This is a genomic window from Streptomyces gilvus, assembly GCF_022513565.1.
Classification (GTDB): Bacteria; Actinomycetota; Actinomycetes; order Streptomycetales; family Streptomycetaceae; genus Streptomyces; species Streptomyces gilvus.
In genome coordinates, this window is the sequence record NZ_JAKWBE010000013.1 from 170,924 (window position 1) to 228,043 (window position 57,120).

52 protein-coding genes and 2 pseudogenes (2 of these 54 only partly in view) are annotated in these 57,120 nt (G+C 71.0%); 40 read left to right on the forward strand and 14 right to left on the reverse strand.

All coding sequences use genetic code 11. From position 1 onward, the window contains the following. The 4 genes from leuC to MKW14_RS21485 form a co-directional block, all read left to right on the forward strand. Positions 1–122 carry the 3' end of a 3-isopropylmalate dehydratase large subunit gene (gene leuC / locus MKW14_RS21470; RefSeq protein ID WP_240864625.1) on the forward strand. 1,309 nt of this gene lie to the left of the window's left edge, so only the last 122 of its 1,431 coding nucleotides appear in the window; the start codon falls outside the window, past its left edge; the stop codon is at positions 120–122. 6 nt (positions 123–128) lie between these two features. Then, positions 129–722, forward strand: a complete 594-nt coding sequence (gene leuD, locus MKW14_RS21475; protein ID WP_240864627.1) for a 3-isopropylmalate dehydratase small subunit — start codon at positions 129–131, stop codon at positions 720–722. A 283-nt stretch (positions 723–1,005) separates the two neighbouring features. Next, positions 1,006–1,236, forward strand: a complete 231-nt coding sequence (locus MKW14_RS21480) for an SCO5555 family protein (protein WP_240864629.1) — start codon at positions 1,006–1,008, stop codon at positions 1,234–1,236. A 137-nt stretch (positions 1,237–1,373) separates the two neighbouring features. After that, the gene (locus tag MKW14_RS21485) at positions 1,374–2,003 is read left to right on the forward strand and encodes an HU family DNA-binding protein (protein ID WP_240864631.1); all 630 of its coding nucleotides are present in this window, start codon (positions 1,374–1,376) and stop codon (positions 2,001–2,003) included. A gap of 75 nt (positions 2,004–2,078) precedes the next feature. Here the strand turns inward: MKW14_RS21485 and MKW14_RS21490 are convergent, their stop codons facing one another. Together MKW14_RS21490 and cofC are read right to left on the reverse strand one after the other, a co-directional pair. Then, a complete protein-coding gene (locus MKW14_RS21490) occupies positions 2,079–2,282 on the reverse strand; it encodes a hypothetical protein (RefSeq protein WP_240864633.1) in 204 nt (67 codons plus the stop codon). A gap of 10 nt (positions 2,283–2,292) precedes the next feature. Continuing rightward, positions 2,293–2,931, reverse strand: coding sequence for a 2-phospho-L-lactate guanylyltransferase (cofC, locus tag MKW14_RS21495; protein ID WP_240864635.1), 639 nt, complete (start codon positions 2,929–2,931; stop codon positions 2,293–2,295). Positions 2,932–3,112: 181 nt separating this feature from the next. Between cofC and MKW14_RS21500 the strand changes: the two genes are divergently transcribed. The 3 genes from MKW14_RS21500 to MKW14_RS21510 are packed head-to-tail and all read left to right on the forward strand — an operon-like array spanning position 3,113 to position 6,098. Next, positions 3,113–3,877 (forward strand): lysophospholipid acyltransferase family protein, encoded by a 765-nt coding sequence (locus tag MKW14_RS21500; RefSeq protein WP_240864637.1) that lies wholly within the window; start codon positions 3,113–3,115, stop codon positions 3,875–3,877. Then, positions 3,874–4,884, forward strand: a complete 1,011-nt coding sequence (locus tag MKW14_RS21505; protein WP_133046757.1) for an NAD(P)H-dependent glycerol-3-phosphate dehydrogenase — start codon at positions 3,874–3,876, stop codon at positions 4,882–4,884. The genes MKW14_RS21500 and MKW14_RS21505 overlap by 4 nt, the downstream gene beginning before the upstream one ends. Before the next feature lie 59 nt (positions 4,885–4,943). Beyond that, positions 4,944–6,098 carry a D-alanine--D-alanine ligase family protein gene (locus MKW14_RS21510; RefSeq protein WP_240864639.1) on the forward strand — a complete coding sequence of 385 codons (1,155 nt, stop codon included), beginning with the start codon at positions 4,944–4,946 and terminating at the stop codon, positions 6,096–6,098. 70 nt (positions 6,099–6,168) lie between these two features. On the opposite strand, the gene MKW14_RS21515 is transcribed toward MKW14_RS21510, so the two are convergent. Both MKW14_RS21515 and MKW14_RS21520 read right to left on the reverse strand, forming a co-directional pair. Next, positions 6,169–6,651 (reverse strand): DUF3515 domain-containing protein, encoded by a 483-nt coding sequence (locus MKW14_RS21515; RefSeq protein WP_240864640.1) that lies wholly within the window; start codon positions 6,649–6,651, stop codon positions 6,169–6,171. A gap of 20 nt (positions 6,652–6,671) precedes the next feature. Then, positions 6,672–6,905, reverse strand: coding sequence for an Lrp/AsnC family transcriptional regulator (locus MKW14_RS21520; protein WP_240864642.1), 234 nt, complete (start codon positions 6,903–6,905; stop codon positions 6,672–6,674). A 206-nt stretch (positions 6,906–7,111) separates the two neighbouring features. Here MKW14_RS21520 and MKW14_RS21525 point away from each other — a divergent pair, with 206 nt between their 5' ends. Both MKW14_RS21525 and thiD read left to right on the forward strand, forming a co-directional pair. Then, positions 7,112–8,077 (forward strand): thiamine-phosphate kinase, encoded by a 966-nt coding sequence (locus MKW14_RS21525; RefSeq protein WP_240864644.1) that lies wholly within the window; start codon positions 7,112–7,114, stop codon positions 8,075–8,077. Continuing rightward, positions 8,074–8,880 (forward strand): bifunctional hydroxymethylpyrimidine kinase/phosphomethylpyrimidine kinase, encoded by an 807-nt coding sequence (gene thiD, locus MKW14_RS21530; protein WP_240864646.1) that lies wholly within the window; start codon positions 8,074–8,076, stop codon positions 8,878–8,880. Before MKW14_RS21525 ends, thiD begins: the two co-directional genes overlap by 4 nt. Here thiD and MKW14_RS21535 read toward each other — a convergent pair. The 3 genes and pseudogenes from MKW14_RS21535 to rpmB all read right to left on the reverse strand — a co-directional run. Then, positions 8,855–9,214, reverse strand: a pseudogene (locus MKW14_RS21535) (FAD-dependent oxidoreductase); the annotation flags it as partial. The gene thiD and the pseudogene MKW14_RS21535 overlap by 26 nt on opposite strands. Then, the gene (locus tag MKW14_RS21540; protein WP_374116584.1) at positions 9,105–10,001 is read right to left on the reverse strand and encodes an AfsR/SARP family transcriptional regulator; all 897 of its coding nucleotides are present in this window, start codon (positions 9,999–10,001) and stop codon (positions 9,105–9,107) included. The gene MKW14_RS21540 and the pseudogene MKW14_RS21535, both read right to left, overlap by 110 nt. A 96-nt stretch (positions 10,002–10,097) precedes the next feature. Continuing rightward, the gene (gene rpmB / locus MKW14_RS21545) at positions 10,098–10,283 is read right to left on the reverse strand and encodes a 50S ribosomal protein L28 (protein ID WP_003993230.1); all 186 of its coding nucleotides are present in this window, start codon (positions 10,281–10,283) and stop codon (positions 10,098–10,100) included. A gap of 251 nt (positions 10,284–10,534) precedes the next feature. Here rpmB and MKW14_RS21550 point away from each other — a divergent pair, with 251 nt between their 5' ends. Then, entirely contained in the window at positions 10,535–12,316 is a 1,782-nt protein-coding gene (locus tag MKW14_RS21550; RefSeq protein ID WP_240864649.1) for a DAK2 domain-containing protein, read from the forward strand. A 1-nt stretch (position 12,317) separates the two neighbouring features. Here the strand turns inward: MKW14_RS21550 and MKW14_RS21555 are convergent, their stop codons facing one another. Both MKW14_RS21555 and MKW14_RS21560 read right to left on the reverse strand, forming a co-directional pair. Continuing rightward, on the reverse strand, positions 12,318–15,515 hold the full coding sequence (locus tag MKW14_RS21555) for a tetratricopeptide repeat protein (RefSeq protein ID WP_240864651.1): 3,198 nt from the start codon (positions 15,513–15,515) through the stop codon (positions 12,318–12,320). Beyond that, positions 15,515–17,398 (reverse strand): HSP90 family protein, encoded by a 1,884-nt coding sequence (locus MKW14_RS21560; RefSeq protein WP_240864653.1) that lies wholly within the window; start codon positions 17,396–17,398, stop codon positions 15,515–15,517. Before MKW14_RS21560 ends, MKW14_RS21555 begins: the two co-directional genes overlap by 1 nt. A 166-nt stretch (positions 17,399–17,564) precedes the next feature. Between MKW14_RS21560 and MKW14_RS21565 the strand changes: the two genes are divergently transcribed. The 8 genes and pseudogenes from MKW14_RS21565 (at position 17,565) to mutM (ending at position 25,803) form a co-directional block, all read left to right on the forward strand. Then, on the forward strand, positions 17,565–20,786 hold the full coding sequence (locus MKW14_RS21565; RefSeq protein ID WP_240864656.1) for a helicase-related protein: 3,222 nt from the start codon (positions 17,565–17,567) through the stop codon (positions 20,784–20,786). 32 nt (positions 20,787–20,818) lie between these two features. Further along, positions 20,819–21,409 (forward strand): annotated as a pseudogene (gene rsmD / locus MKW14_RS21570) (16S rRNA (guanine(966)-N(2))-methyltransferase RsmD); the annotation flags it as partial. A 26-nt stretch (positions 21,410–21,435) separates the two neighbouring features. Beyond that, positions 21,436–21,915, forward strand: coding sequence for a pantetheine-phosphate adenylyltransferase (gene coaD, locus MKW14_RS21575; RefSeq protein ID WP_240864739.1), 480 nt, complete (start codon positions 21,436–21,438; stop codon positions 21,913–21,915). A 58-nt stretch (positions 21,916–21,973) separates the two neighbouring features. Next, positions 21,974–23,062: a F0F1 ATP synthase subunit B gene (locus MKW14_RS21580; protein ID WP_240864661.1), complete on the forward strand. Its 1,089-nt coding sequence runs from the start codon at positions 21,974–21,976 to the stop codon at positions 23,060–23,062. A 132-nt stretch (positions 23,063–23,194) separates the two neighbouring features. Beyond that, the gene (locus tag MKW14_RS21585; protein ID WP_240864662.1) at positions 23,195–23,839 is read left to right on the forward strand and encodes a YceD family protein; all 645 of its coding nucleotides are present in this window, start codon (positions 23,195–23,197) and stop codon (positions 23,837–23,839) included. 2 nt (positions 23,840–23,841) lie between these two features. After that, complete coding sequence (rpmF, locus tag MKW14_RS21590; RefSeq protein WP_003951102.1) at positions 23,842–24,015, forward strand: 50S ribosomal protein L32; 174 nt, start codon at positions 23,842–23,844, stop codon at positions 24,013–24,015. Between the two features lie 7 nt (positions 24,016–24,022). Next, entirely contained in the window at positions 24,023–24,862 is an 840-nt protein-coding gene (gene rnc, locus MKW14_RS21595) for a ribonuclease III (RefSeq protein ID WP_240864663.1), read from the forward strand. An 80-nt stretch (positions 24,863–24,942) separates the two neighbouring features. After that, a complete protein-coding gene (gene mutM, locus MKW14_RS21600; RefSeq protein ID WP_240864666.1) occupies positions 24,943–25,803 on the forward strand; it encodes a bifunctional DNA-formamidopyrimidine glycosylase/DNA-(apurinic or apyrimidinic site) lyase in 861 nt (286 codons plus the stop codon). On the opposite strand, the gene MKW14_RS21605 is transcribed toward mutM, so the two are convergent. Further along, positions 25,776–26,177 (reverse strand): winged helix-turn-helix transcriptional regulator, encoded by a 402-nt coding sequence (locus MKW14_RS21605; protein WP_240864668.1) that lies wholly within the window; start codon positions 26,175–26,177, stop codon positions 25,776–25,778. The two genes, mutM and MKW14_RS21605, sit on opposite strands and share 28 nt — an antisense overlap. Positions 26,178–26,270: 93 nt before the next feature. Next, positions 26,271–27,383, reverse strand: a complete 1,113-nt coding sequence (locus MKW14_RS21610) for a CAP domain-containing protein (protein ID WP_240864670.1) — start codon at positions 27,381–27,383, stop codon at positions 26,271–26,273. A gap of 169 nt (positions 27,384–27,552) precedes the next feature. Here MKW14_RS21610 and MKW14_RS21615 point away from each other — a divergent pair, with 169 nt between their 5' ends. From MKW14_RS21615 to MKW14_RS21630, 4 genes are all read left to right on the forward strand, one after another. After that, a complete protein-coding gene (locus MKW14_RS21615; protein ID WP_133046777.1) occupies positions 27,553–27,834 on the forward strand; it encodes an acylphosphatase in 282 nt (93 codons plus the stop codon). Between the two features lie 383 nt (positions 27,835–28,217). Then, positions 28,218–28,421: a hypothetical protein gene (locus MKW14_RS21620; protein WP_016432419.1), complete on the forward strand. Its 204-nt coding sequence runs from the start codon at positions 28,218–28,220 to the stop codon at positions 28,419–28,421. Positions 28,422–28,641: 220 nt separating this feature from the next. Then, positions 28,642–32,253 (forward strand): chromosome segregation protein SMC, encoded by a 3,612-nt coding sequence (smc, locus tag MKW14_RS21625; protein WP_240864671.1) that lies wholly within the window; start codon positions 28,642–28,644, stop codon positions 32,251–32,253. A 186-nt stretch (positions 32,254–32,439) separates the two neighbouring features. After that, on the forward strand, positions 32,440–33,858 hold the full coding sequence (locus MKW14_RS21630; protein ID WP_240864674.1) for a sugar porter family MFS transporter: 1,419 nt from the start codon (positions 32,440–32,442) through the stop codon (positions 33,856–33,858). A 103-nt stretch (positions 33,859–33,961) separates the two neighbouring features. Here MKW14_RS21630 and MKW14_RS21635 read toward each other — a convergent pair whose 3' ends face one another. Beyond that, positions 33,962–34,933, reverse strand: a complete 972-nt coding sequence (locus tag MKW14_RS21635; protein ID WP_240864676.1) for an LLM class flavin-dependent oxidoreductase — start codon at positions 34,931–34,933, stop codon at positions 33,962–33,964. A gap of 152 nt (positions 34,934–35,085) precedes the next feature. Here MKW14_RS21635 and ftsY point away from each other — a divergent pair, with 152 nt between their 5' ends. Then, complete coding sequence (gene ftsY, locus MKW14_RS21640) at positions 35,086–36,288, forward strand: signal recognition particle-docking protein FtsY (protein ID WP_240864679.1); 1,203 nt, start codon at positions 35,086–35,088, stop codon at positions 36,286–36,288. An 84-nt stretch (positions 36,289–36,372) separates the two neighbouring features. Here the strand turns inward: ftsY and MKW14_RS21645 are convergent, their stop codons facing one another. After that, complete coding sequence (locus tag MKW14_RS21645; RefSeq protein WP_240864681.1) at positions 36,373–37,029, reverse strand: bifunctional DNA primase/polymerase; 657 nt, start codon at positions 37,027–37,029, stop codon at positions 36,373–36,375. A 447-nt stretch (positions 37,030–37,476) separates the two neighbouring features. Here MKW14_RS21645 and nsdA point away from each other — a divergent pair, with 447 nt between their 5' ends. From nsdA to ftsH, 6 genes are all read left to right on the forward strand, one after another. Continuing rightward, on the forward strand, positions 37,477–38,955 hold the full coding sequence (gene nsdA, locus MKW14_RS21650) for a transcriptional repressor NsdA (protein ID WP_240864682.1): 1,479 nt from the start codon (positions 37,477–37,479) through the stop codon (positions 38,953–38,955). 332 nt (positions 38,956–39,287) lie between these two features. After that, positions 39,288–40,628, forward strand: coding sequence for an ammonium transporter (locus MKW14_RS21655; RefSeq protein ID WP_240864683.1), 1,341 nt, complete (start codon positions 39,288–39,290; stop codon positions 40,626–40,628). Beyond that, positions 40,625–40,963, forward strand: coding sequence for a P-II family nitrogen regulator (locus MKW14_RS21660; RefSeq protein WP_133046785.1), 339 nt, complete (start codon positions 40,625–40,627; stop codon positions 40,961–40,963). Before MKW14_RS21655 ends, MKW14_RS21660 begins: the two co-directional genes overlap by 4 nt. 24 nt (positions 40,964–40,987) lie before the next feature. Continuing rightward, the gene (locus MKW14_RS21665) at positions 40,988–43,435 is read left to right on the forward strand and encodes a [protein-PII] uridylyltransferase (protein WP_240864684.1); all 2,448 of its coding nucleotides are present in this window, start codon (positions 40,988–40,990) and stop codon (positions 43,433–43,435) included. A gap of 93 nt (positions 43,436–43,528) precedes the next feature. Beyond that, positions 43,529–45,094 (forward strand): signal recognition particle protein, encoded by a 1,566-nt coding sequence (gene ffh, locus MKW14_RS21670; protein ID WP_240864686.1) that lies wholly within the window; start codon positions 43,529–43,531, stop codon positions 45,092–45,094. A gap of 182 nt (positions 45,095–45,276) precedes the next feature. After that, positions 45,277–47,322 (forward strand): ATP-dependent zinc metalloprotease FtsH, encoded by a 2,046-nt coding sequence (ftsH, locus tag MKW14_RS21675; protein WP_240864687.1) that lies wholly within the window; start codon positions 45,277–45,279, stop codon positions 47,320–47,322. Here the strand turns inward: ftsH and MKW14_RS21680 are convergent. Then, positions 47,319–48,188 (reverse strand): SAM-dependent methyltransferase, encoded by an 870-nt coding sequence (locus MKW14_RS21680; RefSeq protein ID WP_240864689.1) that lies wholly within the window; start codon positions 48,186–48,188, stop codon positions 47,319–47,321. The two genes, ftsH and MKW14_RS21680, sit on opposite strands and share 4 nt — an antisense overlap. A gap of 200 nt (positions 48,189–48,388) precedes the next feature. Between MKW14_RS21680 and proS the strand changes: the two genes are divergently transcribed. From proS to lepB (MKW14_RS21735), 11 genes are all read left to right on the forward strand, one after another. Further along, on the forward strand, positions 48,389–49,804 hold the full coding sequence (proS, locus tag MKW14_RS21685; protein WP_240864691.1) for a proline--tRNA ligase: 1,416 nt from the start codon (positions 48,389–48,391) through the stop codon (positions 49,802–49,804). A gap of 261 nt (positions 49,805–50,065) precedes the next feature. Further along, complete coding sequence (locus MKW14_RS21690; RefSeq protein ID WP_133046790.1) at positions 50,066–50,662, forward strand: hypothetical protein; 597 nt, start codon at positions 50,066–50,068, stop codon at positions 50,660–50,662. A gap of 274 nt (positions 50,663–50,936) precedes the next feature. Then, positions 50,937–51,356 carry a 30S ribosomal protein S16 gene (rpsP, locus tag MKW14_RS21695; protein ID WP_133046791.1) on the forward strand — a complete coding sequence of 140 codons (420 nt, stop codon included), beginning with the start codon at positions 50,937–50,939 and terminating at the stop codon, positions 51,354–51,356. Between the two features lie 2 nt (positions 51,357–51,358). Then, positions 51,359–51,598, forward strand: a complete 240-nt coding sequence (locus MKW14_RS21700; protein WP_003973401.1) for an RNA-binding protein — start codon at positions 51,359–51,361, stop codon at positions 51,596–51,598. 84 nt (positions 51,599–51,682) lie between these two features. Then, positions 51,683–52,225 carry a ribosome maturation factor RimM gene (gene rimM / locus MKW14_RS21705; RefSeq protein ID WP_240864692.1) on the forward strand — a complete coding sequence of 181 codons (543 nt, stop codon included), beginning with the start codon at positions 51,683–51,685 and terminating at the stop codon, positions 52,223–52,225. Between the two features lie 3 nt (positions 52,226–52,228). Continuing rightward, entirely contained in the window at positions 52,229–53,062 is an 834-nt protein-coding gene (gene trmD, locus MKW14_RS21710) for a tRNA (guanosine(37)-N1)-methyltransferase TrmD (RefSeq protein ID WP_240864693.1), read from the forward strand. 135 nt (positions 53,063–53,197) lie between these two features. Then, the gene (gene rplS / locus MKW14_RS21715; protein ID WP_079309735.1) at positions 53,198–53,548 is read left to right on the forward strand and encodes a 50S ribosomal protein L19; all 351 of its coding nucleotides are present in this window, start codon (positions 53,198–53,200) and stop codon (positions 53,546–53,548) included. 45 nt (positions 53,549–53,593) lie between these two features. Continuing rightward, complete coding sequence (gene lepB, locus MKW14_RS21720) at positions 53,594–54,289, forward strand: signal peptidase I (protein ID WP_240864697.1); 696 nt, start codon at positions 53,594–53,596, stop codon at positions 54,287–54,289. Continuing rightward, positions 54,282–55,403, forward strand: a complete 1,122-nt coding sequence (gene lepB, locus MKW14_RS21725; RefSeq protein ID WP_240864698.1) for a signal peptidase I — start codon at positions 54,282–54,284, stop codon at positions 55,401–55,403. Before lepB (MKW14_RS21720) ends, lepB (MKW14_RS21725) begins: the two co-directional genes overlap by 8 nt. Further along, positions 55,291–56,274: a signal peptidase I gene (lepB, locus tag MKW14_RS21730; protein ID WP_240864701.1), complete on the forward strand. Its 984-nt coding sequence runs from the start codon at positions 55,291–55,293 to the stop codon at positions 56,272–56,274. Before lepB (MKW14_RS21725) ends, lepB (MKW14_RS21730) begins: the two co-directional genes overlap by 113 nt. A 104-nt stretch (positions 56,275–56,378) precedes the next feature. Next, positions 56,379–57,120, forward strand: partial view of a signal peptidase I gene (gene lepB, locus MKW14_RS21735; protein ID WP_240864704.1) — the 5' portion only. Its footprint extends 35 nt past the window's final position; 742 of the gene's 777 nt are visible here — the first part of the coding sequence; it begins with the start codon at positions 56,379–56,381; its stop codon lies off the right edge, out of view.

A 57,120-nucleotide genomic window follows, 5' to 3' on the forward strand; every position in this document is an offset into this window, starting at 1 on the left:
GCAAGGGCGGCCGTACGCACCTGGTCTCGCCGCAGGTCGCCGCCGCGACCGCCGTGCTGGGCCACCTGGCCTCGCCCGCCGACCTGACCGACGTAACCGCCGCCGCGCCCGCTGGAGTCTGATCAGTCATGGAAGCATTCACCAAGCACACCGGACGGGCCGTCCCGCTGCGCCGCTCCAACGTCGACACCGACCAGATCATCCCTGCTCACTGGCTCAAGAAGGTGACCCGGGACGGTTTCGAGGACGGGCTGTTCGAGGCCTGGCGCAAGGACGAGAGCTTCGTCCTCAACCGCCCCGAGCGCGCGGGCGCCACGGTCCTGGTCGCCGGCCCCGACTTCGGCACCGGCTCCTCCCGTGAGCACGCGGTGTGGGCGCTGCAGAACTACGGCTTCAAGACCGTGATCTCCTCCCGGTTCGCCGACATCTTCCGCGGCAACTCGCTGAAGAACGGCCTGCTCACCGTGGTTCTGGAGCAGAAGATCGTGGACGCCCTGTGGGAGCTCACCGAGAAGGACCCCGAGGCCGAGATCACCGTCGACCTCGAGGCCCGCGAGGTGCGCGCCGAGGGGATCACCGCCTCCTTCGAGCTGGACGAGAACTCCCGCTGGCGGCTGCTGAACGGTCTGGACGACATCTCCATCACCCTCCAGAACGAGGCGGACATCGCCGCGTACGAGGCGAAGCGTCCCTCGTACAAGCCGAAGACGCTCCAGGTGTGAGCCTGAGCCTGAGCTTGAGCCCGGGCCCCCTCCGGAGCATCTGAACACGGCTGGTTTCAGCCACCCGGTACCCCCGATCAGCCCGATCGGGGGTACTGCCATGTCCGCACCCGATCAGCCCCGCGTGGCTCTTGGATTTCGTTCAACTTCCCACGTTAGAAAGGGTGTTGCCGGGGTACGCGAGGGTTGTAGCCGTGACTTCCCAAGACGCCCGGACGGCCGTTTGAGGTGGCAGTTGCCCCCTGGGCAGGCGACAACTCGCCCCAGATGGCACAATCTGTGCATGGAACACGACGGCCAACTCGAGCTCTATGCGGCGGTCGCGGACCAACTCAAGGAAGCGCACGCAAGAGTGCGCGCACTGCAAGTCCCGGAGGGCGTACGGATGGCGCTGACCCGGAAGCTGCTGGTCATTACGGCCGCGGCCAAGCACGATCTCGCCGACGCGGCAAGGCGTCTGGAGGCGTTCGGAGCGGACCTCGACGAGGGGCGAATCCCTGAAGAGGACCACTGATCGCAGCCGGGGCAGTCGAGTTCGTTGCGGCGCACGGGTGATTAGCCCGTTTCGTGTTTGATTTGCGGTATATATCTGCCTAACGTGCGAAAAAGCTTGAACACTTTCGTTCTGGCGATGTCTCCGAAGGGGAAGACGTGAACAAGGCGCAGCTCGTAGAAGCGATTGCCGACAAGCTGGGCGGCCGCCAGCAGGCCGCCGACGCTGTCGACGCGGTCCTGGACGCCATCGTCCGCGCGACGGTCGCGGGTGACCGGGTCTCGGTCACCGGCTTCGGCTCGTTCGAGAAGGTCGACCGTCCGGCCCGCTACGCCCGCAACCCCCAGACGGGCGAGCGGGTTCGGGTCAAGAAGACCTCCGTTCCGCGCTTCCGCGCGGGCCAGGGCTTCAAGGACCTGGTCAGCGGCTCGAAGAAGCTCCCCCGCGGCGGCGAGGTCGCCGTCAAGAAGGCGCCCAAGGGCAGCCTGACCGGCGGTGCTTCGACGACCGTGAAGAAGGCCGCGGCGAAGAAGGCGACCACGAAGTCGGCCGCCGCGAAGAAGACCACGGCGAAGAAGACGACGGCCAAGAAGACCGCGGCCACCGCCAAGAAGACCACCGCGAAGAAGACGACGGCCAAGAAGACCACGGGCGCCGCCAAGACCTCCGCGGCGAAGAAGACCACCGCCAAGAGCGCGACCGCCAAGAAGGCGCCGGCCAAGAAGGCCCCCGCCAAGAAGTCGGCCGCCCGCAGCACCGCCAAGAAGGCCACGGCCCGCACCAGGTAAGGGCACAGGGGCACTCACGCGCCGGGCCGGACTCCCCGTGGAGTCCGGCCCGCGGCGTGTTGTGGGACGGCCGGGTCAGAAGGTCTGCAGCGTCACCAGAGTGATGTGCGGGCCGTCCTCGGCTCCCTCGACCTCGATCCGCACCCGCTGACCGGGCCTGAGCAGCCTGAGTCCGCCCGCGTCGAACGCCTCGGCGTCGAACGGCACGGGGGTTCCGTCGTCGAGCAGCACACTGCCGCTGCGCGTCTCGGAGTCGTAGGTGTACGCGGTCGCCTGCATGCAGCGCAGCCTACTGTCCCGGGATCAGCAACCGCGCGGCCACGGCCGCCGTCCGGGGACCCACCCCGAGGGCCAGGGCGGCCCGCAGATCGTCGCCGGTGTCCACGTCCTGGCGCACCGAATCCACGTCGTCCAGCGCCAGTTCCACGGCACCGGACGCGCGATGCCGGGACCGGGAATCCGTACCGAATGCCGGCAGCAATTCCCGGCCGTAGGCAGCGGCCAGCAGAGTGGTGCCGATATTCGCGGCGTCCGGCAAGAATGCGCGCGGGAATTCCGCAGCCGCGTCGAGGACCCGGGCCAATTCCAGGGAACGCAGCGCCGGGAGGTCGGCGTTCAGGGCGGCAACCGGGGCGTCGGGCCGGTCGGCGCGCACGGCGGCCACCCCGTGCGCCAGGGCCGCGTTCAGCCCGCCGCGCGGCTCGTCGGTGACGACACGGGCGCCCAGCGCGGCCAGCTCGCGCCCGGCCAGGGCGTCGTCCGTGACGACCGCCACATCCTTCACCGCCGGGCAGGCCAGCGCCGCTGCCGCCGTGTCCTGGGCGAACGCGAGGGCGAGGCCCGGGCGCACCCCGTCGTGGGCGGTGTCCGAGAGTCTGCTCTTGGCCCGCGCCAGGGGCTTCACGGGTATGACCAACGTCCACTGCACGAGCGCTCCGTCCCTCTCTTGTCGCGGTCATTGTCACTCAGCCGTCACCTGGGCCATCTGGTGGTCCGGGTGTCGGGGCGTACGGTGTTCTCGACAGACCGGCGGCCTGGGGCGACACTTGTGCGGCCCCCCGGCCCATGTACCGGGCCGATGTCCTTGGCCCCTAGAGGAAGGTGCGCGCGTGCCCCGCCGCAGAATCGGCTTCTGGTACCGCTTCGCCGCGGTGCTCTGCAAACCGCCGCTGGTGGTTCTGATCAAGCGGGACTGGCGCGGAATGGAGCACATTCCGGCCGAGGGCGGATTTATCACCGCGGTGAACCACAATTCCCATGTGGACCCCTTCGCGTACGCGCACTACCAGTACAACACCGGACGGGTTCCGCGATTCCTGGCGAAGAGCGGGCTTTTCAGGAAGGGATTCGTCGGCGCCGCGATGCGCGGCACCGGACAGATCCCCGTCTACCGCGAGTCCACCGACGCGCTCAGCGCCTTCCGGGCCGCGGTCGACGCCGTGGAGCGCGGTGAGTGCGTGGTGTTCTACCCCGAGGGAACGATCACTCGCGACCCCGACGGCTGGCCCATGACCGCCAAGACCGGTGCCGCGCGTGTCGCGCTGCAGACCCGGTGCCCGGTCATCCCTATCGCCCAGTGGGGCGCCAACGAACTGCTGCCGCCGTACAGCAAGAAGGCCTACATCCTGCCGCGCAAGACCCACCACGTGCTCGCTGGCCCGCCCGTGGACCTCGCGCGGTTCTACGGCAAGGAGATGACCGCGGACGTCCTCAAGGAGGCCACCGAGGTCATCATGGCCGCCATCACCCGCCAGCTGGAGGAGATCCGCGGCGAGAAGGCGCCCGAGACGCCGTACGACCCGCGCCGCGAGCGCATCGAGCAGCGGCGCAGGACCCAGGCGCAGTCCGGTCACGAGGGGGAGACGAGCAAGTGAGCAGGCCCGTCAAGGCGGCGGTCTTCGGTACCGGTTCATGGGGCACCGCCTTCGGCGTGGTGCTCGCCGACGCGGGCTGCGAGGTGACCCTCTGGGGCCGCCGCGCCGAACTCGCCGAAGCGGTCAACTCCTCGCGCACGAACCCCGACTACCTCCCCGGAGTCGAGCTCCCGGAGAACCTCCGGGCGACCGCGGACGCGGCCGAGGCCGCGCGCGACGCCGACTTCACGATACTGGCGATCCCCTCCCAGACCCTGCGCGCCAACCTCGCCGACTGGGTCCCGCTGCTCGCCCCGGACACGGTTCTCGTCTCCCTCATGAAGGGCGTCGAACTCGGCTCCGCCATGCGGATGAGCGAGGTGATCGAGGACGTCGCCAAGGTCGGCGCGGACCGTGTCGCCGTCGTCACCGGGCCCAACCTCGCCCGGGAGATCGCCGCCCGGATGCCGGCCGCGGCCGTGGTCGCCTGCACCGACGAGGCGGTGGCCCAGCGGCTCCAGGCGGCCTGCCACACGCCGTACTTCCGGCCGTACACGAACACCGACGTGGTCGGCTGCGAACTGGGCGGCGCGGTCAAGAACGTCATCGGGCTCGCGGTCGGCATCGCGGACGGCATGGGGCTCGGCGACAACGCCAAGGGCTCGCTCATCACCCGCGGCCTCGCCGAGACCACGCGGCTCGGGGTCGCGCTGGGCGCCGACCCGCTGACCTTCTCCGGACTCGCCGGACTGGGCGACCTGGTGGCCACCTGCTCCTCGCCGCTGTCCCGCAACCACACCTTCGGCACCAACCTCGGCAAGGGCATGACCCTGGAGGAGACCATCGCGGTCACCAAGCAGACCGCGGAGGGCGTCAAGTCCTGCGAGTCGGTGGCGGATCTGGCCCGCCGGCACGGCGTGGAGATGCCGATCACGGAGACGGTCGTCGACATCGTGCACGAAGGCAAGCCGCCCGTCGTGGCGTTGAAGGAACTCATGTCGCGCAGCGCGAAGCCGGAACGACACTGAGCGACCCCCCGGAGCGCACGCTGTCTCAGGGCACTACCAACGGGTACTCTCAACGCGATATGAGCACCGAGAACCTTCCCCAGAGCCCTGAGCAGCCGCCTCGCAAGCCGCGCGTGGCCGTCGTGTTCGGCGGGCGCAGCTCCGAACACGGGATCTCCGTGGTCACCGCCGGCGCCGTCCTCAAGGCCATCGACCGGACGAAGTACGACGTCCTGCCGATCGGCATCACGCGGGAAGGCCGCTGGGCCCTGACCGCCGACGAGCCGGACCGCATGGCGATCACCGACCGCCGTACCCCGGAGGTCGAGGACGTGGCCGAGTCGGGCGAGGGCGGCGTGGTGCTCCCGCTCGACCCCGGCAACCGCGAAGTCGTCGTCAGCGAGCCCGGTTCGGTGCCCAAGGCGCTCGGCGAGGTCGACGTGGTCTTCCCCGTCCTGCACGGCCCGTACGGCGAGGACGGCACCCTGCAGGGCCTGCTGGAGCTCTCCGGCGTCCCGTACGTGGGCGCGGGCGTGCTCGCCTCGGCCGTCGGCCAGGACAAGGAGTACATGAAGCGGGTGTTCACCTCCTTCGGGCTGCAGGTCGGCCCGTACGTGGTGATCCGGCCCCGGGAGTGGGAGCGGGACGAGTCCGCTGCCCGCAGGAAGATCGTGGACTTCGCCGGCGAGCACGGCTGGCCGCTGTTCGTGAAGCCCGCGCGCGCGGGTTCGTCGATCGGCATCACCAAGGTCGACGACCTGTCCGGCCTGGACGAGGCGATCGCGGAGGCCCAGCGCCACGACCCGAAGATCCTGGTCGAGGCGGCCGTGGTGGGCCGCGAGATCGAGTGCGGGGTGCTGGAGTTCGAGGACGGTCCGCGAGCCTCCGTCCCCGCGGAGATCCCGCCGCCGGACGCGCACGCGTACTACGACTTCGAGGCCAAGTACATCGACTCGACCCCGGGCATCGTGCCGGCGCCCCTGACGCCGGAGGAGACGGCCGAGGTCCAGCGCCTGGCGGTGGAGGCCTTCGAGGCGGCCTCCTGCGAGGGACTGGTGCGCGCGGACTTCTTCCTCACCGACGAGGGCTTCGTCATCAACGAGATCAACACCCTGCCCGGTTTCACGCCGATCTCGATGTACCCGCAGATGTGGCAGGCCAGCGGCATCGGCTACCCGGAACTGGTGGACCGGCTCATCCAGGCGGCCCTGCGCAGGTCGACCGGCCTTCGCTAGCCGGTCGCGGTCAGTCGGTCGCGGTCAGTCGGTCGCGGTCAGTCGGTCGCGGTCGGTCAGTCGGTCGCAGTCAGTCGGCGATCCCTTCGGGGATCGCCTTCTTTATCGCCGGGGCCAGGTCGACGAGCGGGGACATGCCGTCTCCCGTGCGGTCCTTGGGGATGGTGACCTCGACATACGCCCTGCGTAGGGTCGTGGTGAACCGGAACGAACCGTCGCCCTGCTTCTCCAGCAGCCAGCCCACCCCGTTCACCTCGACCCCGTCGGCCTCCGGATCGCTCATCTTCGCGGGCCGTCCGACACCGCAGCGCAGTATGATCGCCGGGTTCCCCCAGCCCGCGGTCAGCGCGGACGCGGGCTCGGGATCCCGGCGATCCTGTCCGTCCACCTCGGCCGGCAGCACCTTGTCCAGCTTCTGGCACAGCCCGGTCACCGTCGCACCCGGCGAGGGAACCGCGGCCCTGGCACTGTCGTCTGCCGAGGAGCAGCCCGCGAGCGTGATCAGCAGGGCGAGCACGGGCAGGCCGACGAGCCGGTGACGGAAGAAGTTCACCGGCCAAGGGTAGACGGGGGCTACAGATGGACGACCGGGCAGGTCAGGGTGCGGGTGATGCCGTCCACCTGCTGGACCTTCGCGACCACCATGCGGCCCAGGTCGTCCACGGTGTCGGCCTGCGCCCGCACGATCACGTCATAGGGTCCTGTCACGTCCTCGGCCTGGATCACCCCAGGAATCTTGCTGATCGTCTCGGCGACGGTCGACGCTTTGCCGACGTCCGTCTGGATCAGGATGTACGCCTGTACCACGGAACCTCCAGGGCGGCCACGAGGATCATGTGGGGAAAAGGAACGCCACGGTATCGCGTCGCCGCGCGCCGCGGGGAGACCCGCGGAGGCCGTGGCTCACGCGCCGGGGTGCGGTCACGACACAGGTTGACGGACACCTCGACCGTATCGAGGACACTGATGACGCGCGACCGGGAACGGCAAGGGACAGAAGGGGAGCAAGGGAAATGAAGGGCACTGTTGGTGAGCTCGGGGAGTTCGGGCTCATCAGGGAGCTCACCTCCCGTCTCACCACCACCCCGGCGGTCCGGGTCGGCCCCGGCGACGACGCCGCGGTGGTCGCCGCGCCCGACCGACGGGTGGTGGCCTCGACCGACATCCTGCTGGAGGGCCGGCACTTCCGCCGCGACTGGTCCACGGCGTACGACGTGGGCCGCAAGGCCGCCGCGCAGAACCTCGCGGACATCGCCGCCATGGGCGCCGTGCCGACCGCGCTGCTGCTCGGCCTGGTCGTGCCCGCCGAGCTGCCGGTGACCTGGCCGAGCGAGCTGATGGACGGCATCCGCGACGAGTGCCAGGTCGCGGGCGCCTCCGTGGTCGGCGGCGATGTCGTACGCGGCGACACGATCATGGTGTCGATCACCGCGCTCGGCGATCTGCGCAACCACGAGCCCATCACCCGGGGCGGCGCCCAGCCCGGCGACCTCGTCGCGGTCACCGGCTGGCTGGGCTGGTCGGCGGCCGGGTACGCGGTGCTCTCCCGCGGCTTCCGCTCGCCGCGCGCCTTCGTGGAGGCGCATCGGCGCCCCGAGCCGCCGTACCACGCGGGCCCGGCGGCCGCGGGGCTCGGCGCGACCGCGATGTGCGACGTCAGCGACGGGCTGATCGCCGACCTCGGGCACATCGCCGAGGCCAGCAAGGTGCGCATCGACATCCGCTCCGGCGCGATCGACATCCCCTCGCAGATGAACGACATCGGGCAGGCCGTCGGTGTCGATCCCATGCAGTGGGTGCTGACCGGGGGAGAGGACCACGCGATCGTGGCCACCTTCCCGTCCGACGTGAAGCTCCCGGCGCGCTGGAAGGTGATCGGGGAGGTCCTCAACCCCTCGGCGCTGCCCCAGGTGACGGTGGACGGGGCGCCGTGGACGAGCAAGGGCGGCTGGGACCACTTCGGGGACATCGAGTCATGAGCGCCCCGCCCCGGGTGCTGACGGTCGCCGGGTCGGACTCCGGCGGAGGCGCCGGGATCCAGGCCGACCTGAAGACGATGCTCGCGCTCGGCGTGCACGGCATGAGCGTCGTCACGGCCGTCACCGCGCAGAACTCCCTTGGGGTGCAGGGCGCCTGGGAGTTGCCGGTGGAGGCGGTGCGGGCGCAGTACCGGAGCGTGGTCGACGACATCGGCGTACAGGCCGTCAAGACCGGGATGCTGTCCTCGGCCGAACTCGTCGAGGCCGTCGCCGAGCTGATCGCCGGGACGGACGCCCCGGCGGTCGTCGACCCGGTGGGCGTCTCCAAGCACGGGGACCCGCTGCTGGCCGCGTCCGCGCTCGCGTCCGTACGCGAGCGGCTCCTGCCGGTCGCGACCGTGGCGACCCCGAACCTCGACGAGGTCGCCCAACTCACCGGTGTGCGCGTCGAGTCGGAGGGACAGCTGAAGGAGGCCGCGGCGGCCGTGCTGTCGTACGGACCGCGATGGGTGCTCGTCAAGGGCGGTCATCTGCCCGGGGACGCCGTGGACCTGCTCACCGACGGCACCGAGGAGCACTGGCTGCGCGCGCCCCGGCACGACAACCGGCACACGCACGGCACGGGCTGCACCCTCGCCTCCGCGATCGCGTCGCAGCTCGCGAAGGGGCGGACCGTGCCGGAGGCGGTGGCCGCCGCCAAGGAGTACGTCACCGGGGCCGTCGCCGCCGGCTTCGCGCTCGGCGGCGGGATCGGACCCGTGGACCACGCCTGGGCGCTCAGAACGGGTACTCCCTCAGCTTGATGTCCGTGGCCGCCTTCTCGGTCAACCGCTTGAAGAAGCGGGCCAGCGGACGGGAGGCGAGGATCCGGTACATCCGGTCCCGGCTGCGGATGCGGCGCTCGGTCGCCGGGGCGAAGAACGGGCCCGCGTTCCCGGAGATCTTCTGGCAGCCCTTGGCGAAGTCCCGGATCCGGGTCTCGTACTCCGCGAAGGCGGTGCGGAAGTCGCCGTCCGCGAGGGCGAGTTCACCGGCCAGCACGTACGCGCCGACGATCGCCACGCCCGTGCCCATGCCGCCCATGGTCGCCTCGTACCCGGCGTCGCCGAGCAGCACCACGCGCCCTTTGGTGAGGCGCGAGTTCGGGCTCGCGGCCGACGAAACGGGTGAGCTGGACCGGGAGGCGGCGGCGCTCGGGCTCGGCGCCCTGGAGCAGCTCCAGGTGCAGCGCGGACAGCTCCGGCGACGGGCCGGCGCCCAGCTCGTCCACGAGGGTGCGCCGGGCCTCCTCGTACACCGTCAGCGCCTCCGCGGGCCGTCCGCCCGTGTGCAGGGCCCGCATCTGCTGCCCGTACAGCCGCTCGCTCAGCGGGTGGTCCCGCAGCAGCGCCCGTAGCTCAGGCACGAGCTCGGGGCCGCCGCCGAGCCCCAGGTCCGCCTCGATCCGGTCCTGTACCGCGGCCAGCCGCAGCTCGTCGAACCGGGCACGCTCCGCGTGCGCGGACGGCAGGTCGGGCAGCGCGGGCCCGCGCCACAGCGCGAGCGCCTCCCGCAGCCGGGCCGCCGCGCCCTCGTGGTCGCCGTCGGCGAGGGCGGCCCGCCCTTCCCCGGTCAGCCGCTCGAAGCGGTGTGCGTCGACGGACTCGGGCGGTACGGCGACCCGGTAACCCGCCGGCACCGCCTCGACGTCCGTGTGCGGGGCCAGGCGGCGGCGCAGCCGGGAGATCTGGGACTGCAGCGCGTTGGCGGCCCCGGCGGGTGGCTGGGCGCCGTACAGGCCGTCCGTGAGCCGCTGCGTGGAGACGGGGCGGCCGGTGTTCAGGAGCAGCAGGGTGAGCAGGGCGCGGGGGCGGGGGCCGCCGGGGTCGACGGGGGTGCCGTCGTCGGTGCGTACCTCCAGGGGGCCCAGGATGCCGAAGCGCATGGGTACAGCTTGTCAGGGCACAGCAAAAAGCCGGTCCACACGAGGTGGACCGGCTCAGTGCAGCGAACCAGCGGTGGCCGCGCGCTTAGCTGTGCGTCAGCGCGAGACCTTGCCGGCCTTGATGCACGAGGTGCAAGCGTTCACGCGCTTCGGCGTCCCGCCGACCACGGTACGGACGCGCTGGATGTTCGGGTTCCAGCGACGGGACGTACGGCGGTGCGAGTGCGAGATGTTGTTGCCGAAGCCCGGCCCCTTGCCGCAGACGTCGCAGTTGGCAGCCACGGGTCACTCCAAAGACTTCAGATGCACTTACGGTTGGATCCCGGCATGCCGGGATCGCGATCGCAGGATCAGATCTGAGTGGCGTTGCCAGGGGAATGGCCCGACCTGGATCGGGCAACCGGAGCAGCATACAACGACTGCGCCAGTACAACGAAACTACCATGCCTGCTCACACCCCCGGCCCCGGCCCTCTTCCGGCAGCGACCGTCCCTGGGTCTACGCTGCGTCCAGTCCAGCTCAGGGAGGCGCAGGTGGCGCGGGTGCCGCAGACATTCCTCGATGCTCTCGCGGTGCGCACCTGGTGCGGTCTCGCCCTGGAGGCGCTGGGACGCGCGCGCGAGGAGATCGACGCGATCAACGTCTACCCCGTGGCCGACGGGGACACCGGCACCAATCTGTATCTGACCATGGAGTCCGCCGCGGCCGCGGTCGAGGCCGTCTTCGCCGGTCACGAGGCAGGCGCGGACGCCGGGAAGCCGACCCTGGCGGAGGCCGTGCGCGCGATGGCGCACGGGGCGCTGATCGGCGCCCGGGGCAACTCCGGGACCATCCTCGCGCAGCTGCTGCGGGGCATGGCGCAGGTGCTCGCCGAGGACGGTGAGGCACCTCACACCGACGGCGGCGGGCTGCGGCTCGCCCTGCGGCACGCGGCCGACTCGGCCCGGCAGGCCGTCGCGCACCCCATGGAGGGCACGGTCCTGTCGGTCGCCTCGGCCGCCGCCGACGCGGCCGGGGGCGATATCGAGGGTGACTGCGGGTCGGTCGCCCGGGCCGCCCACGCGGGCGCGTGCACCGCGCTGGCGGCGACACCGGGCCAGCTGGCGGTCCTGGGCCGCGCGGGCGTGGTCGACGCCGGCGGACGAGGCCTGGTGGCGGTGCTGGGCGCGCTGGTGGAGACGTTCACGGGGCAGACGCCGGGAGCGGTGCCGGTGCCGGGCGGCGAGGGGTACGGGCGTGCGGACGCGGGAGCCGCGCACGCGCGTGCGGACTTCGACGCGACGCACGCGCGCGTGGACCTCGTCTCCGATGCGCTCCACGCGCGCGCGGAAATCGTTTCGGGTGTCTCCGGGACCGAGGTCGAGGAGTGCGCCGACCTGGTGGCGGACGCCGGACCCGCCTTCGAGGTGATCTACCTCCTGGAGGCAGAGGACGCGGCCGTGACGCGGCTGCGGGACCGGCTCGACGCGCTCGGGGACTCCCTCGTCGTGGTCGGCGGCGACGGGCTGTGGAACGTCCACGTGCACGTGGACGACGCGGGCGCCGCGGTGGAGGCGGGCGTCGAGGCCGGGCGGCCGTACCGGATCCGGATCACCCACTTCGGGGCCGGTGACGTGCACACCACCGGGGCCGAGCGGCCGCCCCGGGAGCGGGTGCAACGTGCCGTGGTGGCCGTCGTGCCCGGCGAGGGCCTGGCCGGGCTGTACGCGGAGGCCGGCGCGACCCCCGTGCTCGCCCGCCCCGGGGAGCCGCCCGCGAGCGGGGAGCTGGTGAACGCCGTACGGCGTGCCCACGCGCGTGAGGTCGTGCTGCTGCCCAACGACGCCGATCTGCGGCACACCGCGGCCGCGGCGGCCGAGCAGGCCCGCGCGGAGGGCATCCGGGTCGCCCTCATCCCCACCCGGTCCGCGGTCCAGGGCATCGCGGCGCTCGCCGTGCACGAACCCGAGCGCCGCTTCGACGAGGACGTGGTGTCGATGACCTCGGCGGCCGGCGCGACCCGCTACGCCGAGGTCGCCGTCGCCGAGCGCCAGTCCTGGACCATGGCCGGCATCTGCCAGGCCGGCGACGTCCTCGGGCTCATCGACGGGGACGTGGCGGTGATCGGCACCGATGTCACCGCCACGGCCGAGACCGTCCTGGACCGCATGCTCCAGGCCGGCGGCGAACTCGTCACCCTCGTCCTGGGCGACGAGGCCCCGGAGTCCGTCGCCGGCCGCCTGGAGGCACGCGTGCGTGAGTCCTATCTCGCCGTCGACACGGTGGTCTACCGCGGCGGCCGCCAGGGCGCGCTGCTCCTGATCGGCGTGGAGTGACCTAGCGGGCCTGCTCCTCCGTCACCTGCAGCAACTGGCCGGCCTCCGCGCGGCGGTCCCTGACCGTCTCGTCCTCGGTGCCTGCTCCGTCGTAGGCCGCGAGCACGGCACGCGCGCGAGCAGCCGCGTGGGCCGGGCGGCCGAGGTCGGCCTCCAGCCAGCCCGCGGCGAGTTCGGCGCCGGTACGGCTGTGCAGGGCGTCCTCGTCCTCCAGCGAGGCGAACACCGCGACCGCCTCGCCGACCTGGGCCAGGGCGTCCTCCAGCGTGGCCCGGATCGCGTCGTCGTCGGCGTCCTCGGCGGCGGAACGGGCCAGCAGATCCCCGAACTGGCGGTGCGTGTGGCCCAGTTCGGCGACCAGACCCACCCGCGCCTCCTCGTCGGCCTCGTCGGCGCCGAGCACCCGCTCGCACTCCCCGACGGCGGCCGACATCAACTCCCGTGCCGCGTCCGCCCCGTCGTCCGCGCGCAGCGCGAGCCACGCACGCGCGCGCAGGGAGCGGACCAGGCCGTGGACGTTGCCGAGCGAGCGCCACAGCTCGCCCGCGCGCGCGTACGCCTGATCGGCCTCGGTAGGCAGTCCCGCGGCCCCGAGGGACTCGGCGGCGAGATGGGCGAGCGTGGCGTGGTCGTGCTGCTCGGGCCAGTGCCGGGCGATCTCGGCGGCCCGCAGCCGCCGTTCGGCCGCCTCCCGGTGCTCCCCGAGCTCGCTCAGGCAGTCGCCGAGCCACCACTGCGCCTGGACGACCGCGCCGTCGCCGTGGGTCTCGACGGTCAGGTCGGGCAGCGCGGACTCCAGTACCTCCGCGGCCTCGGCGAATCGTCCCTGCCGCAGCAGGAAGCCGCCCAGCTGATGCCGGGCCCAGGCACCGAGCGTGGGCCCCTCGCCCGCCTCGTCGGCCCAGTGCGCGGCCTCCAGGGCGTGCTCGGCGGCCTCCACGGCCAGCCCCCGGCCGCCGACGACCTCCGCGAGCTGGAGATGCAGCTGGGCCCGCCCGACCGCCTCCAGCTGCGCCCCGCCGTGCTCCAGGGCCGCCCGCAGCGCCCGCTCCGTTCCGGCGATGTCGCCCAGGTGGTGCGACAGCCCCGCGAGCCGGGCCTCGTACTCGACCGCGAACCACGGCAGCCCGGCCGCCACGAACCCGTCCGAGGCCCGCGTGAACAGCTCCACGGCCCCCTCCGGATCCCCGCCCTGCAACGCCAGCTCCGCGAGCATGGCCAGCCCCTCTGCCTCCCGAGCGGCGATCCGCACGTCGTCCCCGGCATACCCCCCGACCAGCGCGAGCAACTCCCGCACGGCACCCTCGGCCTCGGCGAGCACGAGGTCCGCCGACGGGGCCCCCGAGACGGCCGCGTCCGCAGCCGGTCCCCCCGGGAGCACGGTGTCCGAAGCCGGGCCGTCGGCCGCGGTCAGCCCGCCGTGTGAGGTTGCGCCGACCTCGTTCGTCCCCGCCCCGCCGTCGTCCCGCTGGTTCATCACTGCGCCGGAAGCGCCGTCGGCTTCGGGCAGTGCCGCGCCGGCCTCGTCCACCGGGTGCCGCTCGGTGTCGGTGACGTTCAGCCCGGCGTCGGTCCCTTCCGCCCCGTTCACCCCCGCCCCCTTCTCGGCCGCCTCCTGCACGCGGCGCATCAGCACCCGTGCCCGGCCCATCAGGACCGACGCCGTCTGCCTCAGGCCCGTGGACTCTTCGGCGTACAGGGTGAGGACCTGGTCGTAGGGGTCGGCGACGGCGGCCACCGCCTCGTCGGTCCGGCCGGTGAGAGCGCGTATGTAGGCCGCACGCGTGCGTGCCGCCAGTGACTCGCCCGCGTCGCCCGCCTCGGCGTACAGCTCGGCGGCCCGTTCGAAGAGCTCCGCGCCCTCGGGACCCCGGCCCATCGCCTCGTGGTCCACGATCTCCGCGCGGTCGCGGACGTCCAGGTCGACGCCCTCGGCGGCCCGGGACACCGCCGCCCACGCCTCGACCGCGTTCGGCCGCAGGGTCTCCGACAGGCGCCGCGCCTCGGTCAGCAGGGCGGCCAGGTCCCGCTCCTCCCCGGGAGACACGGCGGCCGGCGTCGGCGCCGGGGGAGCGGACGCCGGGCGGACCGCGCGGACGCCGAGCGGCAGCCGGTCCACCAGCGGGCGCTGCGCCATACGCGCGCGTACCCGCTCACCGACATGGACGGTCCCGTTGCGCTCGTCGAAGCGCGCCGCCAGGGCCAGGGCCGCGGTACGCGCGTGCGTGGCGAGCTCGCCGGACGTCCAGGCGCGTCCGGCCGGCCCGGGCACCTCACGGTCCGCGAGCCCCATCTCGACGAGCCGGTCCATGAGCAGGGTCACCACGCTCAGGAAGTCCAGCCGGCTGCGCGGCTGCCCGGTGTCCGTGAAGTACGCGGGCCGCTCCGCCAGCAGCTCCAGACCCCGCGCCTCGTTCCCGGTCAGCGCGCAGAACTCGACATGGTCGGCGTACGCGCCCCGCATGCTCTCCATGGGCCGCACCAGCCGGAAGCCCCGCAGATGGTTGGCGCGCGCCTCATCCGCGCGGCCCAGCCGCAGCAACGGCACCAGCGAGGACGCGAGCACCGTGTGCGGCTCGTGCGCGCACGTGAACTCGCCCTCCAGGACCGGCCGCCACAGCAGCAGCGCCTCCGCGTCCCGGCCCCGCTCCGCCTGCCACCAGCCCTGCCCGTGCAGCTCGCAGGCATGGCAGTCGGCCATGCTGTCGCGCTCCGCCGCGAGCCAGGCGGTGTACGCCCGCTCCGCGCGCGGGAGGTCACCGACATGCGCGGCCACGCTGAACTCGGCCCCGCGCACGGCCCGTTCGGAGTGCCCGGCGAGCCGGTAGCGGTGCTCCATCTCGCCGAGCCACTTCTCGATCGAGGCGAGCGGGACGTGCGGCTGGTCGAGCATGCCGGACGACATCCACTTGAAGACCCAGTGCAGCGAGTGCGTCTCGTACTCGTCGAAGTCCTCGGGCCGCTCGTCCCACATGCGCAGCAGACGCGCGAAGGGGACGAACATCTTGTCCTTCTCGGAGCTGTAGTTGTAGACCTTCAGCTGGTGCCCGAGCGCCTCGATGACGGCGAGCGGGATGCCCAGCCCCTCCGCCTCGGCGAGCAGTTGCTCCGCGCGCGCGTTGCGCGCCGGCCCCTCCGGCCGTTCGGAGTTCTCCGCCATCGCCCGGCGCAGGGAGTCGAAGTCCGTGATCCCAGCCATCAGCGGCCGTCCTCCCCGTTCGCGGACTCTCCGTCTGCGGACTCTCCGTATGCGGAGTCTCCATGGGTGGCCCATTCCAGCAGGCCGATGAACGCCCGGTTCAGCAGGGCGGTGTCCGCGGGCCTCAGCGGCCGCTGCGCCATCAGCAGGGCCTGCCCGTACAAGGACTCCGTGGCCGTGCCGATCAGTTCCGCGTCGCCCAGCGAACTGATCCTGCGGACCAGGGGGTTGAGATGGTTGAGCACCAGACGCGCGCGAGGAGCGCTGCCGCGCAGCGAACCGAGGATGCCCGCCCACAGGTCGTCGGCCTGCTCCTCGGCGTCCGCGCGGGCCTGTTCATGCCGGGCGGAGCGGTCGTCGAGGTGGAGGGCGGGGACCGAGACGGGGTGGAAGGCGCGCAGTACTATGTCACATTGCACCGCGTCCAGCCGGGTCCGCGCCGCCGCCAGGAACTCCGACAGCGCCAGCTCCTCCGCCGCGTCCACGGCGTCCAGATGCGCCGTCACGGTGTCCGCGTCCAGCTCCGCGACCACCGTCCCCGGCCGCACCGACGGCAACGCCTCGACCAGTTCGCTGTCGTACGTGTAACCGCCGTTGATCACCCCGATGCCCTGCGCGGCGGCGATCGGCGCGACCTGCCGGTACTCCTCCACCGTCCGCGTGAAGTGCACCACCCGGTGCCGTTGCGCGAACTCCTCCAGCGACAGCCGTCCGTCGGTCGTCTCGAACGGCAGCCACGGCAGCATCGTCCGCAGCATCTCCCGGTCGTGCCGCGCCAGGGACTTCACGCCCAGGTGGTGCACCGACAGGAAGGCCGCCAGCCGCTCCGGATCACCGGCCGCGAGCCCGGTCAGCCAGGCCCGGATCCGTTCGCCGAGCGCCTCCCGCACGGCCGCCAGCGTCTCGTCCTCGTACAGCGACTCGCGCGAGGCCGTGGGCCGCAGACTGTCCGTGTCGAGCACGCAGCGCACGAAGAACGCCCAGTCCGGCAGCAGCTGTTCGGCCCGCTCGGTCAGCAGCATGCCCTTGAGGTGCACCCGGTGCGTGGCCCGCTGCGCCGGACTGACCGCCGACGGCAGCACATACGCCACCCCCCGGATCCCGGCGAGCGGCACGTCCAGCTCGATCGAGTCCAGCGGGGTGAACCCGAACAGCTCGTGGCAGTGGCGCGCGAGGGCCACCCTGCGGGTGGCGGGGGAGGGGTGGGGGCGGTCCCAGGGCGCGGGCAGGTCCGTGACCGCCTCCTCGCCCACCCGGACGTCGTACGGCAGCAGCGAACCGAAGTCCCGCGCCAGCGTGAGCACCCGCTCGGGCGACAGCCACTCCCCGGCCCCCGCCCGCGCCACCAGGTGCACGGTGGTGCCCGGTTCGGGCCGCGCCGCGTCGGGCAGCGTGCGCACGGTGTAGGAGCCGTCGTCGCTCGCCGTCCACTCCACGGGCGCCGCGTCCGGGGTACGGGCGCTGCGGCTGACGACCCTGATCCGCTCGGCCACCACGAAGCAGGCCAGCAGCCCGATGCCGAACTGCCCGAGGAAGTCCGAGCGGACCTCCTGTATCCCGCCGACGATCCCCTCGGAGCGCTTGGAACTGCGCCCGATGGTGGCCAGCAGACTGTGCACGTCCGCCTCGGTGAGCCCGATGCCGGAGTCCTCCACCCGCAGCGCGCCCGCCTCCGCGTACAGCCGCACCCGCGCCGGGGCGTCGGGCTGCTCGGCGCGCCGGGCGGTGATGGCGTCCACGGCGTTCTGCAGCAGCTCGCGCAGATAGACCCGCGGACTGGAGTAGAGGTGATGGGAGAGCAGGTCCACCAGTCCACGCAGGTCGACCTGGAACGTATGGGGTGGCTGGGACGGCTGGGATGACTGTGAGGTCTGGGAGTCCATCGTCGCGGCGCCGGTGGGGGGACTGCGCGTCGGCGCGGGGTCGGGCGGTCCCGATGGGGCGGTGACCGCGGGGGATGGCCGGAGCGCGCCATCCTAGAGCCGGAACGAGCCGTCTGACCAGGGGTTTCGACAGACGTATACGGCGATGTCAGTGACGTGGTGTGCAATGGATCTCGTGCCCGCACTGGAAGAACCACTGAAGAAGGTGCTCGGACCACCCACCGCGAAGGTGATGGCCGAGTCCCTCGGCCTGCACACCGTCGGCGACCTCCTGCACCACTACCCGCGCAGATACGAGGAGCGCGGCCAGCTCACCCACCTCGCCGACCTGCCGATGGACGAGCACGTCACGGTGGTCGCCATGGTCGCCGACGCCCGGCTGCACACCTTCGCCTCCGCGCGGGCCCCCCGCGGCAAGGGCCAGCGCCTGGAGGTGACGATCACCGACGGCAGCGGCCGGCTCCAACTGGTCTTCTTCGGCAACGGCGTCCACAAGCCCCACAAGGAACTGCTGCCGGGCACCCGCGCGATGTTCGCCGGCAAGGTCTCCCTCTTCAACCGCCGCCTGCAACTGGCCCATCCGGCATACGAGTTGCTGCGCGGCGACAGCGAGGAGACGGTCGAGACCTGGGCCGGCGCACTGATCCCCATCTACCCCGCCACCGCCAAGCTGGAGTCCTGGAAGATCGGCAAGGCGATCCAGACGGTGCTGCCCAGCGCCCAGGAAGCCCTGGACCCCCTGCCCGCCACCCTCCGCGGGGGGCGCGGCCTGGTCACCCTGCCCGAAGCCCTCCTCAAGATCCACCAGCCCCACACCAAGGCCGACATCGCCGACGCCCGCTCCCGCCTCAAGTGGGACGAGGCCTTCGTCCTCCAGGTCGCCCTGGCCCGCCGCCGGCACGCCGACGCCCAACTCCCCGCCGTCGCCCGCAAACCCAAGCCCGACGGCCTCCTCACGGCCTTCGACGACCGCCTCCCCTTCACCCTCACCGAGGGCCAGCGGAAGGTCTCGAAGGAGATCTTCGACGACCTGGCGACGGACCATCCGATGCACCGATTGCTGCAGGGGGAAGTGGGATCGGGCAAGGCCCAGCCGCTCGACTCGCTTGTCCTCACGCCTACCGGTTTCCGCCGTATGGGGGACATGAGGGTGGGTGACGAGATCGTCGTGCCCGACGGGGAGATCGCGCTGATCGACGGCGTCTTTCCGCAGGGCGAGCGCGATGTCTGGCGTCTGGTCCTCTCGGACGGCAGCTCCGTCGAGTGCGATGACGAACATCTGTGGATCGTCGGCACGAGTTGCGGCTGGCACCGTGGTCAGGCCCCCAAGGTCATGACGACTCGCGAGATTCGGCTGGACACCTTCAAGGCCAACGGATCGTCGAAGTGGTACCTCCCGGCCGCCACCCCCGTCGATCTCGGAGACGACTGTGGGCTGCCTCTCGATCCGTACCTGTTCGGCCTTCTTCTGGGAGACGGCTCCTTCCGGCACAACCTGCGGCTGTCCACGATCGACGCCGAGATCCGTGATGCGGTGGAGGCCGCCGTGGCACCGGACTGTCGACTGGTGCCGGTGAGCGGTTCCCGCTGCAACTACACGATCCAGTTGACCCGCCGCGCGGGCGGTGTGCGCAATCCGGTGATCCAGGCCGTACGGGACCTGGACCTCTGGGGAGTGTCGGCGCACGGCAAGTTCGTTCCCGAGGAGTTCAAGAACACGTCGATCAAAAACCGTCTCGCCGTGCTGCAAGGGCTCATGGACACGGACGGAATTGTCGACAAGGCGGGCCTGAGCATCTCGTTCTGCTCCGCTTCACGGAGGCTTGCGGAAGACGTCGCGTGGCTGGTCCGTTCCTTGGGCGGCAGGGCGCGAGTCCTGCCGAAGCGTGCCGCGTTCAACGTCTTCGTTTCCCTGCCGGACGAGTACGCCCCGTTCAGGCTGCGGCGCAAGGCCGAACGGGTAGGTCCCCGCCCGAAATACAACACGTTTCGACGGGGTATTCGGGCGGTCGAGTATGTGGGACGTAAGCCCGTCCAGTGCATCAGCGTCGCGCACCCCAGCCACGCCTACGTCACCGACAACTTCACCGTGACCCACAACACCATGGTGGCCCTGCGCGCCATGCTCGCCACCGTCGACGCCGGTGGGCAGGCCGCCATGCTCGCGCCCACCGAGGTGCTGGCCCAGCAGCACCACCGTTCCGTCGTGGAGATGATGGGCGAGCTGGCCGAGGGCGGGATGCTGGGCGGCTCCGAGCACGCCACCAAGGTGGTGCTGCTGACCGGCTCCATGGGCACGGCGGCCCGCCGCCAGGCGATGCTCGACCTGGCCACCGGCGAGGCCGGCATCGTGATCGGCACGCACGCGCTGATCGAGGACAGGGTCCAGTTCCACGACCTGGGCCTGGTCGTCGTCGACGAACAGCACCGCTTCGGCGTCGAGCAGCGCGACGCCCTGCGCGGCAAGGGCAAGCAGCCCCCGCACCTCCTCGTCATGACGGCCACCCCCATCCCGCGCACGGTCGCCATGACGGTCTTCGGCGACCTGGAGACCTCGGTCCTCGACCAGCTCCCCGCCGGCCGCTCACCCATCGCCTCCCACGTCGTCCCCGCCGCGGACAAGCCCCACTTCCTCGCCCGCGCCTGGGAGCGGGTCCGCGAGGAGGTCGGCAAGGGCCACCAGGCGTACGTCGTCTGCCCCCGCATCGGCGACGAGGAGGACGACCCGAAGAAGTCCGCGAAGAAGAAGTCACCCGAGGACGAGGCGGAGAAGCGCCCGCCGCTCGCGGTCCTGGACGTCGCGGACCAGCTGGCGAAGGGGCCGCTGCACGGCCTGCGCGTGGAGGTCCTGCACGGACGGATGCACCCCGACGACAAGGACGCGGTCATGCGCCGCTTCGCCGCCGGCGACACCGACGTCCTGGTCGCCACCACCGTCATCGAGGTCGGTGTCAACGTCCCCAACGCCACCGCGATGGTCATCATGGACGCCGACCGTTTCGGCGTCTCCCAGCTCCACCAGCTGCGCGGCCGGGTGGGCCGGGGCTCCGCCCCCGGCCTCTGCCTGCTGGTCACCGAGATGCCGGAGGCGAGCGCGGCCCGCCAGCGGCTGAACGCGGTGGCGTCGACCCTGGACGGCTTCGAGCTCTCCCGCATCGACCTGGAACAGCGCCGCGAGGGCGACGTCCTGGGCCAGGCCCAGTCGGGCGCCCGCACCAGCCTGCGGGTCCTGGCCGTCATCGAGGACGAGGAGGTCATCGCGGAGGCGAGGGAGGAGGCGGCGGCGGTCGTGGCGGCGGACCCGGAGCTCACCGACCTCCCGGCGCTGCGGACGGCGCTGGACGCCCTCCTGGACGAGGAGAGGGAGCAGTACCTGGAAAAGGGCTGAGAATGAACCTGTAGCCGCCCACAACCGAGGAATCGAAGATGACCCGCGTGATCGCCGGCGCAGCCGGCGGCCGTCGACTGGCAGTCCCACCCGGCAACGGCACCCGTCCCACTTCCGACCGCGCACGCGAGGGCCTCCTCTCCACCTGGCAGTCCCTCCTCGGCGGCCCCCTGGACGGTGAACGAGTCCTCGACCTCTACGCCGGTTCGGGCGCGGTCGGCCTGGAAGCTCTCTCCCGCGGCGCCGGCCACACCCTCCTCGTCGAGGCGGACGCCAGAGCGGCCCGCGTCATCCGGGAGAACGTCAGAGCCCTCGGCCTCCCGGGCGCCGAGGTCAGGGCGGGCAAGGCCGAGCAGATCATCCAGTCGGCGCCGACGGCCCCGTACGACCTGGTCTTCCTCGACCCCCCGTACCGAGTCACAGATCACGATCTTCGAGAGATTCTCCTCACACTCCGTACCCAAGGCTGGCTCGCGCCGGAGGCGATCGTCACCGTGGAGCGCAGCACCAGAGGCGGAGAGTTCACGTGGCCGCAGGGCTACGAGGCGGTCAAGGCCCGTCGCTACGGCGAGGGAACGTTTTGGTACGGTCGCGCCGCCTCTACGTGCGAAGACGCACGATGACCGGACCGGAGAGCGAGGGATCACAAGTGCGCCGCGCCGTCTGTCCCGGGTCGTTCGACCCCATCACCAACGGACACCTCGACATCATTTCCCGCGCCTCCCGTCTGTACGACGAGGTCTATGTCGCGGTCATGATCAACAAGTCCAAGAAGGGCCTGTTCGAGATCGACGAGCGGATCGACCTGATCCGCCAGGTCACCGCCGAGTACGGCAACGTGAAGGTCGAGGCCTTCCACGGACTCCTCGTCGACTACTGCAAGCAGCGCGACATCCCGGCCATCGTCAAGGGCCTGCGCGCCGTCAGCGACTTCGACTACGAGCTGCAGATGGCCCAGATGAACAACGGCCTGTCCGGCGTGGAGACGCTCTTCGTGCCGACGAACCCCACCTACAGCTTCCTCTCCTCCTCCCTCGTCAAGGAGGTCGCGACCTGGGGAGGCGACGTCTCCCACCTCGTGCCGCCCACCGTCCTCGAAGCCCTGAACGAGCGTCTCCGCCAGGACTGATGGGGCTACAGTCGTCCCGTCCGTCTCCAACACATCGGTAGAGAGTGGCGAGCACACGGTGGACGTGCAGAAGAAGCTCGACGAGATCGTCGCGGCGGTCTCCAGCGCCCGGTCGATGCCCATGTCGGCGTCGTGCGTGGTCAACCGCGCGGAACTGCTCGCGATGCTCGAAGAGGTCCGCGCGGCCCTGCCCGACTCCCTGGCCCAGGCGCAGGAACTGATCGGCGGCCGCGAGGAGATGGTCGAGCAGGCCCGCCAGGAGGCCGAGCGGATCATCCAGGGCGCGCACGCCGAGCGCGGCTCGCTGATCTCCGACACCGAGATCGCCCGCCGCTCCCAGGACGAGGCCGACCGCATCCTGAGCGAGGCCCGCCGGGAGGCGGAGGAGGTCCGCGCCGAGGCCGACGACTACGTCGACTCCAAGCTCGCCAACTTCGAGGTCGTCCTCACCAAGACCCTCGGCTCTGTGGGCCGCGGCCGCGAGAAGCTGCTGGGCACCGGTCCGGGCCTGGACGAGCAGGGCTACGAGGACGAGGACGCCCCCGAGCGCAGCCACGACCCGGAGACCCTGCGCAAGGACGCCGACGCCTACGTGGACGTCAAGCTGGGCGCCTTCGAGGCGGTCCTGGCCAAGACCCTGGATGCGGTCGGCAAGGGACGCGCCAAGCTGCACGGCCGTATCGCAACCGACGACCTCGGCGCCCTCGCCGACGACACCACGTCCTTCCAGCACTCCAGCGACGCCGACTACCTGGCCGACCTCGCCGCGCTGGCCCAGCAGGACACCCCGGCCGAGCAGCAACAGCCGCAGCCCCAGCAGTACGACCAGCAGCCGGCCTACGGCTACCAGCAGACCGACACCTACGCCGCCGCCGGCTACGAGCAGCAGACCTACGGCCAGCAGGACGCGTACGGCTACCAGCAGGCCGACCCCTACTCCCCCACCTCCGGCTACGCTCCGGCGGGAGGTGCCCCCTTCCAGGGCTACGACGCCCAGCAGGGCACGTACGACACGAACCAGGCCCAGCAGCCGCACCAGACACACCAGGCGCACCAGTCGTACGCCCTCGACGAGACCAGCCTCTTCGACACCGGCATGATCACGCCGGAACAGCTGAGGGCCTACGAGCAGGGTCGCGGCCAGTAACGGACCACCGGATTGGGCCGTGAGCGAAAGGTCCAGTATCCTGGCTCTTCGGTCGCGCGTACGTCCGCGATCAACGCTGCCCGGGGACACCGCAGGGCGGCGTCCCTCTGAGTTCAGAAGATCGAAAGCAGGATGGCTCCCAACGCTCGCCTCGACCACCGCAACCCCCTCGTGTTCGACACGCACGAGCTGGGTCGCCGTCCCGGTGCGCTGCAGCGGCTGTCCCGAACGGTCGACGCTCCCAAGGACCTCGGTATCCAGGGAGTCGTCGGAGTGCCGGAAGGCGCCCCGGTGGAGCTCGAACTCCGGCTCGAGTCGGTCATGGAAGGGGTGCTTGTCACAGGCACCGCCCGTGCACAGGCCGAGGGGGAGTGCGTAAGGTGTCTGGAGCCGCTTCAGCTCGACGTGGAAGCGGACTTCCAGGAGATGTTCTCGTACCCTGACGCCGACGACCGGGGCCGCCCCAAGGCGGAGCCGGCCGACGACGCCGAGGAAGACGAGGACAGGCTCTTCATCGAGGACGGCCTGTTCGACCTCGAGCCCGTGCTGCGTGATGCGGTGGTGCTCGCACTGCCGATGCAGCCGGTGTGCCAGGAAGACTGCCCGGGTCTGTGCTCCGAGTGCGGAGCGCGGCTGGCGGACGACCCGGACCACCACCATGACGCCGTCGACATCCGTTGGGCGGCACTGCAGGGACTCGCCGAAACCATGACGGACGGCGAGAAGGACGAGATGAGCGGCGCCGAAGCGGGCGTCGACGAGAAGCAGGAGAAGTAGCCGTGGCTGTTCCGAAGCGGAAGATGTCGCGCAGCAACACGCGCCACCGCCGGTCGCAGTGGAAGGCTGCGGTCCCCACCCTGGTTGCGTGCGAGCGCTGCCACGAGCCCAAGCAGCAGCACATCGCGTGCCCGTCTTGCGGCACCTACAACAAGCGCCAGGTCCTCGAGGTCTGAGCGGCTGGTGAGAGGCACCGTGTCCACTGCCAAGAAGGCGGATGACGCCAAGGCGGACCCGTCCGCCAAGAAGAATGCGGACAACACGGCCTCGTCCCACACGCTTCTGGAAGGGCGGCTCGGGTACAAGCTCGAGTCCGCCCTTCTGGTGCGTGCGCTGACCCACCGTTCCTACGCGTACGAGAACGGCGGTCTGCCGACCAACGAGCGGCTGGAGTTCCTCGGGGACTCCGTGCTCGGCCTCGTGGTCACGGACACGCTGTACAACACCCACCCCGACCTGCCCGAGGGCCAACTGGCCAAGCTGCGGGCCGCGGTGGTCAACTCGCGTGCGCTGGCGGAGGTCGGTCGCGGTCTGGAACTCGGCTCCTTCATCCGGCTGGGCCGGGGCGAAGAGGGCACGGGCGGCCGGGACAAGGCGTCCATCCTCGCCGACACCCTGGAAGCGGTGATCGGCGCGGTCTATCTCGACCAGGGCCTCGACGCGGCCTCCGAACTGGTGCACCGCCTGTTCGACCCGCTGATCGAGAAGTCCTCGAACCTCGGAGCCGGCCTGGACTGGAAGACCAGCCTCCAGGAGCTCACCGCGACCGAGGGGCTCGGTGTCCCCGAGTACCTGGTCACGGAGACCGGCCCCGACCACGAGAAGACCTTCACTGCTGCCGCCCGCGTCGGAGGCGTCTCGTACGGCACCGGCACCGGCCGCAGCAAGAAGGAGGCGGAGCAGCAGGCCGCCGAGTCCGCCTGGCGGTCCATCCGGGCCGCCGCGGACGAGCGCGCCGCGAAGGCGGCGGCCGAGAAGGCCGCCCTGGACGGCGACGAAGGCCCGACGTCCGTCTCCGCCTGACGAACAGCGCGTCCCGAGCGCCTGTCCCGCAACACCGGGGCGGGCGCTCGGCTCATCCACAGTCCGGTACGGGAGTCGTCATGCCCGAGTTGCCCGAGGTCGAGGTCGTCCGGAGCGGCCTGGAACGGTGGGTCGCCCACCGTGTCGTCGCCGACGCCGAGGTGCTGCACCCGCGTGCGGTACGGCGCCACATCGCGGGCGCCGACGACTTCGCGCACCGCCTCAAGGGCCACCGCGTCGGTGTCCCGAGCCGCCGCGGCAAGTATCTGTGGCTGCCCCTGGAGGACACCCACCAGTCGATCCTGGCGCACCTCGGGATGAGCGGCCAGCTCCTGGTCCAGCCGGACTCGGCCCCCGACGAGAAGCACCTGCGCATCCGCGTCCGCTTCGCCGACGCCCTCGCGACGGAACTCCGCTTCGTCGACCAACGCACCTTCGGCGGGCTGTCGTTGCACGACAACACCCCCGAGGGACTGCCCGACGTCATCGCGCACATCGCCCGCGACCCCCTCGACCCGCTGTTCGACGAGGAGGCCTTCCACCGGGCGCTGCGCCGCAAGCGGACCACCATCAAACGGGCCCTGCTGGACCAGTCGTTGATCAGCGGGGTCGGCAACATCTACGCGGACGAGGCCCTTTGGCGGGCCCGCGTCCACTTCGAACGCCCCACCGCCGGCTTCACCCGCCCCCGCACGGCCGAACTCCTCGGCCATGTACGGGACGTGATGAACGCGGCCCTCGCCGTCGGCGGCACCAGCTTCGACAGCCTGTACGTCAACGTCAACGGGGAGTCCGGCTACTTCGACCGGTCCCTCGACGCGTACGGCCGTGAGGGTCTGCCGTGCAACAGGTGCGGTACGCCCATGCGCCGGCGCCCCTGGATGAACCGGTCCAGCTACTTCTGCCCGACGTGTCAGAGGGCGCCGCGCGTGGCGTCGTAACGCTCGCGGGCCGTGAGGACGTCGTCCATGCGGCCCTCCACCAGGCGGATCAGGTCCAGCAGCCGCTCGGCGACCTGGCGGCCGAGCGGGGTCAGCTCGTAGTCCACGCGGGGCGGGTTGGTCGGCTGGGCCTCGCGGTGCACCAGGCCGTCGCGCTCCAGCGCGTGCAGGGTCTGGGAGAGCATCTTCTCGCTCACGCCGTCGACCCGGCGGCGCAGCTCGTTGAAGCGCAGCGAACCCTCGTACAGCGCGCCCAGCGTCAGCGAACCCCAGCGCCCCGTGACGTGTTCGAGGGTGCCGCGCGAGGGACACGCCTTGGCGAACACATTGAACGGGAGTTCAGGCGCCGACGGGCGCTCCTGCGTGCTGTCCATACCACAAGCGTACTCGAACGCAGCGCTGACCGACAGGTTGCGCTAACTCCTGGTTAGCGCAAGGCGGCTCGGACGCCCTCGTCTCGTAACCGTTCAGTAGCCGAAGTCCTGCGTCCACCAGGGGCCGCCGGTCCCGAAGTGGACACCGACCCCCAGGGTCTTGAAGTCGCAGTTCAGGATGTTCGCCCGGTGGCCGGGGCTGCTCATCCACGCCTCCATCACCGCGGCCGCGTCGGCCTGCCCCCGGGCTATGTTCTCGCCGCCGAGGTTGGTGATGCCGAGCTTGGCGGCCCGGTCCCACGGTGTCGCGCCGCTGGGGTCGGTGTGGTCGAAGAAGTTCTGCGCGGCCATGGCGTCGCTGAAGTTCTCCGCCAGCTCCGACAGGGTGCTGTTCGCGGACACCGCGCTGCAGCCGACCTTGGCCCGCTCCTCGTTGACGAGCTTGAGCACCTCGGCCTCGGCCGCGGCCTGGGCGGAGACCGTCACCGCGGGAGCGGCCGCCGACTGCTTCGGCGGCGCGGTCTCCTTCTGCGAGGGCGTCGTCTTGGGCTTCTTGCTCGGCGTCGCCTTCGGCTTCTTCGTCGGCGCCTCGGTCGGGGCGGCCGCGGAGGCCGACGGAGTGGAGGGAGCGGCGGAGGGCGTGGGCGACCTGTCGGCGTCGCGGCTCGTGGCGGAGCCGTCGTCCCGGCCCTGCACGCTGCCGGAGGTGCCGCCCTGCTCGGCGGCCGAGTTGCTCGGCGTGCTCGCGGCCTGCACCTTTCCGCCGCCACCGCCACCGAGCTTGTAGTTGTCGAGCCCCGGCACCGCACCCGTGGCAACCGCGACCGTGCCGATCGCGACCGCCGCGGAGACTCCGAGCAGCCCGGTCTTCACCGGTGTCACGGTCCGCTTCCGGCGCCGGCGCGACGCCCCCCGCCCGCCGTCGGGCGTGAAGTCGTCGTCCGGGAAGACGGTGCGGTAGTCGTCCTCGTTGGCGAAGAGGTACGCGGCACTGCGTGCGGAGGCCTCGGCGTACTCGTCCGTGTTCAGATACGGGGCCGTGCCCAGCGTGGGCGGGCCGTCGGGCCCGGAGGTCTCCGGCGGGTCATAGCTGTACGAGTACTGCCGGGGGTCGTAACTGCCGGCGTGCGAGCCGTTCCTCGCTGTGACCCCCGTGGCGCGGCCCGTGGCGGCGCGGCCGGCGGCGGAGCGTCGGTGGCGTCCCATGTTCCTTGCCTTCCTCGTCCTGTCGGTCGACCCGCCGGATACGATCTTGCGGGTGACCCAGCTCACTCCTTCGAGTGAGTTTCATATGAGATTCATTGGGTGGGGACGGTACCGCATGGCGCCAGAGGAGGAAGTGTCCGGAGAGACATTGGCCCGTTAGGTTGCACCCATGAGCGAGGATGTACGACTGGTCGCCTGGGTGCGCGGACGCGTCCAAGGTGTGGGTTTCCGCTGGTTCACGCGGGCCAAGGCGCTGGAGCTCGGCGGCCTGAGTGGTTTTGCTCTCAATTTGGGCGACGGCCGGGTGCAGGTGGTCGCGGAGGGCTCGCGGGAGTCGTGTGAAGGACTTCTGGACTGGCTCCAGGGTGACGACACGCCCGGGCGCGTGGAGGGCGTCACCGAGATCTGGGACACACCTCGCGGGGGTTACGACGGCTTCGCCATCCGCTGACCGCTTTCTGTAAAGCGGCCCAGGCGGCAGCGGAGGGGCATGCCGCCGGCAGCTGCCGGGAGCGGAAAGACGCTGGTGGTTGCCAAGAACCGGTTGCTCTGGCAGGCTGCGCACGCAAAGATGATCGCCACGCCCCGAGGGGCCCGCAGGAGTCGCAGCGCAGCCGCTCTCAGGCCGCGCGCCCCCGGGATGCCCGCCAAACCGGGGCGTGATCGTGTTGACCGTCAAACTTTTTGGTGAGACGCTGAAAGCACCCCGCGCACCTTAGCTGTTTGGCATGGATGAACGGCAGCATGAACTCCATAGTGTCAAGCACCACGGGTGCGATTCCCTCACGACCCACACCGCTTCGGTCGGTCACTCAGTGTGGAGGACCATCCATCATGGCAAAGGCGCTTCTCGGTTACGTCGGCGGCTCCGACCCTCGACTCCTCGCCGAGATGCGACGGCTTCAGCAGCGTGTCCAGGACCTGGAGTCCGAGCTCGTACGGATCCAGGCCGAGAACGACGCGCTCGCGGCTGCCGCTTCTCACGACAGGATCATGGAGAGCATCGACGCACACCAGGCGGAGCCTGCGCTCACCTGATCACTGCATCGCACCACGACAGCAGTGGTTGGGCCGCCCGTATCAACCGCTAAGTTGTCAGATTTGCAAGGGACGCTTCGGCGTCCCTTCTTTCTTACCTGCCCCCGCGCATCCTTTCACCTTCTACAACGTTTGATGTGCCCTGCATGTTCAAAGGTGAAACCGCGGAAGACAGCACGTTCATGGAGTGAGACAACCCCGGAAGGTAGAGTCCGGCGGCGTGCACCTCAAGGCCCTGACCCTCCGCGGGTTCAAGTCGTTCGCCTCGGCGACCACGCTCCGGTTCGAACCGGGGATCACGTGCGTCGTCGGACCGAACGGCTCGGGCAAGTCCAACGTCGTCGACGCCCTCAGCTGGGTGATGGGCGAGCAGGGCGCCAAGTCGCTGCGCGGCGGCAAGATGGAGGACGTCATCTTCGCCGGCACCACCGGCCGCCCGCCGCTGGGCCGCGCCGAGGTGTCCCTGACCATCGACAACTCCGACGGCGCGCTGCCCATCGAGTACGCCGAGGTCACCATCACGCGGATCATGTTCCGCAACGGCGGCAGCGAGTACCAGATCAACGGCGACACCTGCCGCCTGCTGGACATCCAGGAACTCCTCTCCGACTCCGGCATCGGCCGCGAGATGCACGTCATCGTCGGCCAGGGCCAGCTCGACTCCGTCCTGCACGCCGATCCCATGGGCCGCCGCGCCTTCATCGAGGAGGCCGCGGGCGTCCTCAAGCACCGCAAGCGCAAGGAGAAGGCCCTGCGCAAGCTCGACGCGATGCAGGCCAACCTCGCGCGCGTGCAGGACCTGACCGACGAACTCCGCCGCCAGCTCAAGCCTCTTGGCCGGCAGGCCGCCGTCGCCCGCCGGGCCGCCGTCATCCAGGCCGACCTGCGCGACGCCCGGCTGCGCCTGCTGGCCGACGATCTCGTACGACTGCGCCAGGCACTGCAGACCGAGGTCGCCGACGAGGCCGCGCTGAAGGAGCGCAAGGAAGCCGCCGAGCAGGAGCTGAAGAAGGCCCTCCAGCGCGAGGCCCTCCTGGAGGACGAGGTACGGCAGCTCACCCCGCGCCTGCAGCGCGCCCAGCAGACCTGGTACGAGCTCTCCCAGCTGGCCGAGCGCGTACGCGGCACGATCTCGCTGGCCGACGCCCGCGTGAAGAGCGCCACCTCCGCGCCCCCCGAGGAACGGCGCGGACGCGACCCCGAGGACATGGAGCGTGAGGCCGCCCGGATCCGGGAACAGGAGGCCGAGCTGGAGGCGGCCCTGGAGGCGGCCGAACGCGCCCTGGAGGACACGGTCGCCCACCGCGCCGAACTCGAACGCGAACTCACCCAGGAGGAACGGCGGCTGAAGGACGTGGCCCGCGCCATCGCCGACCGCCGCGAGGGCCTCGCCCGCCTCAACGGCCAGGTCAACGCGGCCCGTTCGCGCGCCGCCTCCGCACAGGCCGAGATCGACCGGCTGGCCGCGGCGAGGGACGAGGCACAGGAGCGCGCGGTCGCCGCCCAGGAGGAGTACGAGGCGCTGAAGGCCGAGGTCGACGAACTCGACGCCGGCGACACGGAACTGGCCGAGCGGCACGAGGCGGCCAAGGCCGCGCTGGCCGAGGCGGAGGAACAGCTGAGCGCCGCCCGCGAGGCGGCGACGGCGGTGGAACGCAAGCGCGCCGCGACCCAGGCCCGCCACGAGGCGCTGGCACTGGGCCTGCGCCGCAAGGACGGCACGGGCGCCCTGCTGGCAGCGAAGGACCGTCTCTCCGGCCTGCTGGGCCCGGCGGCGGAGCTGCTGACCGTCACCCCGGGCTACGAGGTCCCCCTGGCGGCGGCCTTCGGCACGGCGGCGGACGCCCTGGCGGTCACATCACCGTCAGCGGCGGCGGACGCGATCCGCCTGCTCCGCAAGCAGGACGGGGGACGGGCGGCACTGCTCCTGGCAGGGGGTACCGAAGACGCGCCCCACAGGGGCGCGGGGCTGCAACAATGTGCGGCTCCGCCGCGGGGCGCGACCAGCCACGAAGAGCCCGCAGACGCCCGACACCCTTACGCGGCAGATTTCGTCCGCGCCCCCTCCGACCTCATGCCGGCGGTCCGTCACCTCCTGCGCGGCATCGTCGTAGTCCCCACCCTCGAAGACGCCGAGGAACTGGTCTACTCCCAGCCCCACCTCACCGCGGTCACCGCCGAAGGCGACCTCCTCGGCGCCCACTTCGCCCACGGCGGCTCCGCGGGCGCCCCCAGCCTCCTCGAAGTACAGGCCTCCGTCGACGAGGCCGCCGCCGAACTCGAAGAGCTGGCCGTCCGCTGCGAGGTCCTCACCGGGGCCCAGCACGCGGGACAGGAGCGCCGCAGGGAATGCGCCGCGCTCGTGGAGGAGCTGGGGGAGCGACGCCGGGCGGCGGACCGAGAGAAGTCGGCCGTGGCCCAGCAGCTCGGCCGTCTCGCGGGGCAGGCCAGGGGTGCCGCGGGTGAGGCGGAGCGGTCCGTCGCGGCGGCGGCCCGCGCCCAGGACGCCCTCGACAAGGCCCTCCAGGACGTCGAGGAACTCGCCGAACGCCTCGCCGTGGCCGAGGAGATGCCCGTCGAGGAGGAGCCCGACACCTCCGTCCGGGACCGCCTCGCCGCCGACGGCGCCAACGCCCGCCAGACCGAGATGGAGGCCCGCCTCCAGGTCCGTACGCACGAGGAACGCGTCAAGGGTCTGGCCGGCCGCGCCGACTCCCTCGACCGCGCCGCCCGCGCGGAGCGCGAGGCACGCGCGCGTGCCGAGCAGCGGCGGGCCCGGCTGCGCCACGAGGCGGCCGTCGCCGAAGCCGTCGCCTCCGGTGCCCGCCAGCTGCTCGCGCACGTCGAGGTCTCGCTCACCCGCGCCGACGAGGAGCGCACCGCCGCGGAGGCCGCCAAGGCCCGGCGCGAGCAGGAGCTGACTGCCGCCCGCAACGCGGGCCGTGACCTGAAGGCGGAGCTCGACAAGCTCACCGACTCCGTGCACCGCGGTGAGGTCCTCGGCGCCGAGAAGCGGCTGCGCATCGAGCAGTTGGAGACCAGGGCGCTGGAGGAACTGGGCGTCGAACCCGCCGGGCTCGTCTCCGAGTACGGCCCCCACCAGCTCGTACCGCCCTCCCCGCCCGCCGAGGGCGAGGAGCTGCCCGAGGACCCGGAGCATCCGCGCAACCGGCCGAAGCCGTTCCACCGGGCCGAGCAGGAGCGGCGGCTGAAGGCGGCCGAGCGCGCCTACCAGCAGCTCGGCAAGGTCAACCCGCTGGCGCTGGAGGAGTTCGCCGCGCTGGAGGAGCGGCACAAGTTCCTCAGCGAGCAGCTGGAGGACCTGAAGAAGACCCGCGCCGACCTCCTTCAGGTCGTGAAGGAGGTCGACGAGCGGGTCGAGCAGGTCTTCACCGAGGCCTACCGGGACACCGCCCGGGAGTTCGAGGGCGTCTTCGGCCGGCTCTTCCCCGGCGGCGAGGGACGGCTCGTGCTGACCGACCCCGACAACATGCTCACCACGGGCGTCGACGTCGAGGCCCGGCCGCCCGGCAAGAAGGTCAAGCGGCTGAGCCTGCTCTCGGGTGGCGAGCGGTCGCTGACCGCCGTCGCGCTGCTGGTGTCGATCTTCAAGGCCCGTCCGAGCCCGTTCTACGTCATGGACGAGGTCGAGGCCGCCCTCGACGACACCAACCTGCAGCGGCTCATCCGCATCATGCAGGAGCTGCAGGAGGCCTCGCAGCTCATCGTGATCACGCACCAGAAGCGCACGATGGAGGTCGCCGACGCGCTGTACGGCGTCTCCATGCAGGGCGACGGCGTCTCGAAGGTCATCAGCCAGCGGTTGCGCTGACCCAACCCTCATTACTTCAAGGAGTGAACGTAAGTCACAGAATCGTGTCTTGGTTCTCACGTTTCCCTGCGTTTGATTTTGAGAGTTGAAGGCATAAGGTCAGCAACGTTGGATTTAGCTTCAGGTACCACCTATCTGGAGAGCTGACCTCACCGGCGACGTGGCCGGTGGCCCGAGGAGTTGAACGTGTCCAGCACAGCGCAGGCGCAGAAGTCAGGAGCCGGCTCGGCTCATCCCGATCATCTCGGGCATGTCGTCTTCATCGCGGCGGCGGCCGCGATGGGCGGTTTCCTCTTCGGCTATGACAGTTCCGTGATCAACGGCGCCGTCGAGGCCATCCGGGACCGCTACGACATCGGCTCCGCGGCCCTCGCCCAGGTCATCGCCATCGCCCTGATCGGCTGCGCCATCGGCGCCGCGACCGCGGGCCGGATCGCCGACCGCATCGGCCGCATCCGCTGCATGCAGATAGCCGCCGTGCTGTTCACCATCAGCGCCGTCGGCTCCGCGCTGCCCTTCGCCCTGTGGGACCTCGCCCTGTGGCGCGTCGTCGGCGGCTTCGCCATCGGCATGGCCTCCGTCATCGGCCCCGCCTACATCGCCGAGGTCGCCCCGCCGGCGTACCGGGGCCGGCTCGGCTCCTTCCAGCAGGCCGCCATCGTCGTCGGCATCGCCATCTCCCAGCTGGTCAACTGGGGCCTGCTCAACGCGGCCGGCGGCGACCAGCGCGGCAAGCTGATGGGCCTGGAGGCCTGGCAGGTCATGCTGGGCGTCATGGTGATACCGGCCGTCCTGTACGGCCTGCTCTCCTTCGCCATCCCCGAGTCGCCGCGCTTCCTGATCTCCGTCGGCAGGCGCGAGCGTGCCCGTGAGATCCTCGCCGAGGTCGAGGGCGAGAGCGCAGACCTGGACGGCCGGGTCGCCGAGATCGAGCAGGCGATGCGCAGCGAGCACAGGTCCTCCTTCAAGGACCTGCTCGGCGGCGGCTTCTTCTTCAAGCCGATCGTCTGGGTCGGTATCGGACTGTCGGTCTTCCAGCAGTTCGTCGGCATCAACGTCGCGTTCTACTACTCCTCGACGCTGTGGCAGTCGGTCGGTGTCGACCCGGCGGACTCGTTCTTCTACTCCTTCACGACGTCGATCATCAACATCGTCGGCACCGTGATCGCGATGATCTTCGTGGACCGGATCGGCCGCAAGCCGCTGGCCCTGATCGGCTCCGTCGGCATGGTCGTCGGTCTGGCGCTGGAGGCCTGGGCGTTCTCGTACCACCTGGTGGACGGCAAGCTGCCGGCCGCGCAGGGCTGGACCGCCCTGGTCGCCGCCCATGTCTTCGTGCTCTTCTTCGCCCTGTCCTGGGGTGTGGTCGTCTGGGTCATGCTCGGCGAGATGTTCCCGAACAAGCTCCGCGCCGCCGCCCTGGGCGTGGCCGCCTCCGCTCAGTGGATCGCCAACTGGGCCATCACCGCGAGCTTCCCGTCGCTGTCCGACTGGAACCTCTCCGCGACCTACGTGATCTACACGGTCTTCGCGGCGCTCTCCGTCCCCTTCGTCCTGAAGTTCGTCAAGGAGACGAAGGGCAAGGCGCTGGAGGAGATGGGCTGAGGCCCCCCGGCCCGGGGAGATGGGCTGAGGCCCCCCGGCCCGGGGAGAGGGGCCAAGTCCCCGCCGCCCTTCTCCCCGTATCCGTAGGACGTACCGCCCCGGCTCACTCACCGAGCCGGGGCAGCACGTTCTCGCAGAACAGCCGGAGGCTGCGCCATCCCTCGTCCACCGGCATGCCGCCGGACAGCGGATGCAGGACGAGGTTGTCGAGCCCCTGCTCCACGCACTGGTCCGGGGTCAGGATCCGGTAGACGCCCTCCGCGCGCAGTTCGTCCACGCTCGTGGCCGCCGACTTCACCGCCGAGCGGATGTCCCCGGACTGCCAGGAGGCGTAGGTCCGGGCCTCGTGCAGGAAGTGCGAGCCGTAGGAGGCCCAGGCCCGGTCCGGGTCCTCGGCGATGTGCAGCAGCGGGGTCTCGGCGGTCGGCATCATGGTCCAGCCCTCGGTGCCGTACTCCACGAGCCGTTCCTTGTAGTAGGCCTCCAGCTCCGGCAGGTGCGCGCTCGGGAAGAAGGGGAGCCCGAGGCGGGCGGCCCGGCGGGCGGCGGCCTTCGAGGAGCCGCCGACCAGCAACAGGGGGTGCGGGTCGGTGAAGGGGCGCGGGGTGATCCGTACCGTACGGCCCCGGTACTCGAACGCCTCGCCGGTCCAGGCCTTCAGGAGCGTCTGAAGCACCTCGTCCTGGATCCTCCCGCGGCGTTTCCACTCCACGTCGAACAGCGCGTACTCCTCCGGGCGGTACCCGATCCCCGCGACCGTCACCAGCCGGCCGCCGCTGAGCAGGTCCAGCACGGCGATCTCCTCGGCCAGCCGCAGCGGATCGTGCAGCGGGCCGATGATCGCCGACACGGTCACCGCGATCCGCCGGGTCGCGCCGAAGACCGCGCCCGCGAAGACGAACGGTGACGGCAGCCAGTTGTTGTCGACGCCGTGGTGCTCCTCGGTCTGCACGGTGGTGATCCCGTGCTCGTCGGCGTAGGCGGCCATCTCCAGGGCCGCCCGGTAGCGGGCGGAGAGCGTGGCGGGGGTGGCGCCGGGCTCGACGAGGTTGAAGCGGACGACCGTGACGGGCATGGGGGGTCCCCCTTCACAGGGCGGGTGGTGCGGGGGACGGTAGCTGACGGAGCGTCAGACAGCCAGAGCCGGGCAGCCTCCACACGGCTCGCACTTTTGGAGGAAGGTACGAACTGGGCTCGGCCGGGGCCATGGCCGATACTGGACGCGTTATGGAAACCGTCATCCTTGCTGTAGTCATCGCCGTGGTCGTGCTCGGCGCGCTCGGTGGGCTTGTCGTCGGCAGTCGGCGCAGGAAGCCGCTGCCCCCGCCGCCGCCCTCCGCGCCCGACATCACCGCCCCTCCGGCCGAGCCGCACGTCGGCGACGAGGCCGAGACGCCCCGCGACGAACCGCGCCGGACGATAGAGGAGGTGGATCTTCCGGACGGCTCCGCGCCGGTCACCGTCGAGGAACCGCCGGCTCTGGAAGTCCCCGAGATCGAGGTGCCCGAGCCGACCGCCGGCCGGCTCGTCCGCCTCCGTGCCCGCCTCTCCCGCTCCCAGAACGCGCTCGGCAAGGGGCTGCTCGCCCTCCTGTCCCGCGAGCACCTGGACGAGGACACCTGGGAGGAGATCGAGGACGTCCTGCTCACCGCCGACGTCGGAGTGCAGCCCACCCAGGAACTGGTGGACGGCCTGCGCGAGCGCGTGAAGGTGCTCGGCACCCGCACCCCCGAGGAACTGCGCGGCCTGCTGCGCGCGGAGCTGCTCAAGCTGGTCGACCCCGGCATGGACCGCACGGTGAGGACCGAGCCGGAGACCAGCAAGCCCGGCATCGTGATGGTCGTCGGCGTCAACGGCACCGGCAAGACCACCACCACCGGCAAGCTCGCCCGGGTCCTCGTCGCCGACGGGCGCAGCGTGGTGCTGGGCGCCGCCGACACCTTCCGGGCCGCCGCGGCGGACCAGCTGCAGACCTGGGGCGAGCGCGTCGGCGCCTACACCGTGCGCGGGCCCGAGGGCGGCGACCCCGCCTCCGTCGCCTTCGACGCGGTGAAGGAGGGCAAGGAGATGGGCGTGGACGTCGTGCTCATCGACACCGCCGGCCGTCTCCACACCAAGACCGGCCTCATGGACGAGCTCGGCAAGGTCAAGCGGGTCGTCGAGAAGCAGGCCCCGCTGGACGAGGTGCTGCTGGTGCTGGACGCGACCACCGGGCAGAACGGTCTGGTCCAGGCCCGGGTCTTCGCCGAGGTCGTCGACATCACCGGCATCGTCCTGACCAAGCTCGACGGCACGGCCAAGGGCGGCATCGTCGTCGCCGTCCAGCGCGAGCTGGGCGTACCGGTGAAGCTGATCGGTCTGGGCGAGGGCGTGGACGACCTGGCCCCGTTCGAGGCGGAGGCGTTCGTGGATGCCCTTATCGGTGACTGACCGGCCCCCACTCCCCGGAGAAGCGCCCGCCCCGAGGTGCAGTCGGGAGCGGGCGCTTCGCTGTGTACGGCCGAGGGGGTACGGCTACGCCCGCGACCGGTGTGCCACGTACGCCAGGGTGCCCAGCAGGAGGCGGGCCGCCGGTGGCCTCGTCGCGGAGTCCAGGGCCGGGGGGCGCAGCCAGCGGACCGGGCCCAGGCCGGCCCGGTCCGAGGGGGGCGCGGTGATCTGGGTGCCGGGGCCGAGGCCGCGCAGGTCCAGGGAGGTGGGGTCGTCCCAGCCCATGCGGTAGAGCAGCGCGGGGAGTTCGGCGGCGCCGCCCGGGGCGACGAAGAAGTGGGCGCGGCCCTCGGGGGCGGCGGCGACCGGGCCGACGGGGAGGCCCATGCGCTCGAGGCGGACGAGGGCGCGGTGCCCGGCGGGCTCGGCGACCTCGATGACGTCGAACGCCCGGCCGACCTCCAGCATCACCGCGGCGCCGGGGAACTCGCCCCAGGTCTTGGTCACTTCGTCGAGGGTGGCGCCGGCCGGCACGGGGGGTGCGAAGTCCAGCGGGTGCGCGCCGGGGGCGGGGCAGTCGGCACGGCCGCAGGAACACTGGCCGCCCGCGGCACGCGCGCCCGCCACCACGTCCCAGCCCCACAGCCCGGTGTACTCGGCGACGGCGGTGCACTCCGAGGAGCGACCGCGCCTGCGCGTGCCGGACCGGATCTCCCGGATGCCGCCGATCGTGAACCCCATGCCCCCTCCAACGTGTCCGACGCGTCGGTGGTTACGGCGCGGATGCGGAACGTGACCGTCTGTGTCCGGACTCCCCGGTTCCGCTCGGTCCCGAGCGGCGCTCGGATGTGCCCCAGGTGGTGAACTCGACCGCGCGCGCCCCCGAGTGCATCGCTCCGCCTACTTCCGGCCGTCCTATGTCAAGTGAATCGCGTCGAGGCGACCGTTAGTTCATTCGAAGGGGTGGCGAATGGTGGCGTTTCAGGGATCGCCATGGCTGGACGCGTGATCGTAGGATTACTTTGAGTGCACGAGTCCTGGGGGCACATGCACTCGTGGGTATGCCGGAGGCAACTCGGCATCGCGTTCGAAGGGTGAGAACCGGCGGACGGGCGGCCGTGTGCACCGGCATTCTGATAGGGCTTGGCGCACTCAGCGACAAGTGGTCTCAGGGATGGGGGCGTTCCAGTGAGCGGCAACGGCGGAGGCGGGACGACCGCGACCAGCACGGACAAGCGCCCGAACGAGCTGCTCACGTCGTGGTTCGTCCGCAGCGGCTGGTCGAAGGGCGAGCTGGCCCGTCAGGTCAACCGCAGGGCACGCCAGTTGGGCGCCAACCACATCTCCACCGACACCTCCCGGGTGCGCCGCTGGCTGGACGGCGAGAACCCCCGCGAACCCATCCCCAGAATCCTGTCCGAGCTGTTCTCCGAGCGCTTCGGGTGCGTGGTCTCCGTCGAGGACCTCGGCCTGCGCGCGGCACGTCAGTCACCGTCCGTGTCCGGCGTCGACCTGCCCTGGACGGGCCCGCAGACAGTCGCTCTGCTCAGCGAGTTCTCGCGCAGCGACCTGATGCTGGCGCGGCGCGGCTTCCTCGGGAGCTCGCTGGTGCTGTCGGCGGGCCCGTCCCTCATCGAGCCGATGCAGCGCTGGCTGGTGCCCGCGCCGCAGACCCCGCAGCCGGAGCCCGAGCCCGTCAGCCGGGCCCGCGGCCGCCTGTCCAGGCCCGAGCTGGAACTCCTCGAGTCCACCACGGTCATGTTCCGCCAGTGGGACGCCCAGTGCGGCGGCGGCCTGCGCCGCAAGGCGGTCGTCGGCCAGCTGCACGAGGTGACCGACCTGCTGCAGGAGCCCCAGCCCGAGGAGACCACCCGCAGGCTGTTCGAGGTCGCCGCCGAGCTGGCCGAGCTGGCCGGCTGGATGTCGTACGACGTCGGGCTGCAGCCCACCGCCCAGAAGTACTTCGTGCTCGCCCTGCACGCGGCCAAGGAGGCCGGCGACAAGCCCCTCGGTTCGTACGTCCTGTCCAGCATGAGCCGCCAGATGATCCACCTCGGCCGGCCCGACGACGCCCTGGAACTGATCCACCTCGCGCAGTACGGCAGCCGGGACTGCGCGAGCCCGCGCACCCAGTCGATGCTGTATGCGATGGAGGCCCGTGCGTACGCCAACATGGGCCAGCCCGGCAAGTGCAAGCGCGCCGTGCGGATGGCCGAGGACACCTTCGCCGACGTCGACGACTGGGACGACCCGGACCCCGACTGGATCCGCTTCTTCTCCGAGGCCGAGCTGTACGGGGAGAACAGCCACTCCTTCCGCGACCTCGCCTATGTCGCCGGGCGCAGCCCCGCCTACGCCTCGCTGGCCGAGCCGCTGATGCAGCGGGCGGTCGAGCTGTTCGCGGCGGACAGCGAGCACCAGCGGTCGTACGCGCTCAACCTCATCGGCATGGCCACCGTGCACCTGCTGCGGCGTGAACCCGAGCAGAGCGCGGTGCTGGCCGAGCAGGCCATGCGCATCGCCAAGAAGGTCCGCTCCGAGCGCGTGAACACTCGTATCCGAAAGACGGTCGACACGGCCGTACGCGACTTCGGGGAGCTGGCCGAGGTCGTCGACCTCACCGAGAAGCTCGCCGTCGAGCTCCCGGAGAACGCCGAAGCGGTCTGACCCGACCGGAAAACACCTGAACCCCGGCCGCGGCCGGCCCTCCCGAACTGCCCGACTCGGCTCCCCCATGCCAGGTCGTCGGAAGGCCGTCCGCGGCCGGTTCCCGCCCTTCGCGAAGGTTGCGCCACGATAACGATCGCGCAGCCGGACATCCGGCAGTTCATCGACGCGTAACACACAGGGCGTCTTCGTCACTCCGGTGAAACAACCAGGGGCTTCCACCGAAACCGCGCTGCGCCAATCTCATGGCGCATAACCGGCCCACCCCTCATGACCGGACCGCTCACACGCTCCGACCCGCACGGGGCCGTACAACCGACGAGGAGACGCCGATGGCATCAGCCGCCATCACGCTTGCCGCGGAGGCACCCAAGCTGTCATCCGCCAACACAGGTTTCATGCTGATCGCATCCGCCCTGGTGCTGATCATGACCCCGGGTCTCGCCTTCTTCTACGGAGGCATGGTCCGGGTCAAGAGCACCCTGAACATGCTGATGATGAGCTTCATCAGCATGGGCATCGTGACCATTCTGTGGGTGCTCTACGGTTTCTCCCTCGCCTTCGGCACGAACAACAGCCTGATCGGCTGGGACTCCGACTGGTTCGGACTCCGCAAGATCGGCCTCACGGAGCTCTGGCCCGGCTACACCATCCCGATCTTCGTGTTCATGGTCTTCCAGATGATGTTCGCGATCATCACGCCGGCCCTGATAAGCGGCGCCCTCGCGGACCGCGTCAAGTTCTCGGCCTGGGCGCTCTTCGTCGCCCTGTGGCTGACGATCGTCTACGTCCCCGTCGCCCACTGGGTGTGGGGCGCCGACGGCTGGGCCTTCAAGCTCGGTGTGATCGACTTCGCCGGTGGTACCGCGGTCCACATCAACGCCGGTGCCGGCGCCCTCGGCGTCATCCTGGTCATCGGCAAGCGCGTCGGCTTCAAGAAGGACCCGATGCGCCCGCACAGCCTCCCGCTGGTCATGCTCGGCGCCGGTCTGCTGTGGTTCGGCTGGTTCGGCTTCAACGCGGGCTCCTGGCTCGGCAACGACGACGGCGTCGGCGCGCTGATGTTCGTCAACACGCAGGTCGCCACCGCTGCCGCCATGCTCGCCTGGCTCGCCTACGAGAAGATCCGCCACGGCGCGTTCACCACCCTGGGCGCCGCCTCCGGCGCGGTCGCCGGTCTGGTCGCCATCACCCCGTCCGGTGGCGCGGTCTCCCCGATCGGCGCGATCGCGGTCGGTGCCATCGCCGGTGTCGCCTGCGCCGCCGCGGTCGGCCTGAAGTTCAAGTTCGGCTACGACGACTCCCTCGACGTGGTCGGCGTCCACATGGTCGGCGGCATCATCGGCTCCCTGCTCATCGGCTTCTTCGCCACCGGCAAGGGCCAGTCCGCCGCGACCGGTGTCTTCTACGGCGACCACTCCTTCACCCAGCTGTGGAAGCAGTGCGCCGGTGTCGGCGCGGTCCTCGCCTACTCCCTGATCGCCTCCGCGGTCCTCGCCTTCCTCCTCGACAAGACCATCGGTATGCGGGTCACCGAGGACGCCGAGGTCGCCGGCATCGACCAGGCCGAGCACGCCGAGACCGCATACGACTTCAGCGGCGCGGGCGGCGGCATCGCCGGATCCGCCTCCTCGGTCCTGGCCGCCACGGAGAGCAAGAAGGTGGACGCATGAAGCTCATCACCGCCGTCGTCAAGCCGCACCGGCTCGACGAGATCAAGGAAGCCCTCCAGGCCTTCGGGGTCCACGGCCTGACGGTCACCGAGGCGAGCGGTTACGGTCGTCAGCGGGGCCACACCGAGGTCTACCGCGGTGCCGAGTACACCGTCGACCTGGTGCCCAAGATCCGTATCGAGGTACTGGCCGAGGACGACGACGCCGAGCAGCTGATCGAGGTCGTCGTCAAGGCGGCCCGCACCGGCAAGATCGGTGACGGCAAGGTCTGGTCGATCCCGGTCGAGACGGCGGTCCGGGTGCGGACCGGCGAGCGCGGCCCCGACGCGCTCTGACAGAAGAAGAACAGGAGCCCCTGGGTGTCGAGTACGGACGTGCACAACGAAGCAGAAGACTCGGGACCCAGCGGCTACGCGGCGGCCCGGCTGCACCTCCTCACCGAGGGGGAGCGGTCCGGGCCGCCGCGCCGTGCGGCCCTGTCCGCGCTGACGGACGACTGGCTGACGGGGCTCTTCGCAGCCGGAGCCGAGGGGCTGCGCGGGGTCTCCCTGGTCGCCGTCGGCGGATACGGGCGCGGCGAGCTGTCCCCGCGCAGCGACCTGGACCTGCTGCTCCTCCATGACGGCAGCGACAGCAAGGCGGTCGCCGCCCTCGCCGACCGCCTCTGGTACCCCGTCTGGGACCTCGGTCTCTCCCTCGACCACTCCGTGCGCACCCCGGGGGAGGCCCGCAGGACCGCCGGGGAGGACCTGAAAGTCCAACTCGGCCTCCTGGACGCCCGCCACATCGCCGGCGACCTCGGTCTCACCGCCGGTCTGCGCACCGCCGTCCTCGCCGACTGGCGCAACCAGGCGCCCAAGCGCCTGCCCGAACTGCAGGAACTGTGCGCCGAGCGCGCCGAACGCCAGGGCGAGCTGCAGTACCTCCTGGAACCGGACCTGAAGGAGGCGCGCGGCGGGCTGCGCGACGCCACCACCCTGCGCGCCGTCGCCGCCTCCTGGCTGGCCGACGCCCCGCGCGAGGGCCTCGACGACGCCCGGCGCCGGCTCCTCGACGTGCGTGACGCGCTCCACCTCACGACGGGGCGTGCGACCGACCGGCTCGCGCTCCAGGAACAGGACCAGGTCGCCGCCGAGCTCGGCCTGCTGGACGCGGACACGCTGCTGCGCCAGGTCTACGAGGCGGCGCGCGTGATCTCGTACGCCAGTGACGTCACCTGGCGCGAGGTGGGGCGCGTGCTCAGGTCGCGCGCCGTGCGGCCGCGGCTGCGCGCCATGCTGGGCGGCGGCAAGCCGGTCCCCGAACGCTCCCCGCTGGCCGAGGGCGTGGTCGAGCAGGACGGCGAGGTGGTGCTCGCCCGCGCCGCGCGCCCCGAGCGCGACCCCGTCCTGCCGCTGCGCGCCGCGGCCGCCGCCGCGCAGGCCGGACTCCCGCTCTCCCTGCACGCCGTACGGCGCATGGCGTCCATCGCGCGCCCCCTGCCCACGCCCTGGCCCGCCGAGGCGCGCGAACAGCTGGTGACCCTGCTCGGCTCCGGTCATCCGACCATCGACGTCTGGGAGGCCCTGGAGGCGGAGGGGCTGATCACCCGGCTGCTGCCGGACTGGGAGCGGGTGCGGTGCCGGCCGCAGCGCAACGCCGTGCACATCTGGACCGTCGACCGGCACCTCATCGAAACGGCCGTGCGCGCCTCCGAGTTCACCCGCCGCGTCCACCGTCCCGACCTGCTCCTGGTCGCCGCGCTGCTGCACGACATCGGCAAGGGCTGGCCCGGCGACCACTCGGTGGCCGGCGAGATCATCGCGCGTGACGTGGCGGCCCGGATCGGCTTCGACCGCGACGACGTCGCCGTGCTCGCGACCCTGGTACGGCACCATCTGCTGCTCGTCGACACCGCCACCCGGCGCGACCTGGAGGACCCGGCCACCGTGCGGTCTGTCGCCGACGCGGTCGGTACGCAGGGGACGCTGGAGCTGCTGCACGCGCTGACCGAGGCGGACGCGCTGGCCACCGGACCGGCCGCCTGGTCGTCCTGGCGGGGCTCGCTCGTCGCCGACCTCGTGAAGCGGGTCTCCGCGGTCCTCGCCGGGGACGTCCCCGACGAGCCCGAGGCCGCCGCGCCCACCGCCGAACAGGAACGGCTCGCCATCGAGGCGGTCGCCACGGGCTCACCCGTACTGTCCCTGCGCGCCCAGACCGAGCCGCCGGCCGAGGACCAGCCCTCCGGAGACCCCGAACCGCTCGGCGTGGAGCTGCTGATCGCCGTACCGGACCAGCCGGGCGTGCTGCCCGCGGTCGCCGGCGTCCTCGCCGTGCACCGGCTGACCGTGCGCACGGCGGAACTGCGGGCGCTGGACCTGCCGGACGGCGTCGAGGGCTCGGTCCTGCTGCTGGACTGGCGGGTGGCCGCCGAGTACGGCTCCCTGCCGCAGGCCGCGCGCCTGCGGGCCGACCTCGTACGGGCCCTGGACGGCTCCCTGGACATCGCGGGGCGCCTGGCCGAGCGGGACGCCGCCTATCCGCGCCGCCGGGGTGTCGTGGCCCCGCCGCCCCGTGTGACGGTCGCCCCGGCCGCCTCCCGGCACGCCACGGTGATCGAGGTGCGCGCCCAGGACGCCCCGGGCCTGCTGCACCGGATCGGACGGGCGCTGGACGACGCGAAGGTACGGGTGCGCAGCATGCACGTGTCGACGCTGGGCGCCAACGCCGTGGACGCCTTCTACGTCACCACCCCCGAGGGCACCCCCCTGCCCACCGAGGAAGCTGCCTCGGTGGCCCGGAAACTGGAGGAGACGCTGCGGGGGTGACCTCGAAGGTGCCGGGCGGGGGCGATTGTCCTGCCGGTCCGGATACCCTGGAAGGCGCTCACACTGACCCCGACTCCGAGGACCGACGCCGCCGTGTTCGACACTCTCTCCGATCGCCTTTCAGCGACCTTCAAGAATCTGCGCGGCAAGGGGCGTCTGAGCGAGGCGGACATCGACGCCACCGCGCGCGAGATCCGCATCGCGCTGCTCGAGGCGGACGTGGCCCTGCCGGTCGTCCGGGCCTTCATCAAGAACGTCAAGGAACGCGCCCTCGGCCCCGAGCTCTCCGCCACGCGGTACCCCGCCCAGCGGGTCCTCGACATCGTCAACGAAGAGCTCGTCACCATCCTGGGCGGCCAGACCCGCCGGCTGCGCTTCGCCAAGCAGCCCCCGACCGTGATCATGCTCGCGGGTCTGCAGGGTGCCGGTAAGACCACCCTCGCGGGCAAGCTGGCCATGCACCTCAAGGAAGAGGGCCACTCGCCGCTCCTGGTCGCCGCCGACCTCCAGCGCCCGAACGCGGTCAACCAGCTCAGCGTCGTCGCCGAGCGTGCGGGCGTCGCCGTCTTCGCCCCCGAGCCGGGCAACGGCGTGGGCGACCCGGTCAAGGTCGCCGAGGACTCCGTCCAGCACGCTCGCACCAAGCTCCACGACATCGTCATCGTCGACACCGCCGGCCGCCTCGGCATCGACCAGGAGATGATGCAGCAGGCCGCGGACATCCGGGACGCGGTCTCGCCGGACGAGATCCTCTTCGTCGTCGACGCGATGATCGGTCAGGACGCCGTCAACACCGCGGAGGCCTTCCGCGACGGCGTCGGCTTCGACGGCGTGGTCCTCTCCAAGCTCGACGGTGACGCCCGCGGTGGTGCGGCCCTGTCGATCGCCTCGGTCACCGGCAAGCCGATCATGTTCGCCTCGAACGGCGAGAAGCTGGACGACTTCGACGTCTTCCACCCGGACCGGATGGCCGGCCGCATCCTCGACATGGGTGACCTCGCCACCCTGTTCGAGAAGGCGCAGAAGGAGTTCAGCGAGGAAGAGGCCGCGAAGATGGCCTCCAAGCTCGCCTCCAAGAAGGGCCAGGACTTCACCCTGGACGACTTCCTGGCCCAGATGGAGCAGGTCAGGAAGATGGGCAGCATCAGCAAGCTGCTCGGCATGATGCCCGGCATGGGCCAGATCAAGGAGCAGATCAACAACATCGACGAGCGGGACGTCGACCGCACGGCCGCCATCATCAAGTCGATGACCCCGGGCGAGCGCCAGGACCCGACGATCATCAACGGCTCCCGCCGCGCCCGTATCGCCAAGGGTTCCGGCGTCGAGGTCAGCGCCGTCAAGAACCTCGTCGAGCGGTTCTTCGAGGCCCGCAAGATGATGTCCCGCATGGCCCAGGGCGGCGGCATGCCCGGGATGCCGGGGATCCCCGGCATGGGCGGCGGTCCCGGCCGCAGCCGGAAGCAGCCGAAGAAGGCCAAGGGCAAGCAGCGCTCCGGCAACCCGATGAAGCGCAAGCAGCAGGAGCAGGAGGAGGCCGCGCGCCGGGCCGCCGCCGCCCAGGGCGGTGCCGTGCCGGGCGGTGCCTTCGGGCTGCCGGGTCAGCAGGGCGGGCAGGACTTCGAGCTGCCGGACGAGTTCAAGAAGTTCATGGGCTGATCGAGAGGTTCATGGGCTGATCGAGAGGTTCACGGGCTGATCGAGAAGTCCGTGGGCTGAGCGTGGACCCCATGGGCTGAGCGCGGAGTCTCCATGAGAGTTGACGGGCCGCTCGTCAAGTTCATGGGTCGATTTCACCCGCAGCGCATGCCCGGGGTTGGTCGTTGTCGTAACGTCCGGTTATGACCAACCCCGCGCCGCCGCGCAAGTCGCCCGACCAGCCCTGGCGTACCGAGGGCACGCCCGAGGAGCCGCAGAAGCCGTCCCCGGGCGGCCGGAAGATGCGCGGCGGCTGGTGGAGCCTGATCCTCACCGCGCTGGTCGTGTACCTGATCGCGAACGTGCTGCTGTCGTTCTTCAACGAGGGCGACGAGCCGACGATCTCCTACACCGAGTTCAGCAAGCAGGTCGACGCGGGCAACGTCAGCAAGATCTACGCCAAGGGCAACGCCATCCAGGGCCAGCTCAAGAAGGCCCGGGACAACCCCGAGGGCGAGGGGAAGTACACCAAGTTCAACACCGAGCGGCCCACCTTCGCGGACGACAAGGTCTGGGAGGACCTGACCAAGCACGACGTCACGGTCACCGCGGAGCCGGTCGTCCAGCACCGCAGCTTCCTGTCCAACCTGCTGATCTCGCTGGCGCCGATGCTGCTGCTGATCGCGGTGTGGGTGTTCATCGCGCGGCGGATGAGCTCGGGGCTCGGCGGCGCGGGTGGCATGCTCGGCCGCAAGGCGCCGCCCAAGCCGGTGGAGCTGGAACCGGGGCAGCAGCGCACCACGTTCGAGGACGTCGCCGGCATCGACGAGGTCGAGGGCGAGCTCAACGACGTCGTGGACTTCCTGAAGAACCCCGACGCCTACCGGAGGATGGGCGCGAAGATGCCCAAGGGCGTGCTGCTCGCGGGCCCTCCCGGCACCGGCAAGACGCTGCTCGCGCGGGCGGTCGCCGGCGAGGCGGGGGTGCCGTTCTTCTCGGCGTCCGCCTCCGAGTTCATCGAGATGATCGTCGGTGTGGGCGCCTCACGCGTGCGTGAACTCTTCGCGGAGGCCCGCAAGGTGGCCCCGTCGATCATCTTCATCGACGAGATCGACACCATCGGCCGGGCCCGCGGCGGCGGCTCCGGAATGGGCGGTCACGACGAGCGCGAGCAGACGCTGAACCAGATCCTCACCGAGATGGACGGCTTCTCCGGCTCGGAGGGCGTCATCGTCATCGCGGCCACCAACCGCGCCGACGTCCTCGACCCGGCCCTGACCCGCCCCGGCCGCTTCGACCGGGTGGTCATGGTCTCGCCCCCGGACCGCGGCGGCCGTCAGGCCATCCTGGAGATCCACACCCGCCAGATCCCGCTCGCCAAGGACGTCGACCTCGCCCAGGTGGCCCGTACGACCCCGGGCATGACCGGCGCCGAACTCGCCAACCTCGCCAACGAGGCCGCCCTCCTCGCCGTCAAGCGCAAGCAGGAGAGGGTCACGCAGGCCGACCTCTCGGAGGCGCTGGAGAAGGTCCAGCTGGGCGCGGAACGGCCGCTGGTGATGCCCGACGAGGAGCGGCGCAGGACGGCGTACCACGAGAGCGGACACGCCCTGCTGGGCATGCTCCAGCCCGGCGCCGACCCCGTCCGCAAGATCACCATCGTCCCGCGCGGCCGCGCCCTCGGCGTCACCCTGTCGACGCCGGAGTCCGACAAGTACGCCTACACCGAGGAGTACCTGCGCGGCCGGATCATCGGCGCGCTCGGCGGCATGGCGGCGGAACAGGTGGTGTACGGGGTGATCACCACCGGCGCCGAGAACGACCTCGAACAGGTCACCAACATCGCGCGCGGGATGGTCGCCCGCTGGGGCATGAGCGACCGCGTCGGCCGCCTCTCCGCCCTCCCGGGCGACGCCCAGCAGGCGTACGGCCTGGCGGCGGCCCCGCAGACCCTCGACGTCATCGACGGCGAGATGCGCCGCATCGTCGACGAGTGCTACGACGAGGCCTGCCGCAAGCTCGCCGAGCACCGCGGTCGGCTCGACGCCCTCGCCGAGGCCCTGCTGGAGCGGGAGACCCTGGAGGAGGCCGACGTGTACCGCATCGCGGGCATCACGCGTCTGACCAAGGACGTCGAGGACGCGAAGACCGCGAAGGCTGCGCGGGCCGCAGAGCCCGCAGAGCCCGCAGAGCCCGCGGAGCCCGCGCAGGCCGCGGAGGTGCGGGGCCGGCCCGGGGACTCCCTCTAGGGCACGCGCGCGATCAGGTAGCGGAAGACGTTCGGCATCCACACCGTCCCGTCGCCGCGCCGGTACGGATGCAGGGCCTCCGTCAGCTCCTTGTCGACCTGGACCTGGTCCGTGGCGGTGATCGCCGCGTCGAAGAGGCCGGTGGACAGCAGCCCCCGCAGCGCGCTGTCGACGCCGGCGTAGCCGAAGGGGCAGGAGACCCGGCCCGAGCCGTCCGGCTTGAGGCCGGCCCGCTGGGCGACCTCCTCCAGGTCGTCGCGAAGGGCGGGGCGCCAACTGCCCGCGCTGCGCAGCGGATCCGCCAGTCTGGCGGCCACCCGCAGCACGGACGACGTGGCGCAGCGTTCCGGCGGACCCCAGCCGGCGAGCACCACGGGCGCCCCGCGCTCGACGAGCGGTGTCGCTGCCCGCAGCAGCCCGCCGAGCCCCTCCGAGTCGCCCGCGAGACACCCGATGGGCTCGAAAGCGGTCACCAGGGTGTACGCGGGCGTCTCCGCGTCGCCCGCGGCCCCGACGTCCTCGGGCGAACCGTCGACGAGTCGTGTGTCCCCACGCGCGCGCGTACTCCCCGTCTCCGGGAGCAGCCGCTCCCGCGCGAGGGCGAGCCGTTCGGGCGAGCGGTGGTCGACACCGGTGACCGCGGCGCCTCTGGACGCCGCCATCAGCAGGGCGAGTCCGCTGCCGCAGCCCAGGCCCAGCAGCCGGGTGCCGGAGCCCACCTCCAGTCGCTCGTAGACGGCCTCGTAGAGCGGAACCAGCATCCGCTCCTGGATCTCGGACCAGTCACGCGCGCGTGCACACAGGTCCACACGGGGTGTTGTCGTCCCCGTATGAGGCAGGTGCTGCCGCACGAGCGTAGGTGTCATGTAAAGCGCCCCAATCCGCCGAGAGTTGCCGCTGTACCCGTTTCCGTGGCCCCCGTGACGTGCGCTCGCACTCCCCCCCGTATGCCAGGTAACTCCGCACTCGACCGCTCGTCCAGGGGTTGACGGTCCCCGGCTTGCGGCTTGACCGCGCCGGAGAAAAGAATTCACATCCCGGCAATGTGCCCCCGTAATATCCCGGCATGGCAAAGGCATCCGTGCTCGCTCCCCGGGCGGACGACTTCCCCCGCTGGTACCAGGACCTCGTCAACAAGGCCGAACTGGCGGACAACGGACCGGTGCGCGGCACCATGGTCATCCGACCGTACGGGTACGGGCTCTGGGAGCGGATGCAGGCCGAGATGGACGCCCGGATCAAGGCCACGGGCACGCAGAACGCGTACTTCCCGCTGCTGATCCCGCAGTCGTACCTCACCCGCGAGGCGGACCACGTCGAGGGCTTCGCACCGGAGCTGGCCGTGGTCACCCACGCCGGCGGCAAGGAACTGGAGGAGCCCGCGGTCGTCCGGCCCACCTCCGAGACGATCGTCAACGAGTACTTCTCGAAGTGGGTGCAGAGCTACCGCGATCTGCCGCTGCTGATCAACCAGTGGGCGAACGTGGTGCGTTGGGAACTGCGGCCCCGCCTCTTCCTCCGTACGACCGAGTTCCTGTGGCAGGAGGGCCACACCGCGCACGCCACCTACGAGGAGGCACGCGACTTCGCCGCCCGTATTCAGCGGCACGTCTACGGGGATTTCCTGCGGGACGTCCTCGCGATGGACTTCGTCTCCGGTCGCAAGACGGTCAAGGAGCGCTTCGCGGGTGCCATCAACACCCTCACCCTCGAAAGCATGATGGGCGACGGCAAGGCCCTCCAGATGGTCACCAGTCACGAACTGGGCCAGAACTTCGCCAAGGCCTTCAACACCCGGTACCTGTCGAGGGAAGGCAGCCAGGAACTCGTCTGGCAGACCTCCTGGGGCTCCACCACCCGGATGATCGGCGCCCTGGTGATGACGCACGGCGACGACGACGGCCTGCGCGTCCCCCCGCGGCTGGCGCAGATCCAGGCCGTCGTCCTCGCGGTCAAGGGCGACGAGTCGGTTCTGGCCAAGGTCCGCGAGATCGGGGACCTGCTGACGGCCGCGGGCGTCCGCGTCCATGTCGACGACCGCACCGACGTCCCCTTCGGACGCCGGGCCGTCGACTGGGAGCTCAAGGGCGTGCCGGTACGGATCGAGGTCGGCCCCCGTGACCTGGAGAACGGCACGGCGATGCTGGCCCGGCGGATCCCGGGCGGCAAGGAGCCGGTGGCGATCGACTCCCTCGTACGACTGCTGCCGTCCGTCCTGGAGCAGGACCAGGCGCTGCTGCTGGCGCAGTCCCGCGCGCGGCGTGAGGCGCGCACGGCCGACGTCACGACGGTCGAGGAAGCTGTCGAGGCGGCCGTGGCCGGCGGCTGGGCGCGCATCCCCTGGGCGGATCTCGGCGCGGAGGGCGAGGCCCGGCTGGCCGAGCACGCGGTGACCGTACGGTGTCTGGTCGGCGCCGACGGGTCGGTGCCGGAGTCCGAGGACGCACCCGGTAACGTCGCCCTCGTCGCGCGCGCTTACTGATACGGCGCCCTTCCGCGGCGAGAGCGGCCGAAACGCCCCTTGCGCATCCGCGGAGCACAGCCGCACCGGCGCGTGGACGGCGGCTACGCGCCGGTACGTAGGTCTTGCTACGTACCACCTTGGTAGGAGCTGTGAGGTTTCTCCGCAGATCAGCGCACCCGCCCTCGTCTCCACTCATCAGCGGCAACTGACGGGTACGTGCAAATTATTTGGGATGCCCCGGAATAGGAACACAGCGGCACCCCCGCTCGTTGTCATTACGTGAGCACGACACAGACACCACCTGTTCTCGCCGCGGAGCTGGCGCAGGCGTGGGCCGACATTCAGCGGTACCACCCCGAGCTGCCCGACCTCGCCGCGCCAGAGTCCCTGATCGGAGAGTCGTCGTCCGCATGTGGGCACGAGCTCTCCTTCGAGCGACTGCTCCATGAGGCAGTCCACGGCATCGCCGCAGCCCGCGGCGTGCGCGACACGTCCCGTGCCGGCCGGTACCACAACCGCAGATTCCTCGCGATCGCCGAGGAACTGGGCCTGGACCACCCCGAGGAACCGCATCCCAGCAGCGGCTTCTCGCTGGTCACGCTCAACCCCGAGGCCAAGCGCCGTTACCGCCCGACGATGGAGCGCCTGCAGCGCGCCCTGAAGGCGCACACGGCGGCGACCTCCGCGGACACCCCGAAGAGCTTCCGGGGACCGGCCGCCCGGCACGGTTCCTCCGGCGGCGGAGTGCGCGTGAAGGCCGTGTGCGACTGCGGGCGCAACGTCCGGGTCGTGCCGTCCGTCCTGGCCCAGGCCCCCATCGTCTGCGGCGGCTGCGGCAAGCCGTTCCGCATTCCGGAGGTCGTCGGCGCGGCATGAGGGTGCGGCTGCTCGTGGCAGCCGCACCCCCGCAGTGCCGTCGCGGACGTGTGCAGCCCCTGGGCACCCGGAGCGCCGGGTGCCCCTCAGGCATGCCCCGGACCACCCGACGTGAGCGACCCGCCGGGTGTGGCACAATGGCTAGCTGTACTCGACAGCCGCACAGGACCCCTCTCTCCTCCGGCTGACGCGTCCATCGGGCACTCGGGTACCGCAACCCCACGCGGCATTCTCGCCGTGCCCAACCACGTCAAATCCAGGAGAACCCACTCCCGTGGCAGTCAAGATCAAGCTGAAGCGTCTGGGCAAGATCCGTTCGCCTCACTACCGCATCGTCGTCGCCGACTCCCGCACCCGTCGTGACGGCCGTGCGATCGAGGAGATCGGCAAGTACCACCCGACCTACAACCCGTCGGTCATCGAGGTGGACGCCGAGCGCGTGGCGTACTGGCTGGGTGTCGGCGCGCAGCCGACCGAGCCCGTCCTCGCCATCCTGAAGAAGACCGGCGACTGGCAGAAGTTCAAGGGCGAGCCCGCCCCGGCTCCGCTGCTCGTCGCCGAGCCGAAGAAGGCGCGCCCGTCGTTCGAGGCCCTGGGTGGCGACGACGAGGGCAAGGGTGAGGCGATCACCCAGAAGAAGAAGGCGGAGAAGAAGGACGAGGCTGCCGCCGAGTCCGAGTCGGCCGAGGCCTGAGCATGCTCGAGGAGGCTCTCGAGCACCTCGTGAAGGGCATCGTCGACAACCCCGACGATGTGCAGGTCGCATCCCGCAACCTGCGCCGCGGGCGCGTCCTCGAGGTCCGGGTGCACCCCGACGACCTCGGCAAGGTGATCGGCCGCAACGGCCGCACCGCGCGCGCTCTGCGCACCGTCGTGGGCGCCATCGGCGGCCGCGGTGTCCGCGTCGACCTCGTCGACGTCGACCACGTCCGCTGACGCCGAAACGCAGCACCGGCTCGGGCCGGGGAGGGCCACTGGGCCGTCCCCGGCCCGTAGTCGTATGACAGGAGATCCTGAGAAGTGCAGCTCGTAGTAGCGCGGATCGGCCGAGCCCACGGCATCAAGGGCGAGGTCACCGTCGAGGTCCGTACCGACGAGCCCGAACTGCGGCTCGCCCCCGGCGCCGTCCTGGCCACCGACCCGGCCGCCACGGGTCCCCTCACCATCGAGACCGGCCGCGTCCACAGCGGGCGGCTCCTGCTGCGGTTCGAGGGAGTGAACGACCGCAACGCCGCCGAGGCCCTGCGCAACACCCTCCTGATCGCCGAGGTCGACCCGGAGGAGCTGCCCGAGGAGGAGGACGAGTACTACGACCACCAGCTCATCGACCTGGACGTCGTCACCGAGGACGGCGTGGAGGTGGGCCGGATCACCGAGATCTCGCACCTGCCGTCCCAGGACCTCTTCATCGTCGAGCGCCCCGACGGCAGCGAGGTGATGATCCCCTTCGTCCAGGAGATCGTCACCGAGATCGACCTCGCCGAGCAGAAGGCCGTCATCACGCCGCCGCCCGGTCTGATCGACGACAAGGCGGAGATCGCCTCCTCGCGGGAAGAGTCGTAAGCGATGCGCCTCGACGTCGTCACGATCTTCCCCGAGTACCTCGAACCGCTGAACGTCTCCCTCGTCGGCAAGGCACGCGCGCGTGGGCAGCTCGACGTCCAGGTGCACGACCTGCGCGCGTGGACGTACGACCGGCACAACACCGTCGACGACACGCCGTACGGCGGTGGCCCCGGCATGGTCATGAAGACCGACCCCTGGGGCGACGCGCTCGACGCCGTGCTCACCGACGGCTACGAGACCGGCTCGCACGCCCCCGCGCTGATCGTGCCCACCCCCAGTGGCCGCCCCTTCACCCAGGAACTCGCCGTCGAGCTCTCCGAGCGTCCCTGGCTGATCTTCACGCCCGCGCGCTACGAGGGCATCGACCGCCGTGTGATCGACGAGTACGCGACCCGGCTTCCGGTGTACGAGGTGTCCATCGGCGACTACGTCCTCGCCGGCGGCGAGGCTGCCGTCCTGGTCATCACGGAGGCCGTGGCCCGGCTGCTGCCCGGCGTCCTCGGCAACGCGGAGTCGCACCGCGACGACTCCTTCGCGCCCGGCGCCATGGCCAGCCTCCTGGAGGGCCCCGTCTACACAAAGCCCCCCGAGTGGCGCGGACGCGCCATCCCCGACGTGCTGCTCAGCGGCCATCACGGCAAGATCGCCCGCTGGCGCCGCGACGAGGCCCTGCGGCGTACGACGGCCAACCGGCCCGACCTGATCGAGCGCTGCGACCCCAGAGCCTTCGGCAAGAAGGACCGCGAGATGCTCTCCATCCTGGGCTGGGCGCCGGATCCGGAGGGGGAGCCGTACGGCCGATTTTGGCGCAGGCCAGAGGGCGTGGAAGAATAGGCCGCTGTTGTGCGTCGTCCGGCGCGCGCCCCTGCCACAGGGGGACACGACGCCCGCCCCGACACGGACAGCATCCTTCCTGGAACACCTAGCTCCCGTTGATGACCTGTGGCATCAGCGAAGAAAGCAGACGAAATGTCTCACCTGCTCGACTCCGTCGACTCCGCGTCGCTGCGCAGCGACATCCCGGCCTTCCGCCCGGGTGACACCGTCAACGTCCATGTCCGCGTCATCGAGGGCAACCGCTCCCGTGTGCAGCAGTTCAAGGGCGTTGTTATCCGCCGCCAGGGCGCCGGTGTCCGCGAGACCTTCACGGTCCGCAAGGTCTCCTTCTCCGTCGGCGTCGAGCGCACCTTCCCGGTGCACACCCCGATCGTGGAGAAGATCGAGCTCGTCACCCGCGGTGACGTGCGTCGCGCCAAGCTGTACTACCTGCGCGAGCTGCGCGGCAAGGCGGCGAAGATCAAGGAGAAGCGCGAGAGCTGAGCTCTCACCGGTGGTCACAGCGGGGCCGGATAACATTCCGCCCCGATGGACACCGAAGCACAGCACACGGAGCGCGACCGCTCCTCCCGCCCTGAACCAGTGGCTGCGGAGGGCCGGTCGCGTTTCGCGTTGGTGGCGCGGATCACCGACTGGCTGCCCGGCGGCCGGATCACCCTGACCCTGCTGGTCTGCCTGGTCTTTTTGCTGCTCCTCAACTCTTTCGTGGCCCAACCATTCCAGATTCCCAGCGGATCCATGGAACAGGGATTGAGGATCGGCGACCGCGTTCTCGTAAATAAGTTGGCGTACCGTTTCGGTGCCGAGCCCCGCCGCGGCGATGTTGTGGTGTTCGACGGAACTGGGTATTTCGGTGATGCGGACTACATCAAGCGCGTCGTGGGCGTGGGCGGAGACCGCGTTGTCTGCTGCGACAGGGAGGGGAGGATCGAGGTGAACGGCCGGTCGGTCGACGAGTCGGCCTTCCTGTACCCCGGGGACAGCCCGTCGACGGTGCCCTTCCGTGTCGTCGTGCCCGACGGCACCCTCTTCGTCCTCGGCGACCACCGCAGCGACTCGAGCGACTCACGCGACCACCTGGGCTCGCCGGGCGGCGGCATGATCCCCGTCTCCGACGTCATCGGCCGCGCCGACTGGATCGTATGGCCCACCACCCACTGGACCCGCCTGCACCGCCCCGCCGCCTACGCGCGCGTGCCCGCCGCCGGCGGTGCGCATGGGTAATCGCGGCAAACCGCGCCGTCCGGAGCCGGGCGGCGGCTACGGCACGTTCGGCACCGAGAACCTGCTGCCCACCGGCTCCCGGCGCACCTCCACCGGCACCGCGCCGAGCGGCGGCCGCACCCGCGCGGAGCGCCGCAAACTGCAGCGCAAGGTCAAACGAAAGCGCAGGCGCAGCGCGGTCAAGGAGATACCGCTCCTGGTCGGCGTGGCGGTCCTCATAGCGCTGGTCCTGAAGACGTTCCTCGTCCAGGCGTTCGTGATCCCGTCCGGCTCCATGGAGCAGACGATCCGGATCGGCGACCGCGTCCTGGTCGACAAGTTCACCCCGTGGTTCGGCTCCGAGCCCAAGCGCGGGGACGTCGTCGTGTTCAAGGACCCCGGCGGCTGGCTCGCGGGCGAGCAGACCACGACGACCAAGAACGACCCCATCGTCGTCAAGCAGATCAAGGAAGGGCTCACCTTCATCGGCCTGCTGCCCTCGGCCAACGACAAGGACCTCATCAAACGGGTCATCGGCGTCGGCGGCGACCACGTCAAGTGCTGTGACGCCGAGGGGCGGGTGACCGTCAACGGCGTGCCCCTGACCGAGCAGGACTACCTGTATCCCGGCAACGCCCCCTCCACCCAGCCGTTCGACATCACCGTCCCGCAGGGGCGGCTGTGGGTGATGGGCGACCACCGGGGCAACTCGGCGGACTCCCGCGCCCATATGAACACCGACTACGGCGGCACGGTCTCGCTGCACTCCGTCGTGGGACGGGCCATGGTGATCGCCTGGCCCCTCGGCCACATGACGTCCTTGAAGGAACCTAAAACTTTCTCCTCCGTCTCCAACTCCGTGTCGGGGACGACCGCGTCCCCCGAGCTGTCGCATAGGGTTGCACCCGACGATCCGAAGACAGCGATCCAGCTCCCGAGCCCTGCGGAACTCCCGCTCGTTATGGGAGTGGTGGGCCTGCGCCGGGGACGGCTCAGGCGGCGGCACAGAGTAAGGAGTTGGCGTGGGGGATGTGGCGGTTGGCGCACGGTCCGGACACGACGGCGAGGAGCACCGCGGAAGCCCCGCGGAATCAGCTGTCCCGGCCGCGGACAGCGCCGTGACCTCCGGGAGTGACTCCGGCGCGCAGGACGAGCCCGCGGCGCCCGGCGAACGGACCAGGACGGATGACCAGGGCCCGGGCGACTCGACGCCCACGGCGAAGAAGCAGCGCTCCTTCTGGAAGGAGCTGCCCATCCTGATCGTCATCGCGCTCGTCCTCGCGCTGCTGATCAAGACCTTCCTGGTGCAGGCGTTCTCGATCCCCTCGGACTCGATGCAGAACACCCTCCAGCAGGGCGACCGCGTCCTGGTGGACAAGCTCACCCCCTGGTTCGGCTCGAAGCCGAAGCGCGGTGAGGTCGTCGTCTTCCACGACCCGGACAACTGGCTGGCCGGCGAGCCGACGGCCAACCCGAACGCGCTGCAGAAGGTCCTCAGCTGGATCGGCCTGATGCCGTCCGCCGAGGAGAAGGACCTGATCAAGCGCGTCATCGGGGTCGGCGGCGACACGGTCTCCTGCAAGGGCAGCGGCCCGCTGAAGGTCAACGGCAAGGCGCTGAACGACACCTCGATCGTCTACCCGGGCAACACCCCGTGCAGCGTCGACGACCAGGGCGGCCAGTTCACGGTGAAGGTCCCCAAGGGCTACATCTGGGTGATGGGCGACCACCGCCAGAACTCCCGCGACTCCCGCTACAACCAGAGCGACAAGCACAACGGCATGGTCCCGGTGAGCAAGGTCGTGGGCCGCGCCATCGTCATCGCCTGGCCGATCAACCGCTGGAGCACCCTGCCCATCCCGGACACCTTCGAGCAGCCCGGCATCAACGACAAGTCCTCGGCGTCCGCCGCCCTGACCGTCGCCCCGAACGCCCTCGCGCTCGCCGGCGCGGTGCCGGTGGTGCTGTGGCGGCGCAGGAGGATCGCGCCCGCCGAGACCCGCTGAACCGGGCCTCGCACCCAGCCTTGGTGAAACCCTGGTGCAGCTGTGACCTCGGGCGGCCATGAAGGGCTGACCCGTTCAGGTACCGCCGGGTAGGGTGCGGGTCCATGGGTGGCGAGAGCACGACACGTACGGCCCCGCGCAGCGGTGGCAAGAGCACGAGCCCGGTGGGCACCAAGGCGGGACAGCGCCTGTCCGGCACAGCGGTCGCCCTGGGCATCGTGCTGTTCCTCGGCGGATTCGGCTGGGGAGCGCTGGTCTACCGGCCCTACACCGTGCCGACGACCTCGATGACGCCGACGATCGACGCCGGTGACCGGGTGCTGGCCCAGCGCGTCGACGGCAGTGAGGTGCACCGGGGCGACGTCGTCGTCTTCACGGACAAGACCTGGGTCACCAACGCCCCCGTGGTCAAGCGCGTGGTCGCGGTCGGCGGGGACACCGTCTCCTGCTGCACCGGCGGCAAGCTGACCGTCAACGGCAAGCAGATCGACGAGGGCTACCTCAAGGGCGGCGCGGTCGAGGACAAGACCATCCCGACCGTGAAGGTCCCCAAGGGCCGTCTGTTCCTCCTCGGTGACGAGCGCCAGGGCTCGCTGGACTCCTCCGCCCACCTCACCGACGCGGCCCAGGGCACGGTCGCCGAGTCCGCGGTCACGGCCCGGGTGGACGCCGTGGTGTGGCCCATGAAGGGCATGCTGGCCCGTCCCACGGGCTTCGAGACGCTGGGCGCGCTGTCGACGCCGGGCCCGCTGCGCGTGATCGTCACCCTGATCGTCGTCGGTGCCGTCCTCGTGCTCGGTGGCGGCGCGTACGGCCCGATCGCCAAGCGGCTGGGCGGCAGGCGCT

Coding starts and splice junctions, on each gene's coding strand:
- leuD (WP_240864627.1), top strand. CDS start 129: ATGGAAGCATTCACCAAGCACACCGGACGGGCCGTCCCGCTGCGCCGC.
- MKW14_RS21480 (WP_240864629.1), top strand. CDS start 1,006: ATGGAACACGACGGCCAACTCGAGCTCTATGCGGCGGTCGCGGACCAA.
- MKW14_RS21490 (WP_240864633.1), bottom strand. CDS start 2,282: ATGCAGGCGACCGCGTACACCTACGACTCCGAGACGCGCAGCGGCAGT.
- MKW14_RS21510 (WP_240864639.1), top strand. CDS start 4,944: ATGAGCACCGAGAACCTTCCCCAGAGCCCTGAGCAGCCGCCTCGCAAG.
- MKW14_RS21525 (WP_240864644.1), top strand. CDS start 7,112: ATGAAGGGCACTGTTGGTGAGCTCGGGGAGTTCGGGCTCATCAGGGAG.
- thiD (WP_240864646.1), top strand. CDS start 8,074: ATGAGCGCCCCGCCCCGGGTGCTGACGGTCGCCGGGTCGGACTCCGGC.
- MKW14_RS21540 (WP_374116584.1), bottom strand. CDS start 10,001: ATGCGCTTCGGCATCCTGGGCCCCCTGGAGGTACGCACCGACGACGGC.
- MKW14_RS21555 (WP_240864651.1), bottom strand. CDS start 15,515: ATGGCTGGGATCACGGACTTCGACTCCCTGCGCCGGGCGATGGCGGAG.
- MKW14_RS21560 (WP_240864653.1), bottom strand. CDS start 17,398: ATGGACTCCCAGACCTCACAGTCATCCCAGCCGTCCCAGCCACCCCAT.
- MKW14_RS21565 (WP_240864656.1), top strand. CDS start 17,565: ATGGATCTCGTGCCCGCACTGGAAGAACCACTGAAGAAGGTGCTCGGA.
- MKW14_RS21585 (WP_240864662.1), top strand. CDS start 23,195: ATGGCTCCCAACGCTCGCCTCGACCACCGCAACCCCCTCGTGTTCGAC.
- mutM (WP_240864666.1), top strand. CDS start 24,943: ATGCCCGAGTTGCCCGAGGTCGAGGTCGTCCGGAGCGGCCTGGAACGG.
- MKW14_RS21605 (WP_240864668.1), bottom strand. CDS start 26,177: ATGGACAGCACGCAGGAGCGCCCGTCGGCGCCTGAACTCCCGTTCAAT.
- MKW14_RS21610 (WP_240864670.1), bottom strand. CDS start 27,383: ATGGGACGCCACCGACGCTCCGCCGCCGGCCGCGCCGCCACGGGCCGC.
- MKW14_RS21615 (WP_133046777.1), top strand. CDS start 27,553: ATGAGCGAGGATGTACGACTGGTCGCCTGGGTGCGCGGACGCGTCCAA.
- MKW14_RS21620 (WP_016432419.1), top strand. CDS start 28,218: ATGGCAAAGGCGCTTCTCGGTTACGTCGGCGGCTCCGACCCTCGACTC.
- MKW14_RS21635 (WP_240864676.1), bottom strand. CDS start 34,933: ATGCCCGTCACGGTCGTCCGCTTCAACCTCGTCGAGCCCGGCGCCACC.
- ftsY (WP_240864679.1), top strand. CDS start 35,086: ATGGAAACCGTCATCCTTGCTGTAGTCATCGCCGTGGTCGTGCTCGGC.
- MKW14_RS21645 (WP_240864681.1), bottom strand. CDS start 37,029: ATGGGGTTCACGATCGGCGGCATCCGGGAGATCCGGTCCGGCACGCGC.
- MKW14_RS21655 (WP_240864683.1), top strand. CDS start 39,288: ATGGCATCAGCCGCCATCACGCTTGCCGCGGAGGCACCCAAGCTGTCA.
- MKW14_RS21660 (WP_133046785.1), top strand. CDS start 40,625: ATGAAGCTCATCACCGCCGTCGTCAAGCCGCACCGGCTCGACGAGATC.
- ftsH (WP_240864687.1), top strand. CDS start 45,277: ATGACCAACCCCGCGCCGCCGCGCAAGTCGCCCGACCAGCCCTGGCGT.
- MKW14_RS21680 (WP_240864689.1), bottom strand. CDS start 48,188: ATGACACCTACGCTCGTGCGGCAGCACCTGCCTCATACGGGGACGACA.
- proS (WP_240864691.1), top strand. CDS start 48,389: ATGGCAAAGGCATCCGTGCTCGCTCCCCGGGCGGACGACTTCCCCCGC.
- MKW14_RS21700 (WP_003973401.1), top strand. CDS start 51,359: ATGCTCGAGGAGGCTCTCGAGCACCTCGTGAAGGGCATCGTCGACAAC.
- trmD (WP_240864693.1), top strand. CDS start 52,229: ATGCGCCTCGACGTCGTCACGATCTTCCCCGAGTACCTCGAACCGCTG.
- rplS (WP_079309735.1), top strand. CDS start 53,198: ATGTCTCACCTGCTCGACTCCGTCGACTCCGCGTCGCTGCGCAGCGAC.
- lepB (WP_240864697.1), top strand. CDS start 53,594: ATGGACACCGAAGCACAGCACACGGAGCGCGACCGCTCCTCCCGCCCT.
- lepB (WP_240864698.1), top strand. CDS start 54,282: ATGGGTAATCGCGGCAAACCGCGCCGTCCGGAGCCGGGCGGCGGCTAC.